Source organism: Bifidobacterium sp. B4142 (assembly GCF_026537325.1).
Taxonomy (GTDB): Bacteria; Actinomycetota; Actinomycetes; order Actinomycetales; family Bifidobacteriaceae; genus Bombiscardovia.
Genome location: NZ_JAFNMJ010000008.1, coordinates 1 through 43,480, shown reverse-complemented (window position 1 = coordinate 43,480; position 43,480 = coordinate 1). Strand labels below are relative to the sequence as shown.

Here is a 43,480-nt window from a genome sequence, read left to right as displayed (position 1 = left end):
CCCCCCCCCCCCCCCCCCCCCCCCCCCCCCCCCCCCCCCCCCCCCCCCCCCCCCCCCCCCCCCCCCCCCCCCCCCCCCCCCCCCCAATGACAGATTCAGCCACGGCAACGACTTGCCCTCATAGGCCCCGGCCTTTATGCATGCTATCACCTCGTTAAGGACACCTCGGGTTACTCCTGTTTCTGGCAGGTCCCCCAACCTGCAGATAAGAGTAAATTATCACAAAGCCACGGACATGCCAAGCGTTCGGTTCAAAGTCTGACCCTAATACGAATGACGTCCATCGGCCGAACTCGCAGCAGGCAGGAAATAAAGCGCACGATCTGGTTAAAACAGGGGAATATCGGATGTCCGTCGATGGGAGACGCCCAAGACAGGAGGCCAAAGCCTTGCCGCGGCATTGAGAAAACCGGTTTGAACCACCACAAATAAATTATTACCAAAAAGCCCATGACCAGAAGAGCCCGATAGGACAAAAAGCGGATCAAACATCCCTGCCTGCTAATGGATTTTCAGAGAGAAGACGGAGAAAGACTATGCATCCAGGTGGGCGATGCAGGAATCGAACCTGCGACCCCTTCGGTGTGAACGAAGTGCGCTAGCCGCTGCGCCAATCGCCCGGATTGGGAAAGACCACCGAAGTGATCCTCGTGGGCGATACTGGATTCGAACCAGTGACCCCTTCCGTGTCAGGGAAGTGCGCTACCTCTGCGCCAACCGCCCGGGTCATTCTCGTTTCGAGAGAGAGGTGGGTACGAGAGTCGAACTCGTCTATACGGCTTTGCAGGCCGCTGCCTAACCGCTTGGCTAACCCACCGTATTGGTTAAACTGCTCGAAACCTCGAGCGGGCAACGGGACTCGGACCCGCGGTCTCGACCTTGGCAAGGTCGCGCTTTACCAACTAAGCTATGCCCGCACATTCAACCCTCACCCTAGTAGTGACAGCCGAAGCACGTTGCACTACTGTAGCGTAGACCCCAGCACTTGGCAAAGAGCGCGTGTCGCCGCGTCATAGAGCCACCCTCCGCTGACGGCAAAGCCGCGAAATACAAGGCTTCCTACCGGTAGGGTGAAAGGTATGAGTGAAGAAGCCAGGCAGCACTGCACCATGGTGGCCGCCTTCGATGGCTGGAACGATGCGTGCTCAGCCTCGACCAACGTCATCCGCCACCTGTTGAACGTTTACGAGTCCCACGAGATCGGCAGCATTCCGGGCGACGGGTTCTACGACTACCAGATGTCACGGCCCATGCTCTGCCATGTGCAGGGTAGGCGTCGGATTATCTGGCCCTCCACCAAGATCTACCGAGTGCAGATTGATGACACCCACACCCTCCTGCTGGAGATGGGCCCGGAACCCAACTACCACTGGAGCGATTTTTGCCGGCGCAGCATCCATTGGGCCGAAGACGATGAGGCGGATGCCATCATCACCCTGGGTGCCATGTTTGCCGACTGCCCCCACACCAGGCCTCTGCCCATTGACGATCTGGCCGGTGACCAGCCGAAGACCGACACCGACGGACACTCCGGCCCAATAGGCATCCCCACTGTTCTGGATGCCCTGGCCACCCAAGACGGCTACAGCACCGAATCCATCTGGGTCTCCGTGCCCCAGTACCTGGGCAGCGACGAGTGCGCCCAGGGCACCCTGCAGCTCCTGCAAAGGCTCTCGGCCATGCTTGGGGTCCACCTTGACGAGGGGGAGCTGCCCCGCAAGGCAGCCGAGTGGAAGGCCCAGGCCGGAATGCTGCTGCGCTGCAATGACGACCTGGCAAACTACGTACACCGTCTGGAGATGGATGTCGACCAGGCCCAGGTAGACGAGCCGGCTGCCGAAGAGCTGGTCCGGGAAGCCGAGGATTATCTGCGCTCCATGGGCAACAAAGGCCCCTCCTTGTCTGAGTGACGGCCTAGGCTATGGCTCGATAACCATGTCCAGCCTGCACCCTGTAACGCGGGCTCCGATAGCAAGGACGGCATTCATGACACAGTCGAGCATCTCCATCATCGTCAAGGGCGAACGAAAGGAGGTGGCGGCGGATCAGACTGGCGTCCAGCTTTTCGCTGACGACAAGGACATCATCGCCGTTGACCTCAACGGGCAGCCACGCGACCTCTGCACACCCCTGCACGAAGGCGACGAGGTCGAGCCCATCACCTTGGAGAGCGACCAGGGACTGGCCATCATGCGGCACTCGGCCACCCACGTCATGGCCCAGGCCGTCCAGGAGATCCGCCCTGACGCCAAGCTGGGCATCGGCCCGGTCATCAAGGATGGCTTCTACTACGACTTCGACGTGGACAAGCCTTTCACCCCCGACGACCTCAAGCAGATCGAACAGCGAATGAAGCGGATCATCAAGTCCTCCCAGAGCTTCCGCAGGCGCGTTGTCACTGAGGAGGAGGCCCGCAAGGAGGAGGCCGACCAGCCCTACAAGCTGGAGCTGATCGGTGCCAAGGAGGCCGAAATCAACAGCGAGGAGGCCACCGAGGTGGCCACCGGCGGCGAGCTGACCATGTATGACAACCTGGACCGTGAGGGCAACACGGTCTGGAAGGACCTCTGCCGAGGCCCCCACCTGCCCAACACCCGCTACATCCGCTGCTTCAAGCTCATGCGCACAGCCGCCGCCTACTGGCGCGGGGACGAGAAGAACCCCATGCTTCAGCGCATATACGGCACCGCCTGGGCCAACAAGGACGACATGAAAGCCTACACCGCCCGTCTGGAGGAGGCCGCCCGCCGCGACCACCGCAAGCTGGGGGCCGAGATGGACCTCTTCTCCTTCCCGGACGAAATCGGCCCCGGCCTGCCAGTCTTCCACCCCAAGGGCGCAGCCGTCATCAACGCCATGGAGGACTACTCCCGGCAGATGCACCGGCGCAACGGATACTCCTTCGTGCAGACCCCGCACATCACCAAGGGCCACCTCTACGAGATCTCGGGCCACCTGCAGTGGTACAAGGACGGCATGTACCCGCCCATGCACCTGGACGAGGAGAAGGACTCCAAGGGCAAGGTCACCCGCCAGGGCTTCGACTACTACCTGAAGCCAATGAACTGCCCCATGCACAACCTGATTTTCAAGTCCCGCCAGCGCTCCTACAAGGAGCTGCCCCTGCGGCTTTTCGAGTTCGGCACCGTATACCGCTACGAGAAGTCCGGGGAGGTCCACGGCCTGACCCGTGTGCGCGGCCTGACCCAGGACGACTCCCACATCTACTGCACCCGGGACCAGATGAGGGGTGAGCTGACCAACCTGCTCCAGTTCGTGCTCAAGGTGCTCAAGGACTTCGGCCTCAACGACTTTTACTTGGAGCTGTCCACCAAGGATCCCAACAAGTTCGTCGGCTCCGACGAGGTCTGGGAGGAGGCGACCAACACCCTGGCCGAGGTGGCCAAGGACTCTGGCCTGGAACTGGTTGACGACCCCGAGGGCGCCGCCTTCTATGGGCCCAAGATCTCCGTCCAGGCCCGCGATGCCATCGGGCGCACCTGGCAGGTCTCCACCATTCAGCTGGACTTCAACCTGCCCGAGCGCTTCCAGCTGGAGTACATCGCCGCCGACGGCTCCCACCAGCGGCCGGTCATGATCCACCGGGCCCTCTTCGGATCCATTGAGCGCTTCTTCGCCATCCTGCTGGAACACTATGCCGGCGCCTTCCCGGCCTGGCTGGCCCCGGTCCAGGTGCAGGCCGTGCCCGTGGCCGACGAGTTCGCCCCCCACCTGGAGCATCTGCTGGACGAGCTGCGCGACGACATGGTCCGCTGCGAGATCGACCGCTCCGACGACCGCTTCGGCAAGAAAATTCGCAACGCGGCCAAGTCCAAGGCCCCCTTCATCCTGATCGCCGGCGAGGAGGATGCCTCCAAGAACGCGGTCTCCTTCCGCTTCCGCGACGGCAGTCAACTCAACGGCGTGCCCGTGGAGCAGGCCCGTGCCTGGATCAACGAGGCCATCAGGGTCCGCGCCCAGATCAACTCGGCGGATGACTTCCGAGCGAACACCTCCTGCAGTCAGGACTGACCAATGTTCGAGCATCTACGGCGCCCCTGGAAGCGCATCATCGCCCCCATCGCCCGCGGCCTGGTTCGTCTGGGCGTGAGCGCCAATGGTGTCACGATCAGCGGAGCCATAGGCACCACCCTGGTCGCCATCGTGACCGGGTTCACCGGCTGGCTCCTGCCCGGGGCCATCGTCCTGGCCATCCTGGTGGCCTTCGACTCCCTGGATGGTTCCGTGGCTGCGCTGACCGGCGGGGGCACCCAGTTCGGAGGCTTCCTGGACTCCACCCTTGACCGGATAGCCGACTGGGCCGTCCTGACCGGGGTCATCATCTACCTGCGCCGCCACGAGCTGGCCTGGGTGGCAGATGGCAGCCACCTGGGTCCAGACATCTGGGCGCAGGTTGGCATGGCTGCAGCGCTCTTCGCCATCATGACCTCCTTCGTCACCTCCTACGCCCGGGCCCGGGCCGAGGCCGAGGGGTTCGAGGCCAAGAATGGCATTGCCACCAGGTCGGATCGGCTGGTCATCATCCTAGTTGGCATGGCCCTGACGGGAGCCGGGCTGCCCCTGGCCGTGCTCAGCTGCTTCCTGGTCCTGCTGGCCCTGTTGGGCATCGTCACCGTCTGGCAGCGGATCAGCCACGTCGCCAAGGACATGAGCCGCAACCCGCAGCCTGCCAACCCCAACCACGAGTGAGCCTATGCTGGACCGACTGCTCATCTTCCTGGCTCAGCACGCGCGTCTGGTGCCCGAGCGGCTGGTGCGCGGCCTCTTCCTGGCAGCAGCCGACCTCTGCTGGCTGTTTCGGATAGGCGGCGTAAGACAGCTGGAGCGCAATCTGGCCCATGTCATGCCAGAGGCCGACCCTCGCAGCCTGCGGCACACCTCGCGCCAGGGCATGCGCTCCTACTTCGTCTACTTCGTCGAGGCCCTGACAGTGGGTGCCCGCACCAAGGAGCAGCTGCTGGCACGCATACACGGTGGAGGCAGCGCCTACCCGGATCCGGCCAAGACCGACATCGGCCTGCGGTCCCTGCCCATCGGCATGGGCCACCAGGGCAACTGGGACTATGCGGGCTTCTGGGCCTGTTCGACAGTCGGTCAGGTCACTACGGTGGCCGAGCGGTTGCGGGACCAGGGAATGCTGGACACCTTTGCAGACATCCGTCGCCGCCTGGGCATGAACATCCTGCTGACCGGCGAGCCGGACATCACCGACCGTCTGACAACCCTGCTGCGGAAGCCGGACCAGGTGGTGCCCCTGCTGGCCGACCGCGATCTGAGCCGCCGAGGCGTCTTCGTCAAGGCCTTCGACTCCTGGATTCGCGTGGCCGCAGGCCCTGCCGTCATAGCCTTGGACGCCCGTCTGCCCCTGTACACCGTCAACATGCACAGGGAGAGGCTGACAGGGGAGCGCCGCCGACAGGCCAAATCCCCCTATGGCTATGTATGCCAGGTGGACGGGCCAATCGCCATTGAGCCCTACATGGACATGCCCTGGGAGCAGGCGATCAACTCTCTGACGCAGGCCTGGGTGGATCAGTGGGCCCGGGGCATTCGTGAGCATCCCAAGGACTGGCACATGCTTCAGCCGATTTTCCTTGAGGACCTGGATCTTTCCCGGATGCACGACCTACCGGACTTCATACTGGCCCAGGCACCAGGAAACAAGGGGGGTGAAAGGCATGAAGGCACCCAAGCAAAGGCCTGAGCAGGAGCCAGAGCGGGCTGCCATCAAGGCACCTCTGCGAGTGGGGATCATCTCGCCCTACTCCTTCGAGACTCCGGGCGGCGTCCAACTGCATATTCGCGACTTCGCCAGACATCTTATGGACCGTGGCCATCAGGTGCAGGTTCTGGCTCCGGGCCGACGCACCCAGGACATGCCCCTCTGGGTGCAGACCACCGGCTCCTCCTTCTCCATTCCCTACAACGGATCCGTGGCCAACCTGAGCTACTTCGGCGTGGCCGGCCACAAGACCCGGCAGTGGGTCAGACAGGGTCACTTCGACATCGTGCACCTGCACGAGCCCGAGGTGCCCTCCCTGAGCCACAAGCCCCTGCAGCCCGGATTTATTCCCTGCCCCTATGTGGCCACCTTCCATGCAGCCTTCGATTCGCCGCCCCTGGCCCTGAGGCTGACCAGGCGGTACCTGCGGCGATACCTGGCCAGCATCAGCCAGGCCATCTTCGTCAGCCCATCAGCCATGCAGAATGCGCAGAACCTGCTGGAGCCGGGCATACCCAGCCAGATCATCCCCAACGGCATCGAGACCAAAGCCCTGCGCAATGCCCGGCCGCGCCCGGAATGGCAGGGGAGCGAGCGGGAACCCACCATCGGATTCCTGGGACGGATGAAAGAGGAGCGCAAGGGGTTCAGGATTCTGGCCCAGGCGGCACCTGCCATTCTGCAGCGCGTGCCGGGAGCCCGCTTCCTGTGTGCGGGAGACGGTCAGGGGGAGGCGCGAAAGATACTCGAGGCCGTCGATCCCGGACTGGCCCAGCACTTCACCTTCCTGGGTCGGATCAGCGACGAGGACAAGGCCTCCTTCTACCACAGCCTGGACCTCTATCTGGCTCCGCAGACCGGGGGAGAAAGCTTTGGCATCGTGCTGGTCGAGGCCATGGCTGCAGGCTGCCCGGTGGTGGCCTCGGACCTGCCTGCATTCAAGGATGTCTCCCAGAATGGCCACAGCGCGCGTCTGTTCGCCAATGGAGACCCCCTGGACTGCGCCCGGGCGGTCCTTGACCTGCTGGACAACCGAACTGCCCGCATGAATCTGGCCTCGTGCGGAATGCGCCGGGCCAGCGACTACGACTGGGAACGGGTCACCGACCAGGTTCTGGATGTCTATGCCCGCGCCCTGGCAGCCCGGCCTGATCATCGCCGTGGCCTGCTGGGCAGACTGGTGGGCCTGAAGGCTGGTTCTCTTTACGATGAAGCCCACCACGGAAGGGCCTGAAAACTCATAAAATTGTCGAAGAGCGGAACTAGAATTCCATTCGTTTACGCATTCGTACCGTCAGGAGACATATGTCAGGGCATTCGAAGTGGGCGACCACCAAGCACAAGAAAGCAGCCATCGACGCCAAGCGTGGCAAGCTCTTCGCCAAGCTGATCAAGAACATCGAGATTGCTGCCCGCACCGGCGGCGGTGACCCCGATGGCAACCCCACGCTCTACGATGCCATCGTCAAGGCCAAGAAGTCCTCCGTGCCCGCAGACAACATCACCAGGGCCGTCAAGCGGGGCTCGGGCGAGGAGGCCGGAGCGGCCAACTACGAAACCATCGCCTACGAGGGCTACGCTCCCGCCGGCGTGGGCATCATCATCGAATGCCTGACCGACAACCGCAACCGTGCGGCCGCCGAGGTACGTTCCACCCTTACCAAGGGCGGCGGCTCCCTGGCCCAGAACGGGTCGGTCAGCTTCAACTTCGAGCGCAAGGGCCAGATCATCGTCCCCTCGGAGGGCCTGGACTACGATACTGTCTTCGAGAAGGCCGCCGAGGCTGGTGCCGAGGACGTGCAGGACAACGGCGAGAGCTACACCGTGCTGACTGCCCCCGGCGACATGGTCAACGTCCGTAAGGCCCTGCAGGAGGCGGGCATGGACTATGACTCCGCCGACCTGGTCCTCAACCCCAAGAGCGAGGTCACCCTGGACCTGGACTCAGCTCGCAAGGTCTCCAAGCTGATCGACAACCTGGACGACCTGGACGACGTGCAGGAGATCTACAGCAACTGGACTGCGCCTGACGAGGTCATGGCCCAGTTGGACGACGAGTGACCTTATGATTGTTCTCGGCGTCGACCCGGGGCTCACCCGATGCGGCGTTGGCGTCATTGAAGCCGGTGCATCGCGCCGGCTTTCCTTTGTTCATGTGGATGTCGTGCGCTCAGACCCCGAACAGAGCCAGGATCTGCGGCTGCTGGCCATCTACCAGGGGCTGACGGCCGCCCTGGACCGTTTCAGCCCCGATGTGGTATCTATCGAGCGGGTCTTTGCCCAGTCCAATCACAACACGGTGCTGGGAACCGCACAGGCGGCCGGGCTGGCCATGCTGGGTGCGGCACAGCGAGGGATTCCCGTGGCCCTGCACACACCCACCGAGGCCAAGATGGCCGTGACAGGCAACGGCCAGGCCGACAAAATCCAGGTGCAGCGGATGGTGACACGAATTCTTGGTCTCAACCAGCTGCCCAAACCAGCAGACGCCGCAGATGCTCTGGCCCAGGCCATCTGCCACGCTCTAAGGCCCGCCGGAGCCATTCAGGGCGGGGAGCGCGAAGAGCATCTGACCCAGGCCCAGCGCCAGTGGGCGCAGGCTTCCGCCAAGTATGGCAAGCACCGGGGAGTCCAGCGAGACATGTAAGCTGATTCGAACAGACGTTCGATTCCATCGAGGGGTGATCAAGTGCTGGCAATGCTGACCGGGCGGGTGGCCGCCATCGAAACAGGCTCTGCCGTCATCGATGTTTCGGGTGTGGGTTTCGAGGTGCGCATGCCCCAATCGGATCTGGCCTCCATGCGGGCCGAATCCACGGTCACCGTCTACACCGCCCTGTCCCTGACCCAGGACGCGCTGACCCTCTACGGATTCCTCAGCCGCACCTCCAAATCCCTCTTCGCCCAGCTACAGAAGGTCAGCGGCATCGGACCTCGCGTGGCCCTGTCCATCCTCGCCACCCTGAACTCGGACCAGCTGGCCCAGGCCGTGGCTGACGGCGATGCTGCGGCCCTGTCTCGTGCGCCGGGCCTGGGCAAGAAGGGCGCTCAGAAGATCATCCTCGAACTCTCCGGCAAGCTGGATCTGGATGCCGGCACAGGCAAGCAGGGACCTGCCCAGACCGACGACGGCGCCCACCAGGTGGTTGAGGGACTGATCTCCCTGGGCTGGCTACAGCGTGATGCCGAGCAGGCCGTGGAGCAGACCTGCAACGAGGGCGGCTACACCCTGCCCCTGCAGTCGGCCGACATTCCCAAGGTGCTCAAGCAGGCCCTGACCCGGCTGGACAGGGGGCGCTGACCCATGGCTGATAAGCAGATCTCTACGGGATACATCGACTCCCAGAATGGCGATGCCCAGGAGGAATCCCTGCGGATGGTCTCGGCCCGGCCCATCGAAGGCGAGCCGGTCAGCGACGAGGAGCTGCGGCCGGAAACCCTGGACGGGTTCATCGGCCAGCCCCGGCTCAAGGCCCAGCTGGGGCTCTTCCTGGAGGCTGCCAAAAAGCGGGACGTGGCCCCGGACCACATCCTGCTGGCAGGCCCTCCAGGCCTGGGCAAGACCACCCTGGCCATGATCGTCGCCCACGAGCTGGAGGTGCCCATCCGCGTCACTTCGGGCCCAGCCGTTCAGCATGCCGGCGACCTGGCCTCCATCCTGAGCTCTCTGGAAGCCGGCGAGGTGCTCTTCATCGACGAGATCCACCGCCTGCCCAGGGCCGCCGAGGAGCTGCTCTACATCGCCATGGAGGACTTCCGCGTGGATGTCATGGTGGGCAAAGGCCCCGGAGCATCCTCCATTCCGCTGACCCTGCCCAGGTTCACGGTCATCGGCGCTACCACCCGTGAAGGCATGCTGCCCTCACCCCTGCGGGCCCGTTTCGGATTCACCGCCCACCTGGACTTCTACCCGGAGGAGGAGCTGGAGAAGCTGGTCGAACGGTCGGCCAAGGTCTTGGGCATTGTCCTGCAGGATGATGCCGCCCATCAGCTGGCCCTGCGCTCCCGTGGCACGCCCAGGATCGCCAACCGCCTACTGCGCCGGGTGCGCGACTGGGCCATAGTCCACGATCTTCCCCAGGTCGGCCCCGATGACGTCAAGCAGGCCCTGGCCCTCTACCAGATTGACTCTGAGGGGCTGGACCGCCTGGATTTGGCCGTCCTCAAGGCCATCGTCAACAGTTTCGACGGCGGTCCCGTGGGCCTGAACAATCTGGCCGCCATGGTGGGCGAGGAGGCCGAGACGGTCGAGACGGTCTGTGAGCCCTACCTGGTGCGCGAGGGCTTCCTGGTGCGCACCCCAAAGGGCCGTGTGGCCACAACCAAGGCCTGGGAGCACCTGGGCCGCAAACCGCCCGAGGATGTCATGAAGCTGTTCTAGACTGGGGTCTTTGCAGCAATGCACATCGCCGTTTGATGCCCGCCAAAACAAGGAGTGGAAACAACCATGGGATCCATGCTTTTCATGATCGTCATCATCGCCCTGATGATCGCCATGATGTGGGGAAGCTCCCGCAAGAGCAAGCAACAGCAGGCCGCCGTCCAGGACTTCCGCCAATCCCTGCAGCCCGGTGACGAGGTAGCCACCACCACTGGTCTTCTTGGCAAGGTCGTCTCCGTGGACCTGGAGAAGGAGCAGGTGGTCATCGACTCCGAGGGTTCGCAGTCCCGTTGGCGCATCCAGGCCATCACCAAGCCCCCCATCGTCCCCGCCTATATCCACGACGACGAGGTTGACGAAAACGGCAACCCCCTGCCCGAGAATGCGGATGCCCCAGCCGAGGTCACCGACGCTGAAGACACCGCCGCCGCCGATGCTGCCACAGAGAACTCTGCCGCTTCCGAGGACAAGGATGAGGCCGAATCCAAGTCGGATTCCGAACCAGAGCCGGAAGACGAATCAGACAAGGCCGAGACTGAGGATGAGGAAAAGTCCGATGACGCTGACGAATCGGATGCGTCCAAGGATTCCAAGGCTTCGGATTCGACTTCCGCCAAGTCCTGAAGGTCATGCGCGCGCCACACCTTCCGTCAGGCTGACTCCGAACGGAAACGCGGCGCGCGTATGATGGCCCCGGCAACCACTTCCAAGGAGCAAAACAGAAAGAAGATCATGGCTCAATCGGACGATATCAAGGTTGGAGAACTTAAGCAGGTGGGCGATGACGACGCCGCTTATCTGATCTCATTGATCCGTACCATTCCGGACTTTCCCAAGAAGGGGATCCTTTTCAGGGACTTCATCCCGGCCATGTCGGATCCCAGGGGATTAGCCATTATTCTCGACGCCATGAAGCGCACCCTGCCCGTCAAGCCGGAGGACTTCGACCTGGTCGCCGGGCTTGAGGCTCGCGGCTTTCTGATCGGCCCCCAGCTGGCCTGCGATCTGGGTAAGGGCTTCCTGCCCATGCGCAAGGCTGGCAAGCTCCCCGATCCTACCTACAGCCAGGAATACGCACTCGAATACGGCAACGCCCGCATCGAAATCGAGCAGGGCTCCCTGCGCCCTGGCCAGCGAGTCCTGATTGTCGACGACCTGATCGCTACCGGCGGTTCCGCCCAGGCAGCTGCACGTCTGGTGGAGCAGGCCGGAGGCCAGGTGGCCGGTCTCAGCTTCGTCATGGAGCTCAACGGTCTGGACGGTCGCAAGGCCCTGGGCGCCTACCCGGTCACCTGCCTGATGAACATGCCCGCCTGAGCACGATTGGGGGACCATCACCATGGATTTGTACGAATACCAGGCCAGGCAGCTGCTCGCTGAACATGGCATCTCCCAGCCAAGGGCCGTCTATGCCTCAACCGCTGAAGAGGCCGGCCAGGCAGCCGACATCATCGGCTATCCCTGCATGATCAAGGGCCAGGCCACCATCGGCCACAGGGGACAGGCGGGAGCCGTCAAGCGAGCCGAGAATCACGAGCAGGCCGTGGCACTGGCCGAGGCCATCCTGCCCATGAACATCGATGGCCATCCGGTCAGCGGGATCCTGGTCACCGAAGCTCGCAACATCCTGCACGAGTACTACCTGTCCATTTCGGTGGACCGCACCTCCCGGGACTACGATGTCCTGGCCACGGCCAGCGGCGGCACCGAGGTGGAGACCATCGCCCGCGAGCATCCCGAATCGGTTCGGCGCCTGCACATCGGCCCCCTGGAGGATTTCGACAGGCAGGCCGCCCGCACCATGGCCGAGCGCATCGGCTTCTACCATGCCGATCTGGAGCAGGCCGCGCAGATACTTCTGGGCATGTGGCACACCTTCCAGGACAGCGATGCAACCCTGGTCGAGATCAACCCCCTGGCCAAGGTGGGCGACCCGGACGACGAGGCCACCAAGCACCTGGATGCCCTCGATGCCAAGATTTCCCTGGACGGGAACGCAGCCTTCCGGCACGACGGATGGAAGCGGTTCACGGACCCAGCTCAGGTCGACCCCCTGGAAGCCAAGGCCAAGGCTGCGGGCTTGCACTACGTCCATCTGGACGGTCAGGTGGGTGTTATCGGCAACGGCGCAGGACTGGTCATGAGTTCCTTGGATGCGGTGGCCGGGTCAGGACACCGCCAGGGCCTTCCTATCGGACCCGCGAACTTCCTCGACATCGGCGGCGGAGCCTCTCCTGAAGTCATGCGTACCAGCCTGGACGTGGTCCTCTCCGACCCCAAGGTCCGTTCGGTCATGGTCAATGTCTATGGAGGCATCACCTCCTGCCAGCAGGTGGCCCAGGGCATCCTGGCCGCCGTGGATGCCGAGGGTGAGCAGGACCAGAACGACGACCGGCCCATTGTGGTCCGCTTCGACGGCAATGAGGCTGCCGAGGGGCTGGACCTGCTGACCAAGGCCCAACAGCCTCGGCTCAAGGTGGCCCGCACCATGGAGGAGGCGGCAGACCAGGCCGTGGCCCTGGCCGCCCAGGCAGGAAAGGAGACGGGACGATGACCCTCTTCATTGAAGACGGCGCCCCCGTCATGGTCCAGGGCATGACCGGTCACCAGGGCATGGTCCACACGGCCCACATGATGGCGGCAGGCACCAATATCCTGGCCGGAGTCAATGCCCGCAAGGCTGGAATGACGGTCGACTTCGACGGTCCGGACGGCCAGACCCGTCATGTGCCCGTATACGCCGACTGCGCAGCCGCCCGTCAGGCGACCAGAGCCCGCACCTCCGTGGTCTTCGTCCCGCCCAGGTTCGCCAAGGATGCCATGGTCGAGGCCATCGAGGCCGGCATCACCCTGATTGTGGTCATTACCGAGGGCATTCCCGTGGCCGATACCGCATACTGCGTGGCCCTGGCCAGGGAACGCGGTTGCCGCATCGTCGGTCCCAACTGCCCAGGACTGATGACCATGTCCGACCGACCCAACGGCGTTGGCGTAGACCTGGGCATCATCCCGCAGGGCATCGCCGGTCGCGGCCCGCTGGGACTGGTCTCCAAGTCCGGCACACTGACCTATCAGCTCATGGGGGAGTTGTCCTCCATCGGTTTCACCGCCTGCCTGGGCATCGGCGGCGACCCCATTGTGGGCACCACCATGCTGGAGGCCCTGCAAGCCTTCAACCGCGATCCAGAGACCAAGGCCTGCGTCATGATCGGCGAAATCGGCGGCTCGGCTGAACAGGAGGCCGCCCACTGGGCCTCCACCCACATGACCAAGCCCATCGTGGCCTATATCGCCGGCTTCACCGCCCCAGAGGGCAAGCAGATGGGCCACGCCGGGGCCATCATCTCGGGCGGCAAGGGCACAGCCGCCGACAAGAAGGAAGTGCTTGAGTCCGTCGGCATCAAGGTGGGCACCACACCCGGCGAGACGGCCCGGCTAACCCGCGACCTGCTACGGGAGCATGCCATCATATGACCGACAGGGTGAAAGTGTGGCTCCGGGGGGCCCTCGAGGCCTTCCTAGCCATACTTATCTACACTGTCGCCCTAGGCTCCTGCATGGCCCTGCTCCTGCTCATCATTTCCATTGAGGAGGGCGGGCCATCACTGTCCATGGCCACTGTGGCCCTGACAGAAACCATCACCCTGCTCACCCAGGGCTGTGGGTTCACGGCCGGGGCCTTGACCCTGACCATCATCCCCCTGCTGCTGACCGGTCTGCTGATCTGGATGATTCGCTCCCTGGTCAGACGGCTGGGCATGTCCGTCGGTGGTTGCATTGCCGGCCTGGTCGTCTGGGTGCTGTGCAGCCTCATCCTCATGCAGGGCAGCCAGACCGTCCAGGTGGATACCACCCCGGTCATTCTTTTGCGGACCAGCCTGGTCTTCCTATTGGGTTACGGCTGGGCCTGGGTCCGCTCTGAACCGTTCCGCCAGGCTTTCACCAAACGCATCAAAGAATCTTTACCAATTCAGGTCCGCAGGACCATTCGGCTGGGTCTCACGGCCGGATTGATGCTTTTGGCCGCCATGCTGGTCGCCGGCCTGATCGCCTTGATTGTATGGGTCGCCCTCTATCACGGAGACGTGGGCCGCCTGTTCAAACTGACGCGTATGGGCACCGCCTCGGCTGTAACGACCAGTCTGGCCTCCTTGGCCTGGCTACCCAATCTGATCATCTGGACTGCCTCCTGGCTCTTCGGCAGCGGTTTCAACATCGGCGGGCTGGCGACCTTCACCCTCTGGTCCGGACACGCCTCAAGTCTGCCCTCGCTGCCCCTCTTCGGGCTGTTCCCAGAGCCGGTCTCCCGGCAGGAGGTTCGTCTGCTCCTGCTCAACCTGCCTTTGCTGGCCGGAGTGGTTGCGGGCATTCTGCTGTTGACCGGACCATGGGGTGTCAGAATTCACGCCGCTGTGCACCAAGCGGGACTGAAATCCCGAGATACCGCAGTCTGCTTCCTGATGGCAACCTTGGCCATGGCCCTGACCTGGCTGGTCACCCTGCTCGGTCTTGCCCTGCTTTTCCAACTCTCCAACGGGGCCCTGGGCCGCCAGCGACTTGCCGGAGTGGGCGTGCCCATAGCCTCCTCCCTGCGCATGATCGGGACCTCCCTGGGGGTAGGTCTGCTGGGAGTATGGCTGCTGGCACTCGTCATCGCCGCCCTGATCATCATCAAGGACATCCTGATTGACTATCTGCGCCAGGCAGACACCATAAAAAATTCCGCCAAGGCGAAAAACAAGGAAAAACACAACCAATCACGCGGTCAGGGGAGAAAGGAGTCCAAGGCAACCGACCGAGCAGACACACCACGACAGGTTTCGTCCACCCGCAGACCAGGCAAGTAGGTCCGAAGGTGGCGGGGCGCCTCGGCATTCAAGCATAGGAGTAGGAGTTTCCATGGTCACCACGAATCGAACCATCAACCGAGCACTGGTCTCGGTCTACCACAAGCAGGGTCTTGAGGCCATGGCATCGGCCTTCCGCCAGGCAGGCACCGAGGTCGTCTCCACCGGCAGCACCGCAAAGAAGCTGCAGGATCTGGGCGTCCAGGTCACCCCGGTGGAAAAGGTCACCGGTTTTCCGGAGAGTCTTGACGGCCGGGTCAAAACCCTGGATCCGCATATCCACGCCGGGCTGCTGGCCGACATGACCAATCCCGACCATGTCCAGCAACTCAAGGACTTGGGCATAGCCCCCTTCGACCTGGTGGTGGTCAACCTCTACCCCTTCGAACAGACCGTCCTCGAGGGCGCCGATGCTGACCAGTGCCTGGAGCGCATCGACATCGGTGGCCCTGCCATGATCCGGGCCGCCGCCAAGAACCATGCCAGCGTGGCTGTGATCACCGACCCTGATGACTATGCCCTGGCCGCTGACCGCATCGCCTCAGGCACCGGTTTCAGCCTGGCCGAACGCGGACGTCTGGCTGCCAAAGCCTTCGCCTTGACCGCCTCCTATGACGCGGCCATCGCCGAGTGGACAGCACGCACATGGGTTGACGACAAGCAGGACAAGGCCGAGGATCAGAAACCAGCCCAAGCGTTGACCCGCACCTGGCGTCTAGCCAGCCAACTGCGCTACGGAGAGAACCCCCACCAGAAGGCCGCCCTCTACCTGGACCCGCTGGACCGGGACGGTTTCGCCGCCGCAGAGCACCTGGGCGGAGCCAAGGAAATGAGCTACAACAACTACGTGGATGCGGATTCCGCCTGGCGCTCGGTCTGGGACTTCCCCGACCTGCCCGCAGTGGCCGTGGTCAAGCACTCCAACCCCTGCGGTCTGGCCGTGGGGGAGGACATCGCCCAGGCCCACCGCCGCGCCCACGCCTGCGACCCCATGAGCGCCTATGGCGGGGTCATCGCCGCCAACCGCACGGTCACCCTGACCATGGCCCAGCAGATCAAGCCGGTCTTCACCGAGGTGATTGTGGCTCCAAGCTATGAGCCCGAGGCCCTGGACCTGCTGCGAACCAAGAAGAACCTGCGCATCCTGTCTGTGCAACGCCGCCCGCGTCAGCGCCCGATCATCCGTCAAATCGACGGGGGAGCCTTGGTACAGACGCCCGACCTGATCGACGCCCCGGGGGACGATCCCTCCACCTGGCGTCTGGTCTCCGGCAACCCAGCCGACCAGACGACCATGGATGATCTGACCTTCGCCTGGCGGGCCATCCGCTCGGTCAAGTCCAACGCGGTGCTCCTGGCCAACCAGGGAGCCACCGTGGGTATCGGTATGGGCCAGGTCAACAGGGTTGACTCCAGCCACCTGGCAGTCGAGCGGGCCAACACGCTGGATGAGGGCCGTAACCGGGCCAAGGGCTCAGTGGCCGCATCCGATGCCTTCTTCCCCTTCGCGGATGGTCTGGAATATCTGATCCAGGCCGGCATCAGGGCCGTGGTGCAACCGGGTGGCTCCATCCGTGATCCTGAGGTGATCAAGGCCGCCCAGGACGCCGATCTGACCATGTATCTGACCGGGACACGCCACTTCTTCCACTGATGAAACCGGACCCTGCGGTCAAATGTCGCCCTGCGGCAAATTCTTTGACCGCAGGGTCCAATGCGGTGATATGCTGAATGAACTGACCAGCGATGATGCTGACTAGGTACCCATAATTCGAAGGAGATATTGTGACCTATCAGACAGTCAATCCTTTTAACAACCAACTGATCAAGACCTATCCAGATGCCACCGATGAAGACCTGGAGAACGCCCTGGCCCGTGGCCATGACCTCTACAAGACCTGGCGCAAGCAGGAGGGCCCCGGTGACCGTCCCGCACAACTGCGTCAGGTCGCCAAGCTCTTCCGTCAGAACGAGGACACCCTGGCAGCCAACCTGACCCTGGACATGGGCAAGCTGGTGGGCGAGGCCCGCGCCGAGGTGGAGCTGTGCGCAGACATCGCCGACTACTTCGCCGACCACGCGGAGGAGCTGCTGGCTCCCGTCCCCCTGGACAACCCCGCTGGCAAGGCCTACTACGTCAAGCAAGCCACCGGCATCGTGTTCATGGTTGAACCCTGGAACTTCCCCTATTACCAGATCATGCGCGTGTTCGCCCCCAACTTCATTCTGGGCAACCCCATGATCCTCAAACACGCCTCCAACGTGCCGGGTTCGGCTGTGGCCTTCGAACAGACCGTGAAAGAAGCAGGAGCCCCCGAGGGCAGCCTGACCAACCTCTTTGTCAACTATGACCAGGTGGACCGTGCCATCGCCGATCCCCGCGTCTCTGGCGTGGCCCTGACCGGGTCGGAGCGCGGCGGCGCCTCCGTGGCCAAGTCGGCTGGAGCCAACCTGAAGAAGTCCTCCATGGAGCTGGGCGGCAACGACGTCTTCATAGTCCTGGATGACGCTGACTGGGATCTGCTCAAGAAGGTGGCCCCGGGTGCCAGGCTGACGAACGCCGGCCAGGTCTGCACCTCCTCCAAGCGTTTCATCGTCACGGAGAATCGCTACGATGACTTCGTTTCGCTCATCGTCGATGCCTTCTCGCACGCGGTTCTGGGCGATCCCAGCAACCCCGAAACCACGCTGGCCCCCATGTGCATGGTCTCCGCACGCGACAACCTGGCCAAGCAGGTCGAAAGCGCTGTGGCCGGTGGAGCCAAGGTCGCCTACGGCAACAAGCCATACGATTCGCCGGGGGCCTTCTTCACCCCGACGGTTCTGACGGACATCGACCGTAACAACCCCGTCTACAACCAGGAGATGTTCGGCCCTGTGGCCTCCATTTACAAGGTGGCCAACGAGGATGAGGCCATTGAACTGGCCAACGACTCCAGCTACGGCCTGGGCGGTGTGGTCTTCTCCTCGGATACCGACCATGCGGATGTCCTGGCCCGTCGCATCGAGACCGGCATGACCTTCATCAACGGCGGATGGGTGACCATGCCTGAACTGCCCTTCGGTGGCGTCAAGAACTCCGGCTACGGCCGCGAGCTCTACAGCCTGGGCTTCGACACCTTCGCCAACGAGCATCTGATCTTCCAGCACAAGAACTGATCGGACTGCTCCGGCTCCTTGTTGAAACAGCGACCGTGCCATCATCGTCCAAGGGCGATGGCGGCACGGTCGCTTTGCGTCAACAGCACTGGTAGGCTCGAACCGACAGAGCATATGCAGAAGGCAGGAGAACATGGCAGACGCGGCTAAGACCGAAAATCCGAACCTCAAGCCCCCGCAACCGCCCAAGACTTCTGGTCGAGGCCACCCCTTCGTCTCGGAGGCTCAGGAGGGTCATCCTATCTGCGAGGCCATCATCTTTCTCGTGGTGCTTGTCGCCGCGCTCGTGGCCTTCTGCGGATACACATGGGCCGCGACTGGACTGGTGTCCGTCGCGGCCCTGGTTTGCGGCGCCCTGCGCCTGATCCTCAAGGAACGCAGCCCCTGGAAGGTGCGGTCGGTGCCCTTCGATGCCTTCATCAGCATCGCCCTGGGCATCGGCCTGCTGGTCACCTACACCAGCATTCAGCTGATGCTGTGACCCCTCTCAGCTTTCAGTAGGCTTGTCTTCGGATTGATCATCACTGTCTTCTGTTTCCGAAGCAGTATGAAGGGGCTCGACCTGCAGATCGGGAATGGTTCCTGCATTAGCGGGGGCAACAGCATCCTTTCCAGCATCAGCATCTTGCTCTGCATCGGAATCGGATAGAGACGATACATCGACGGTTTGAGCAGTGGTGTCCGCAGGGGCGACCGTGTCAGTTGTATCAGCAACAGGGGTTTGAACCGGAGCAGGTGATGCCTGGGCCGATTGATCCTGAACCTGGGCACCAGCAGGAGCAAAGGCTTCAGCCTGAGCATCCGGGCCCAACTGAGCCTGAGCACCGGGGGCAAAAGCATCAGCTTGTGCTTGTGCCTGAGCATCTGCATCCACCTGTGCAACTCGCTGCGCATCAGTGGCAGCGCCCATGGCACGCATGGCCATGTTGTCGGTGATGATGCTGGTCATGATGATGACCAGGGCGACCAGAGAGGCAGCCAGCAGCGGGCAGATCCAGAAGAGCCAGAGCTGGGAGATCGGGCTGACGGCCATGTGCTTGGACTGGGCGAAGATGGCGATACCGGTGGAGCGAGCCGGGTTCAGTCCCGAGCAGGTGATGGGGTAGGTGACCAGCACGCCGACGCCATAGGCCAGCCCGGTGTAGAGAGCATGATTGCGGCGGGCACGGCCGTCAGAGCGCAGGGTGGTGATGGCCGCAGCCACCACGATCATGCAGCCGATCAGCTCAACCACGATGGCCATGGGCGCCCCGAAGGCGATGTGCTGCTGACCCAGGGTGGCCGCAGCGGGTGAGCCGCCGGAAAAACCGTTGACCGAGAACATGAGCCAGGTCCTGTCCGGCACGGATTTGCTGACCGGCACAAGGGCAACGGCAAGTGCGCCAGCGCCGATAGCGCCGATCACCTGGGCGACGATGTAGATCAGCCCGTCCACCATGCTGATCTGTGAGGTGAACATGGCCGCCACGGTCACGGCGGGGTTGAAGTGTCCGCCGGAGACGCCGCCCAACATGGCCGTCACGACCAAGTAGGTCAGGGCGGTTCCCAGGACCGGCAGCACCACACTGGGCTGGCCCATGACCAGCTGGCCGAAGCTGTAGGACAGGTAGATGACCGCGCAGATCAGGAAGGTGCCCGCCAGCTCGGCGGCGGCACGAATCCAACGAACATCACGAGGCCTGATCCGCCTGCGGACGGGCTTTGCGGCAACCTGCCCGTCGGCCTGTTCGAGGACCGGCTCAGCACTTGCTTCCATAGTCATGTTCCCCACCTTGCAATCCCTTCGACGACAATGAACAACAACAGCTTCCAGCTTAGGGCAAGCCAACAACACTTCCCTAGGCTCCGATATAGTATGATATGACCTTTTGGCGGCTGCGGTCGCCCGGAACGTTAACCGTTACATATCTATCAGGCCACGTTGGGAGAACGATGCCACATCCATACACACAGGCGATCAGAGCGCGCGAACAGGGGGAGGAAGGCATCCGCCTCCAAAAGGTGCTGGCCCAGGCCGGATTCGGCTCTCGTCGCAAATGCGAGCAGATCATCACCCAAGGCAGGGTCGAGGTCGACGGCGAGCTGGTCACCACCTTGGGCAGCCGGGTGGACCCATCCCACCAGCAGATCCGCGTTGATGGATCGCGCATCCATCTGAACGACAAGCATGTCACCCTTGCCCTGAACAAGCCGCGCAAGGTCCTTTCGACCATGGACGACCCCAAGGGTCGGTTCACTCTGCGCGACATCATCGGGGACCGCTACGAGCGGGTCTTCCACATGGGCAGGCTGGACTATGACTCCGAGGGCCTGATCCTCATGACCGACGACGGTGAGCTGGCCCAGCACGTCATGCACCCGCGTTACGAGGTGGAGAAGACCTATATCGCCACGCTCAGCGGCCACATTGGCGGCAATGTCTGCCGGCGGCTGGTCACCCAGGGCGTGGAGCTGGATGACGGCCTGATCCGCCTGGACCATTGCGCCATCATCGACCACAACCGCGAGCACACCATCGTCAAGGTGGTTCTGCATTCGGGCAAGAACCGGATAGTCCGGCGCATCTTCGGTGCCATCGGCTACCCAGTGACCCGGTTGGTGCGCACCCAGATCGGCCCCATCCGGCTGGGCGAGATTCGTCCTGGCTCCTATCGGGTGCTCTCCGCCGCCGAGATCAAGGCCTTGGATAAGGAGGTCGGACTGTGATCACCGTCGCCATCGATGGCCCTGCGGGAGTGGGCAAGTCCTCCACCTCACGGGCCCTGGCCAAGCATTTCGGCCTGGCCTACCTGGACACGGGCGCCATGTACCGGGCGGTCGCCCTATGGTGCATGGACCGCGGGCTGGACCTGGACGCAGACCAGCCCGACCAGGAGGCGATCACCGAGGCCGTGGCCGAATCCATCACCGGTGGCCACCTGGTCATGGGACTCGATCCCGAACATCCCACTGTCAGCCTGGACGGTCGTGACGTGGATGAAGAGATACGCTCTACCAGGGTCTCCGAGCATGTTTCCGTGGTCTCTTCGATTCCGGCCGTGCGCCGGGTTCTGATAGCTGCCCAGCGGGCCATCATGGCCGACCAGGAGCGCGGCGTGGTGGCCGAAGGACGGGACATCACCACCGTGGTGGCCCCGGATGCCCAGGTCCGTGTACTCCTGACAGCCCGTGAGGAGGTCCGCCAGGCTCGCCGCAGCGGCCAGGCCCAGGCTGGATCAGCCGGCGCCGAGGATCTGGCTGCCCGGGATGCCCGGGATTCCAAGGTCACCTCTTTCATGAGCGCAGCCGACGGGGTGACCACCGTGGACAACTCCGATCTGACCTTCGAGCAAACCTTGCAGATCCTGATCGATCTGGTCTCCTCGGCCATGGAGGAGGACTCCTACGACGAGTACGCCCGCAATCTGGACGACTATGAGCTGGATGAAGAAGACCGTGCTCTGCTGGAGGGCGGCTCAGAGAGCCAGGATGACCAAAACCAAGGCCCCAAGGCCGTGGGCGTGCTGGCCGTGGTGGGAAGGCCCAACGTGGGCAAGTCCACCCTGGTCAACAGGATTCTCGGCCGCCGTGCTGCCGTAGTCGAAGACACCCCTGGCGTGACCCGGGATCGTGTCAGTTACGAGGCTGAATGGGCCGGCACCCAATTCAAGCTGGTGGACACCGGCGGCTGGGAAAGCGATGTGGAGGGCATCGAATCCGCCATCGCTTCCCAGGCGCAGGTCGCCGTGTCCCTGGCTGATTCCGTCATTCTGGTCGTGGACGGCCAGGTGGGGCTGACCGCCAGCGACGAGCGGATCGTCACCATGCTGCGGGCTGCCGGCAAGCCGGTCGTCCTGGCCGTCAACAAGCTGGATGACCGTATGGCCGACTACACCGCCTCCGAATTCTGGAAGCTGGGCCTGGGCGAACCCTATGCCATCTCCGCCATGCACGGCCGGGGGATAGGTGATCTGCTGGACGCCGCGCTGGAACAGCTCAGCAAGGCTGAGAAGACCTCGGGATTCCTCACCCCGGAGGGCCTGCGCCGGGTGGCCCTGGTCGGCCGGCCCAACGTGGGCAAGTCCTCCCTGCTCAACCAGCTGGCTCACGAGGAGCGGGCCGTGGTCCACGATGTGGCCGGCACCACCAGAGACCCGGTCGACGAGGTGGTACAGGTGGACGGCGAGGACTGGCTCTTCATCGACACCGCCGGCATCAAGCGTCGCCTGCACAAGATCTCGGGTGCCGAGTACTACTCCAGTCTGCGCACCCAGGCGGCCATCGAACGCTCAGAACTGGCACTCATCCTCTTCGATGCCTCCCAGCCCATCGCCGATCAGGACTTGAAGGTCATGAGCCAGGCCGTGGATGCGGGTCGGGCCATCGTCCTGGTCTTCAACAAGTGGGATCTGCTGGACGACTTCGGCCGGCAGCGTCTCGAGCGGCTCTGGCAGACCGAGTTCGACCGGGTCACCTGGGCCGAACGGGTCAACCTGTCTGCCAAGACCGGCTGGCACACCAACCGGCTGGCCAAGGCCATGCGCACTGCTCTGGAATCATGGGACAAGCGCATACCGACCGGCAAGCTCAACTCCTTCCTGGGCAAGGTTCAGGCTGCACACCCGCATCCGTTGCGAGGCGGCAAGCAACCGAGGATCCTCTTCGCCACCCAGGCTTCCACCAGGCCGCCGCGTTTTGTAATCTTCGCCACCGGCTTCCTGGAGCACGGTTACCGCCGCTATCTGGAACGCTGCCTGCGCGAGGAGTTCGGCTTCGAGGGCACTCCCATCCAAATCTCCGTGCATATCCGCGAAAAGAAGAAGCGCAAATGAAGAAGGTCCCTGGCCCGGCTCTTAAGTCGGCCCAGGGACCTTGCCTTCTCGACTAGACGGCCTTGTCTGCAAATCCTTGTAGAAAGAACTGTGTTTCTGGACATTTGTTGTATTTAGGGGACCTCCAAATCCTTCCAAAAGATTCAGATAGTCCCCATTACGTATATGCAGATCTGCTATTTGCAGTCTCCTTCAAACCACTAATTGCATATAAGCACTAGCGGTGGTATACGGGTCCGCCCTGCCCGGCATACTTTCTGCCAGCGTATGAACCATAGGCACATATGAGTACAAGGACGATTGCCAGAGCCGTTCCACAGGTCCAGTAGAGTCTGACTCCGCTATAAGCCAAGGCAGACAGGATCATGACCACGCCCAGAATCATGAAGAGCACCCCGCCAAACTGCTGACAATGGCGCCAAGCCTCGCGGCTGGCGTAGGCACCTGGCACTCGAAAACCGCTGATGCCGTTGGGTCTGGTTTTAGGAGCAAGATTGCCGATGACTATGAGAGTCAGACCGGTCAAAAGCATGGCGACCTTATCAATGCCGAAATCCGTCGGCCACCATCCCCAATGAGGATCAGCAACAGCTAATTCGAACAGATCTATAACAGTGAAAATAATCTGCATGCATAGACCACCCAGCAGAAAAACGGTCAAGGTATGCCCCGCTTCATCACCACGTTTAATCAAATATGCGCGCAGGACGAGCATGAGGATGGTCCAAATCAGCGCAATGACCAGACAGAAGCAGGGCATCCAAACCAGCTCCTGGGGAGAGCCCCAGCGATCCACCTGGTTCTGAGCGTTCCAATGAAGCGGGACGTTTTCATTCGGCAGACGATTGACCACTATGCGGCTTACGCCCAGCATGATTATCCCCGGCACCCACTGAGCCGCGACAAGGGTCGGGACGAACCGACCCGCTTTGCTGCCATCCGCCATGAGAGTCTCCTTAGGACTCGGAAACCGCCGTCGAACCAGTTTCCTTGCTCACAGTCTGAGGCTCAGACACACTTCTCTTGTCGCTGGCGCTGGTCCGCAGGCGGTAGAGCCACTGAATAGTGCTGTCCAACACGCTCAGATTGAGTTCGTAGATGACCCTAGTGCCCTGCTTGTGGCCGACAATCAGGTCTGCTTCTTTCAACTTCCGCAGATGATAGGACAGCTTGGACGGGGTCATTCCCAGCTTTTCAGCCAGGCGTCCGGCCTCCATGCCGCCCTGCTCCAAAAGATCCAGCACACGACGACGCAGGGGATCAGCCAGAGCCGCTGTTGTTTCTTGAATAGCCATAAGTCTCCTTTTTCGATGATTTTCTCTAGTATTTGCATGCTAACATTGTTTCAATCAATATTGTATATCTTCTTCAACTTTTATACGCTTTTCAATCACTGAGCGCAAAATAATTGACAATCGCCCGGATTGATGCCTGTCGTGGCGACATTAAACTGTTGAACATACCTACTTTTCTGAAGCCGAGGCTGATTGGGGAGAACATTGGCTCAAACCCGGTCAGCCAGACCCGATCTGAGGTCATGCTACTATGAATAACTTCGGCGAATAGGAGAATTTGCGGCATGGGCGAAAATGGAATAAAAGTCAACGTTGGTAAGGCCGCCATCTTCGATCTCGACGGCACTCTTCTGGATTCTATGGGAGTCTGGAAGGAAATCGACCAACGATTCTTCGCTCGTCGCAACATCCCCATGCCGGACGATTACGCATCTGTAGTGGCCTCTATGCAGACCGGTGCCATCGCCAGATACACCATCGACCGCTTCCACCTTGACGAGCACCCAGAAGATCTTGTGGAGGAGTGGAACGAGGACGCACTCCTGCTCTACGCCACAGCTGTACAACCCAAGCCACATGCACTTGATTATCTGCAAGCGCTAAAAGCCAGCGGTGCCGCCCTGGCTGTGGCAACCAGCCTCCCTCCGCGCCTGCGACAGACTGCTCTGAAGCACGCTGGGATGACCGATTGTTTCGACCAGGTCTGCAGCGTGGATGATGCCAAAAGCATTGGCAAGGAGGAACCGGAAATCTACCTGTTGGCTTCGCGGATGCTGGGTGTACCACCTGACCACTGCACTGTGTTCGAGGATCTTCTGGTCGCCGTCGATTCGGCCAAACGCGCTGGGATGAAGGTCTGGGCCATGTACGACCAGTCTTCGGCCAAGGATTGGGATGTCATTCGCTCTGAGGCCGATGGCGCTATCACTGACTTCGCCCAGGCGCCTACCATTCTCTGACTCGCTCCGCAACGGCCGGAGCCAGCTGTTACCATGAAAAGCGTCAAGTAGTTTGGTGGAGGCGTTATGGGCAATTCAGGCAGGATAAATGCCGGTTGCTCAAGGTGGCTGTACTCACGTTTGCTCGCTCGTCTGGGATTGCAGAATTGGTGGCCGGCAGAGACCGACTTCGAAATGATGATCGGAGCGGTGCTGGTCCAACATACAGCTTGGGGGAACGCGGCCATGTCCATCGAGCAGCTGCGCGAAGCCGATCTGCTCAACCCCTGCAACATGGCCGACGTCGACCTGGCAAGACTGACGAACTTGATCAGATCAAGCGGCTTCATGAAGGCCAAGGCACGCACCTGCAAAGCCCTGGCTCAGTGGCTGCTGGCTCATGGCATCCGCACGGCCGATGTTGAGGATTGCGCGGATGAAGGCCTGCGTGACGACCTGCTCACCATTGCCGGGGTTGGACGCGAGACGGCGGATGTCATACGGCTCTATGCCTTCGGCCAGCGCTGCTTCATTTGGGATGCCTATGCACGCCGAATGCTGGACGGTCTGGGTTGGGCCTCCCTGCGGTCATACCAGGAGGGCGAAGAGTACGAGGCGGATTATATTCAGGTTGATCAATGGCCGCTGAACGATCTGCGCGAATACCACGGGCTGATCGTCCAAGCGGGCAAAAACCATCGCAATCCCCAGGCCTATGCCGCCTTCCTTAAAGAACTTGGCGGTCATGGAAGCTCTTCCAAGTGAGTTGATCCCTTGAGGTTCGGCCGAGTCACAAGGCATATGACGATACCCATATACGGCACCTATATACGATACGGCTGCATCTTATGACCGTATTCCCGCGTAACAATCTTGTCCGCACCTCAGTGAATCGCGCACAATAAGGTATTGACTTGACTTCAAGCGGATTGAACTCCGTAGACTATGTTTCATCCGCATACTTGGCAGGCGAATACGCCAGGTAGTGAAGAATGGGGAGCAAGAGCATGAAGGTAGCAAAGTTTGTAAAGCCGGGCCGCATCGAGCTGGAGGAAGCACCGATGCCGACCATCGAAAAGCCTGGAGATGCCGTGATTCGGGTCATCCGGGCCTGCGTGTGCGGATCCGACCTGTGGTGGTACCGGGGTATTTCCTCAATGCCCTCAGGCAGTCACGTAGGGCATGAGGCCATCGGCCTGGTCGAAAAGGTGGGCTCGGATGTCTCTCATGTCAAACCTGGTGACTTCGTCATTGCGCCCTTCACTCATGGCTGTGGGCACTGCGCAGCCTGCAGGGCCGGCTTCGACGGTGACTGCCTTGATCCGGACAGGCGGGGGAGCGGCGGCTATCAGAGCGAGTATCTGCGATTCACCAAGGCGGACTGGGCCTTGGTGCAGATTCCTGGCCAGCCTGAGGACTACAGCGACGACATGCTCGACTCCCTGCTGACCCTCTCCGACGTGATGGCCACGGGTTATCATGCAGCCGCTACAGCCCAGGTCAAAGATGGCGATACGGTCGTGGTCATGGGCGATGGAGCGGTGGGTCTGTGCGGAGTCATAGCAGCCAAGCTGCGTGGGGCCGAACGCATCATCGCCATGAGCCGGCATGAGGACCGCCAGAGGTTGGCGCGTGAATTCGGAGCCACTGACATCGTGGCTGAACGTGGCGACGCTGCTGTGGAGCAGGTCATGGCCCTCACCGACGGAGCAGGAGCCGATGCGGTTCTGGAATGCGTAGGCACCGAACTGTCCACAGATACCGCCGTCAAGGTGGCTCGGCCCGGCGCAGTGGTCGGCCGGGTCGGCGTACCGCAGCAGGCTACCATGGACACCTCTAAGCTGTTCTGGCGCAATGTTGGGCTGCGAGGAGGCACGGCCGCAGTCACCACATATGACAGGCATCTGCTGCTTGATCAGGTGCTCAAGGGCAGCATCCAGCCAGGCAAGGTCTTCACCCAGCGCTTTGCCTTGGATCACATCCAGGAGGCCTATGAGGCCATGGACCAGCGCACCGCCATCAAATCCCTGCTGCTTGTTAGCGAATGAGGCTGCAACAGTAATCAGCTGATTCTCGGCGCTGCTGACATTACCGGTGGCGCCGCGTAAGCATGCCTTCCTGAACATGCCTCTTATTTCGAAAAATCAGGGCCGTGTCAGGGATAATTCAGGGTAAATCAGGGTATTTCATCCCTTCTTTCGCTGATATCAATGGAATTGACTGATGACGACAAGGATGACCGTCATACAGGGTCAAGCGACGAACGAGGGCACATGACATCTGCGAGGCGAATCAGCATTACTGGGCGTAGATGCCTCGGTCTGGAAGGTCGTTGATGATCATCCAAGGGAAAGATGCAACTATGAATAACCCCAGCATAAGCGTGAGCAGAGGACCGACACCAACGATTGAAGCTACGGGGCTGTCCATGGTGGTCTCCCCGCGCCGCGGCGATTCACTGACCATTCTCAATGACATAGCGTTCACTGCCTATCCGGGGGAGATGACCGGCATCATCGGGCCGTCAGGCAGCGGCAAATCGACGCTGCTGTACTGCCTGGCTGGGCTGGAGAAGGCCACTAGCGGCACTGTGCTTCTGCTGGGCAAGGACATAACCCGTCTGGGGCTGTCGGCCATGACCAAGTTCAGACGCCAGCATCTAGGCTTCGTATTCCAGTCCTACAACCTGATCACCAGCATGACAGTCGAACAGAATCTGGCTCTGCCATTCACTCTTCGCGGATCCCGCTTTCCCAGAAAGACGGCGGATTCCCTCTTGAAGTACTTTGGCTTGATCGATCAGAAAAAGAAAAGCGTCACCCTGCTGTCGGGCGGCGAGCAGCAACGTGTTGCCCTGGCCCGCGTCCTGTTGTCCGACGTAGACGTGGTATTCGCGGACGAGCCGACTGGCGCCCTGGATCAGGAATCCGGAGAAAAGGTCATATCGGTGCTGAAGGAACTTGCCAACCACGAAAAGAAAACCATCGTATTGGTGACACATAACAATGAGGTGGCGGGTCAGTGCGATCGGCTGTTTGCCGTGCGCGATGGCCGAATCAGCCAGTCATTCTCTGCGAAAGCGCCCATGGCATGAGAGGCGCCCTGTCCGAACTCAAAGCAGCGCCCATGGTCTGGAGCGCCGTCTTGCTGGCCATGGTCGTATCCCAGACTGTCATCTGCTCCCTCATTGCGGTCGCCGCAATCATTGATCAGGACTATCAGGGCCCGGAGCAGGAACTTGGATCCACATACACTGGTCCCGCCTTAACATTCAGCGTGATCATCACCGTAGCTGTGTTGCTATGGGTCATGAACTCAGCACTGAATCAACGACGGCATCAACTGGCGCTCATGGTTTTACAAGGCGCTCTGCCTAGGCAACTGCTGGCCTGGAATCTGCTGATAGTCATGGGATTATTCATCCTGTCTATTGCAGCCACCTGCCTTTTGCTGCCAGTGATTACGCCCTTGATCTTCGCCATGGTGACAAATCCACTCGATTTGCATTTGACATATGCCAGCAGCCACCTGTTCAATTCGCTGGGCAAAGGCCTCGCTTTCAGCGTTGCGCCCATCTTCATAAGCACCCTGTTGACTATCCGTTCGCTCTCGAAAATACGACCAATGGAAGCCCTCAGACAATCCCAGAACCCGCCAAAGCAGATAGGTGTCTTCCGCTTCCTCCTGGGAATCGTATGCTTGATTGGCGCGGGCTGTATGTTGCTGATTCCAGCTTTTGCACTTGCAACTAACCCTCCTGCCAGTCAGATGAGCAGCAATGCCGCTGCGGATCGGATGACGGTATTTCTCGCCTTCGCCATGGGCGGCATGTTCCTCCTGATATTCTCGCTTGCAGCTTTCGCGCCATACCTCCTGCCCGGCTTCACGGCGATATGGACGCGTATTGTGGCGTTGCGATCCAGAACCTGGAGGCTGGCAGGCCAGCAGGCTGTCGGCAGCATACAGCGCCAGGGAGCGGCGATCATCCCGATGACTGCAGGTCTGTCATTGCTGATGACCGTCAGCGGAGGGTTGAGCACGATGATCACCACCATGCAAGTCACTTTGCCCCCCACACCAGATAGCACTGTTCCGGCGACCGCAGACATGTTTGCAAGTCTCTTGGCGGTCACTGGACCGCCACTGATCATCGCGATAACAGGTGCAATTGCAGGCACCTTGATCACTTCCAAAGGCAGAGGGCTTGATCTGGCGCTGACCTACGTATCAGGTGCTGGAATCGGCCAGCTCAGAGTATTGGGCGCACTTGATGGCATCATCACTATGATCACCAGCACACTGTTCTCCCTGGTCACCACCTTGCTTTGCACCTCATCCCTGACCTTCATGCTCTTGCGCTTCATGGGCAAAGCACAGATGAGCGTGCAATGGGGCGCTTGGATCGTAGTGGTGCTCATCGCATCCCTGCTTGGTGCCGCAGCCACAGGAATCCAAGCTCTGACCACCAGATTCGAGAACTCTGTCAGTGTCATATCTCATGCCATAGGCGAGTAATAAAGTCCTGCTGCCTAAGCCCGGTTACATATTTGAGCCACAGCAAACCTGCCGACCTCTGCCATTCCCTCATGCCTCTTGTTAAATAAATTAAGTCGGTATATGCAGCGCTCGGCTTGATGAATTTAATTAGTAGGTGCATCTGTGAGCACTTGATGGCTTCCCACCAATACAGGTAAACACAGGAGTATGCGACGATTTCCTACACACGAGCATTTGCAAGGCCCATATAGGGTACAGTCAATGACAAACCGTGACAGGTGACGATGAACCAGTCAAACCTTGTCAACAACAGACAAATGGAGGACCGTCATGGCGCGACCTACTACCAAGGAAGAACTCATCAAGGCGGCTGATGATGGCTTCGACAAACTCGTGGCGCTGCTTGAGCCGCTGACACCTGAAGAACGCAATGGCCGCTTTTCCTTCGATCTGAGCAAGGAGAAGGGGGCCCATTGGGCACGCGACAGGAACATCAAGGATGTGCTCGTCCATCTCTACGAGTGGCATCAGCTGCTGTTGAATTGGGTGGAGGACAACCAGCAGGGCAGGACCCACGACTTTCTTCCTGACGGCTACAACTGGCGTAATTACGGCGAAATGAATGTGAAGCTGCGTGACAAGCATGATGACACCACCTACGATCAGGCCTTGAACCTGTTTATCGAATCCCATAAGAAGGTCATGGCCCTGGCGCAATCGTTCACCAACGAACAGCTATTCACCAAGGGCGCCCTCCCATGGACAGGAAACTCTACCTTGGGCTCTGCCTTCATCTCTTCAACCTCCAGCCATTACGACTGGGCCCTGAAGAAGGTACGGAAGTATTTGAAAGGACGCAAATAAGCGCTAGGACACCTGAAAAGAACCAGCTTCATACACAGACAGTAATGGGTTGCCCTGCGACTTCGCGACTAAATTCACAGTATGGGCGACCCTAAAATCAGCATCCCAGTACATTCGTAATAGTAATGGAGCATAACCGCGATAACCGCTTGCATAACAGTATGCAGAACGATATCTAGGATGTAGACAACACAGAGAAGGACATCATCAGTGAAACGATCTCGCATTGATCCAGATGCTGATGATATAAGGCTGATCAAGATGGTGGCTGACGGCGATGAATCGGCCTTTGAAACACTTTACAATAAGTATGCTCATACCGTCCAAGCCTTTATTTCCCTGCGAATATCCGACGATGAAGATGCCAGTGAAGTTTTTACTGGCACATGGCTGGGCTGCTGGCGTTCCTCAAAAACCTTCCGCGCAGACAGCAAGGTGCTTACCTGGATACTCAGCATTGCCCGGCGGCAAATCTATATGAAACGTCGCAAACAGAAACCACCTGACCAAATGGTTCAGGTGGAACTTGACTCGATAACCGATGATCAGCTGGGGCCTGTAGAACTGGTCAATAAGGATCTGACGATGGAAATAATACGGCAAAGGATTGATGCACTCCCAGCAGAAATGGCATACACGGTGACGCTGGCCTGGCTCCACGAGTTACCCTACCCGGAAATAGCCTCCCTGCTCGACGTTCCAGTTGGGACTGTGAAATCTCGCATTGCCCGGGCAAGGCAGATCCTGCGCCCGCAGTTGACCGACCTCGCTCCAGTCAAAACCCAAGAAGTGCCGAGCCAGAGATAATTGAAGGCGTGATTATGACAGACCGATATAAGAGCACAAGCCCAGATAGCACAGGCCCAGTCACCGAAGAATACCGGGGTGAAGTTCAAGAGGCGCTTAGGGAAAAAGAGCAGAATGCCCGGCCGGCAGTTCCGGCTTTTACTAGCGTAATGAAGGCCATCCACCAGAAGCCGTCGCTGGCAACGGATCAACCGCTTCCATTCATGCGCCAAGTACGTTCCTGTGGCCCACTTATTCGGGCCCAATTCCGCCTCATACCGCGATATATCTTACTGGCAGAAATTGCGATAGCAGCGTGCTCCGTCTTAATTAGCAAGCTTATGCAAGGTGCACGTTACGGCAGTCTCGGTATGCATATCTTTTCAAATATGCTCATGCTCAACATGGCACTGACAATTATCCTGGTCTTTTCCATTAAAGACGATCGTGAATTAATGCTCAGTATGCCCCTAGGACCTCAAGTTGTAGTAGCTACTAGGCTATTGCTGGCTTTTATCTCCATCATTGTCGTCGGGGGAGCAGCCTTGTTGATTGTCACTGTCATCAACCCTGGAATAAGGCCTTTGCCAGTTATTGCCCAAACAATAGCCCCCATAACACTCCTGGCGAATATTGTGGCCCTCTTATGCATATGGCAATGCTCGTGGATTGCACTGCTCCTAGGGGTACTTGCACCACTATTGAGAACTTTGCAGAACTTGAGGTCATCATTTTTCCTACCGGCATGGGTCAATTCGCTACCCACTACAACCGCAGCCTGGGCAGGGACCATCGTACTGACGGTGGGACTCCTATCTGCTGTTATCCTTACAGCCCCTCTTGCCTGGCATACTCAACTCGCCGGTGGAGATAAAAATTAATATGAACCTTTTCATCCTCTCTCGCTACTAACTAAGCAGAAGGAACAAGCAGCGAGCAATGTCTGGCAGCAGCCGAGGCCAAAACCAGATATGGGGAAGGTGGACGAGGTTGGCTTTCATAGGTATACAGCTCAAGAGGCTTTATAGGCTGGTATTACTGCCGTTCATACTGACTGCAGGCATTCTTTTTGTGGGCTCCTTACTGGAGGGCATTTGGTCACCGGGCCGCATACGGCTGGTTATGATGGCTCTTACTCAGGTGCCAGTAATTGCTACTGGCCTATCTACAGCTTTTGTGCTCAATGGCGACCCAATCGTTGAACTTGCTGAATCAACTCCAACTGGATGGCGGAAAGTTCAAGTGACCAGGCTGCTTATCATTACCGGAGCATTTCTTGCTGCCGCAGGCCTTCTTTTTATCGGCTTGCATATGATGCGACTTTGGCCACGTGACATGGGATGGGTGAGCATCATTACCCCGGTTGGCAGTATATTCATTGTCAGTTGTCTAGTTTTCCTTATAGCCGTACTCACCACGTCTATGCCAACATCATCGCTGGCTTCCATAGCTATTTGGCTGTTTTTATGTTTTATATGGGATCCATACATCACAGATCCGGTCCGGCAACGACTCATTCCATTGTTTGTTGCAGCGGCAGGCGCAATCTTCGGATGGAACATGTGCGGTGATACGGAACGCAATGTTCTGAAGGTGGCAGCCCTATGAGGATACTGAGCCTTGTACGCATCACGCTACTGATGTTTTATCGGCGCAAAGCCTTGTGGATAGCCAGCATACCGCTGGCGCTCTTCGCCCTCTTTTTGGCCTATGCTTCTCCTATGTCACCTGGATTCAGCAACATAGATGGTCTTGTCTTTACCGGACAGGTTCTTGCTATGTTCACCCCGTTGGCATACGCAGCATCTTTTAGCGACCTTATGACTGCCGGCAGGCGAACAGGTATGGACGAGCTTGAATCCACCTCCCCCTTGCCGATGGCCGTCATCCGTTCAGCTCATGTCTTGGGAGCCTGGGTCATCTGCATATCATCTTCCCTGCTTTTCCTTGTATTGATCGCGGTCCACCAAGCCATTAACGGCAACGGTAAGGCAATACTTGTGGCCCTGGCAGTAGCACTTGTCATACTCGCGCCATCAATACTGATTGCTATAGGGATATCCGCCCTGCTAGGAGCCCTGTTGCCCACGATCGTAGCCCGAATTCTTGCCGTCCTGGTATGGGCTTGGCTGGCTTTCTATACCCCCCTCTTACCACTTCCAACACTCAATGGTGGCCCGCTTGCAGTCATTGGCGATCCCATTGCACAGGGATGGTTCCATACCGATCCTGTGTACGCACCAGCGAACGGCCCCTTTACCTTCCAATCAGGAGTCATATCCCTGCTCTGGCAGGTGTGTATTATCCTCCTCCTTTTCACTGGTGCAAACATAGCCTCCAACCACATAAAAGCTCGGATCTGACTATCTACTGACTTTGAAAGGAATTACCCACATGTTTATCTCTATTGACCATCTGACCAAGGATTTTCGGGGGAGACCGGCCGCTTTAAACGATCTGACCGTCGATCTTCCACAGGGCATGATAGGACTTATTGGTCCAAATGGTGCCGGTAAAACAACCCTCATGCGTATTCTCACCGGAATAATCAAACCGACTAAAGGTAAAATTATTATTGATGGACAAGACCTGTCTTCGCCGGCCAACAGGCGAAATCTAAAACGGCACCTGGGTTATCTGCCACAGCACATCACCCCCTACGAGAACCTGTCGCCACTTGAATTCCTTGACTATATCGGCATCTTGAAAATGATCGACAATAAACGTGCACGGCAGGAGCAGGCGCATACCCTCCTGGAACAGGTGGGATTGGAAGACGTGATGAACCAACCTATCGGAGGGTTGTCCGGGGGTATGAGGCGCAGGGTTGGCATCGCACAGGCACTTATGGGCGACCCCCAGCTGCTGGTAGTCGACGAACCCACAGCGGGGTTGGATCCCGAAGAGCGCATGCGGTTCCGCACGCTCCTTGCCCAGCTGGGACAGGATCGAACCGTTATCCTCTCCACCCACATACTCGATGATGTTGCACAAACCTGCCCTTGGGTGTGTGTATTACGTTGCGGACGCAACCTGTATGACGGGCCGACAGAGGGGCTGATCCATGAAGCTGCCGGTCACACCTGGGTCACACCTCCCATCGCGGCCCCACCGGAAAATGCCACAATCATCAACGCGGAACCCACCCCACAGGGGACAAGATACCGCATAGTTACCGATACACCGCCCGCAGGCTCTGTAGAAACTGAGCCCAACCTGGAGGACGGATATATGGCTTTGGCCAGCGAGCGCTAGAAACCGTCTCCAAGTATGAAAGAATGCCGATAATTATGAAACGAATCAAGCAGAGCCTCAGAACCCTTTTCCTTATATGCGCCACAATTATGCTGACAGTGGGGGTTGTCGGCTGCGCTGATGGCATGAAGCACCCTGAGGAGTATTCCACTGATGGAAGCAATAAGGTTGCAGCTACAAGCAACCCGCAAACAATTTCGAAAGAGGATCTGGGTCACACCTGGCCTCTTAAAGTTGATGAGGGCACCGTGTCATGCAAGCTCAGCAAGCAGGGAGACCCCATCCTCCGCTTTACCACCTCAGATGGTGACCAGTACGCACTGAACCAGGTACAAGACAATGAGCATCTCAAAAGTATTGAGACATTAAAATCAGATAAGAGTAAATCAGTAGGAACTCTGATGAGTTTCGCCTTCTCGGTCTGCGACATACCAAAATAAACCAATTTTACAGGGCTTTGCGGTTTGTCCTCTTCTGGTAGCCTACCTGATCTTACCGGGTCCAGAGCAGCCTGCCGGATTATGCATCTACATTCTGTTACAACCGTGCCGTTCAACTGGCTGGCAGCGCAGTTGGAATGCACCTCTTACCACCATGTTCTGCCGGTCATCGAGGCTGAAGCCAATAGTTATCTGCTCAAAGACGTAGAGCCTTACGTTTTAACCCACCAGCCGTTCGGGACATTTAATCGTTGCTCTTAGAATCAAATCATGACAGGGGAGAAGGGCTTGAACTTTGCTCATTGACCGTGCGAGTTCAGATAAACTTCGGTCTGCCTTTTATCGACAGCCAAGGCAGCCGTAAGGGTAAGGGCCAGGCCTTCTGGAGTGTGAATACTAGCTTCAAGCGAGTTCCACGGCTTACGTACTGGAGCTGAAGTGGATCCCGGACGAAGGCGATCGCATGTTTCTACAATCTTGTCGATCTGCTTTTCCGTGACTGCTACGCTCAGGCTTCCTATGGGCTCCATATCCGCATCAGGGCTGCCGGCATTAGGGCCACTCTTGCGGATCAGCACATCCTGAAAGGCCCAGCGCCGCAAGTGAATCATCACGCCTGACATGGTGTATAAATTGATGAAACCCAATCCCTGCGTCCAGAAAACCTCTGATTCTTCTAGATCGTGGCTATACAGGCACATGAACATGGGCATGAGGTAGATGCCTCTATAAGGCTCCGGCGGTTCCGCATCCTTACCTGGCTCCGGCACGGGACTTATGCTTGCATTTGTATAAGCAGAAGCTTTGGTCTGGTCATGGTTGTGCATGGTTACCTCGTTCCTTAATTGAAGGATTTTCAATTGGGTTGTCAAACAGAAAACGTGATACGTAGATGGAAGGTACTGACTGCGTCACTCCCATTTGGCGGTTGACGGATCTATCCCATTTGCACGCGCTACAGATTCGATTGCGACCAGTATCCATTTCGCCAATCCTGGTTCCAATTGTTCATAGTGGGATCTGAAACGTGGATCAGCCACATACATGCGTCCAAGAATGACGTGCATGGAAGGCGTTACGTGGAACCATGACAAAGCCTGCCGATGCTCGTCAATCAGTTCGAGAACCTTATCTGAGGACGGTGGCAGACCTTTTCGCTTGGCTCCTGCAAGCTCACTTTCCACGTCTTTAAGCCGGGTCATGTCCTTTTTCTGCTCTTGTTCGGGGCAAGCAGCTTTTCGCTCCGCATACTCAAGCCACTGCCTGCTAGTACCCCAGCGTTCGTATGCTTCCGAAAAGTACTGGTCCTCCTGACCGGTCTTCGTGGCGACTGAATCATTACCCGACTTCCCCTCAGCAAGGGTTATGAGCCGGTCCAAACGATCCGCAGCTTTCCTAAGAAGCTGGATTTTCTCCTCAATCCGCAAACGCTGACCTCGCAACTCATCCAAGGCCAGCGGTGCCTTGCACTTGAGCAATGCCTTGATTTGTCGGGCATTAAAGCCCATCTCCCTGTATGTCACAATTCGCTCCAGCTGTGCGACGTCATCCTGCAGATAATGCCGGTAATTCGACTGGTCGCGAAGGGGTGAGATCAGTCCTTCCTCCTCCCAGTGGCGCAACATTCTCCGACTGACCCCGGTAAGCTCAGACATCTGACCGATGCTCAAGCCGCTCCTGCTGCCCTCACCACTGAATTCGCTCTCTCGTGTCATGCCTTGACCCTAAACCTTGCCATTATGTCAAGGTCAAATCGTTTGTTTTCTGGGGGTTGGGTGAGTGAGTGCATGCACACACCGGCCTCAAGCATCCCAATAACAGGTTCTTGAGGAGGACGCTTTTGGCCCTGCTTGTTTGCGGAGTATTCCCTGAACATGAAGACGACTAAATCCAGCGAGACACCTTTCCCGTGGATGTAAATCAGCCTCGTCAGCAGCGACTTGTCCCCTGTGGGGGACAGTTTCTTTTCACGCGTTGAAGGATTGTGCCCGCCGAACTTGCATAGGAATCAATTGAATTCCTATCGGAAGGGGAGGCGCAATGGCATATACAGACGGAAGCAATCACCCACAGCTGGCTGTGGCCACACAGGGATTGGTCAAGGCCTATGGCGGATTTAAAGCCGTGGATGGGCTGAATCTACGGGTGCCGGCTGGCGAGGTCTATGGACTGCTGGGACCAAACGGAGCCGGAAAATCGACCACCATGAAGCTCCTTCTGGGATTGACAAAACCGACTTCCGGAAGCATGTGGCTGCTAGGACAGCAAGTCGGAAAGAAGACTATGATCCAGCCGGGCCGTGTGGGCTCCATGATTGAAGGACCCAGCTTCTATCCAGGCCTGTCGGGCCTGGACAACTGCCGCATGGTAGCCGATTATCTGGGTCTGCCAGTTTCAGCTGCCTCAGCGGTGTTGACCAAGGTGGGATTGCAGGCGTACGAAAAAAGGAAGGCGAGCGCCTATTCCCTAGGAATGAAGCAGCGGCTGGGTATCGCCATGGCGCTGATCTCGCAGCCGGAGCTTCTGCTCCTGGATGAGCCCACCAACGGCTTGGATGCTGAGGCAGTGGTCGAGATGCGACAGATGATCATAGACCTGGCCGCATCCCAGGGAATCACGGTCATCATCAGCAGCCATATCCTGTCCGAGATCGAAAAGATGGCTCCGGTAGTTGGCATCATTGCCGACGGTCATCTGCTCTACCAGGGGACTTTGGAAAACTTGCGCGATAAGGGTCATATCGATCTACGTGTGTCCGATCCTGAACTCGCGTCAGAGATACTTGAAACTCAAGGCATTCACCACGAATATATCCGGAAGAGCGCAACCCTGCGCATTCCCGAGATATCAGATCCGCAAATCGGGACGCTGGTGACTCGGCTGATATCGCATGGTCTGCAGGTATACCGTGTCGCTTCCGAACGCAAGAGCTTGGAAGAGGCCTTCCTCGAACTCGTGGAAAACCCGCAGAACCATGTAGCGCAGGGTCCTGTGAAGCCGTTCGGTCATAAACAGAGGAGCATACGATGAGCTCTGTCGAATCATTCTCCATGCGGCCCAAAGAATTTCGATCGGGAAAACCGCCACGCTCATCCCATCCAGGAGGGCTGCTTGTTCTGCTTTCGATGGAGCTGCACAAGTTGAAAGGCTCATCATTCTGGTGGATGGCCTTGGGCATGATTGCTCTAGTCTCGGCATGGTCGGGCTTGGCATTCATAAAACGAGCTGAATCTGCGAACCCTGCCACACGTACCGTAGCCCTTGCTCAAGGTGAGATCTACCAAACTGTTGGCCTACTGGCACCCATCCTTGCCGCTCTGCTGACCAGCCGACTTGCTGTCCTGGAGAGCGGCGAGCGCATGGATCTCAAATGGCGCTCCCTAGGACAGGATGCGACTGAGAGGTTTCTTACCAAGCTCATAGTTGCTGGGTGTGTGATTACGCTATGTTTCGTAATTCCTCTGACGTGGGTACCGCTGGCAGCTTCAGCACAAGGATTCCATCTCGCCGGCAGTCTGGCCGAATACATACTCGTTCCGGCACTGATTGCCTGCTTCTCAACCATGGCTGTCACAGCTATACAACTCGTCCTCTCGCTGACGACTAATAAACAAGCCATAGGACTGGGTCTGGGTGTGATAGCCGGTCTGATCGGGACTGGACTGGGTCCGATGAATATGCCAGGTCTAGGCTGGCTTTTCCCGGCAGGAATCAGTTCCGCCGCCAGCCCCTTCCTGTCTTCTGCCAGTCCTGATGGCTTTGCCAGTATGACCTTGGTTGCCAATCCCTGGGCGAAGGTCCTGACCAGCCTTCTGGAATGCATTATTTGGTCGGGAATATCAGCATTCATCGTCAAGGCCAAAGAGTTATGCCGATGACTAGGCAGTACCAAGCAAACGCTATGACTATCACCCCGATGCATCGCCACAGGCCATCAATCATTGCCGCTTTCAAATGGGAGATCCGCAAGGCCGGCAATCTCTGGTACTGGCTGGCCACCATGCTCTTCGACGCCATAGGAATCTTCAACGGTTGGGACCAGTATCAGAGCTACAGACCGGACTTCCAGACTCAAGGGGTGACCTGGGCAGCGATCTGGGGGCAGGCGATCCTTCTGCCAAGCATGGTCTTCATGCCAGTCCTGGTCGCGGCCTTTGCTGCCCAAATTGAAGCCAACGAGCACAAGGGACGCAACTGGCAGCGTCTTAATGCCTCCGGCATGGTCGGGACTGCCATAGCCGGGAAGATGATGCACGGACTGCTGGCCTCCCTCCTTAGCGTCGCCATCTTTGAATCCGAATTCATACTCGTGGGTGTTCTTGTAGGAGGCTTCGACCCAGCGGAACTCGGTCCCTATCTCTTGCGTGGCGTACCAATGACGTTGGCAGTGTGGGCCATTATGACTCTGACCCAGGCCATAGCCGCCAGAGCCGAATCCTTCGCCTCGACTATGAGCATCATGTTTCTGCTCACTCTGGCAGGCTGTGCGCTGTCGGTTGCCGCACCGGCATTGGCGTTGCCGTATCCGCTGGCCCTGATTACTACTGCATCCGCAGCCCGTGACATGGGCAATATCGCATCCACGACCTCTATGGCAAGCTCGTGCATGGTGGCAATCCTCTGGGTGCTGATCAGCCTCCTTATATTCCGGCACCAGGCTCGCAGAGCCATCTGATCTTAAGTGCAGAGTCAATAAAGAGAGGATAATGCACTTGCCAGGCCGCACATCTCAGTGTCTGACAGCATAATGGAATACCGGCAGTTATCAGGAAGAGGCTCACCGATGAAAGCAGGCAAGAAGACTCAAGGCTGGATTCAGTTGCGGAACCGGCCATATATGACCTTCGTGGCAGTCTTTTTCTGCGCCCTCTACGAGACAGGGATGCTGACCAGGCTGATCCTTGCCCCAAGCAGCGCCAACCAGACCCTCTACCAGGTCATGAAGTCTGCCAGCTGGGGCTTGCCCCTGTTTGTGGTCATTATTTTCCTCGCACTTGTCACCCTATGCCTGCGCCGTCTATATCCTATGGCGACCCTGCAGGTGGTCAGTGGCCTGCTTGCCCTGACTGCCGCAATCTATGGCTCGGGATGCACCTACCTGGTCATACCCTGGATTGTCAGCATCTACGCCTGTGCGGTAGAAGCCAAGAGCGTGACATCATTGACAGCTGGGCTGGGCAGTTCCGCCATTCTGGGCCTGCTCAGCATTGCATTCTCTGCCAATTGGCATCATGATGTCCACTCCACCGACCTTCTGTACCCGACTTGATTGACTTTCGCCCTCTGCCTGACAGTCGCCTTTTTCTCACGCTCAGCAAGGCAGTCACGCATGTCGGAGCAGGCGCTGGAGGAGGAGCGCTCGCATGCTCTAATCCTGGCCCATGAGCGGGACCAGGCCATGCATCAGTCCAGGGTTGCCGCCCAACTGCATGACAGCGTGGGTCACGACTTGACCGCCATCGTCGCCTTATCCGAAGGACTGGATCATGCCAGCGGAAAACCGGAAATCGATGAGGCTATCTCGATGATTAACGACCTAGCACGGCAGGGACTGGATGACACACGAACGGCTGTCTAAGCCCTGCAATCAGAAACAGATCCAAAAAACGACCCACAGCCGGCCACAGGGGAGAGGCATGGCTGGGATGACATCAAACCCATCCTCGACCATGCCCGGCATGTCGGCATCAGCACTGCCCTGACGGAAACGGGTCGTCGGCCACAGGATTCCGAACAGGCCGACTTTGCCTGCACTGTCACCAGGGAGGCGATCACCAACGCCCTCCGCCACAGACAGGAGGTTAATCGTATTGTGGTCTCCTGGGATCACAACAGCCGGGGCGGCATAGATATCACCGTTCGCGATGATGGACGATTCTTGAATAACGAAGCCGACAACACCAGTAGCAGCGGTACAGGTCTTGCCAGGTTAAGAGCCGAGGTGCAAGCTCATGGTGGCGGCTTCCATTCGGGTCCTGGTTCTGATGGTTGGACCTTGCAGGCCCACATACCCTCGCTAGCCGCAATGGCAGCTAACAATATAGGCATGAAGGAGAACGCATGATCCGCGTCATGATCGTCGACGACCAGCGACCGACCCGCATGGGACTGGCACTCATGGTCGCTAAGGATCCAGCCTTGCATGTGGTAGCACAGGCGGCCAACGGCCAAGAAGCTTTGAATAAACTGGCCACATCCGCCGAAAATCAACAGCCTCTGCCCGATGTGATTCTGATGGATGTGCGCATGCCTGTGATGGACGGGCTGGATGCCACCAGCCGTATCAAAAAGCTCCATCCTGAAATAAGCATTCTCATTCTGACCACCTACGACGAGGACGACTATGCCTTCACAGCTCTAGGGGCGGGCGCCTCCGGGTTCCTGCTCAAGGATGTCAAGACAGCCGATCTGAACAGAGCCATCCATGCGGTACATGCAGGCGATGCCATTCTCACGCCGCGCATCACGGCCGAAGTGATCAGGAAAGGAGTTCCAAGGCCAAAAGCCAATGATAAATCTGAGGCTCGCGAAAAATTCGCCCAGCTGGGCAAACGCGAGCTTGAGGTCGCTTCGCTGGTCAGCCAAGGCCTGACGAATGCGGAGATTGCCGAGCGCCTCCAGCTGCAGCCTGATTCGGTCAAAAAGACAGTCAGCCGCATACTGGCAAAACTCAAAGTCAGGGACCGGATCAACATCGCCGTCCTTTGGTATCAGGCCGACATGCGTTATCTCCGGTAGATGATGCATAATAAAGCAGAAATAGGGAACTGGATTGGACAATGCCGTAGATTCGCTGTTGATATGCACTCACTCTGTAACGGCGTTAGTAGTGGGCATGCTGCATTTACCAGTCAGCTATTTATTTTCAACTTTAACTACTATCAGTAGGTGCAGGCAAAGAGCAGTGGAAAAAGGTAGTTATGAAAGCAGTTGCAATAATAATGAATGCAATGAGCATATAAGGCTTAATCGTCTCAGCTGCCATACAAATTCGATCTGGCTATTACGGCGACGAGTATTCTAGCCTTTTCACTCAATTCGATTCGACGCAATAAGACCTTGCATGGATTTGTGCCTTGTTATTTTTCGTTTTTTCGTTTTATCTCTTTCAGCGGTTGTTTTCTTTATCGAACAAACAAATCGAAAGTCGCCGAATCAGTAAACGAACCTTTGACAAATCTTTTCCATACTAAATTTATGTTTCAAAAAACTGAATTTTACCTACACTTGAAGGCAGAAACTATAGCATTTAATAGAACTGTCTCGATCAAAATCATCTGCGATAACTCCCAGTATAGAACAACAGAACCCTTCCAAGAACTCGTTATCCGCAGATCTGAAAGTTATTGGTCAGGCGAATTTGTATAACGCTTTCCCTCACGGCTGGGGACGCATTTACTTGTAACTTGGATATTTCGCAAGGCCAATGAGATTTGAACATGCGCGACTCCTCGTTCAGAAAAACTGCTATACGTGTATATGCTAGCTGCCTTTAACTGTAGCTAGTAACGACTGGCATTTAGCTGACGCGAGCAAGTTCCCACTACTAACTGATACGCGCTAAAACCGTTGGGTTAGTGCACCACTTTGCCCAATCTGATCTTCGATGTTTTCAAAACACAATGGGTGGAAATCATTGCTGTTCGACAAATCTTAGTGCAGTCATACTAAATTACCGAGAATCGTAATAATATCAAGGAACGGAAAATCAGACATATGCGTACAGAATTGTTCTCTTGCTAACTGTGGACGATCAGAAAATGACATTCAGTGAACGTTTCACGTTACTGGCATAGCCAGTCAGTCTTGCAGGTTAAGTGGGTAACTTTCGGCTATAACAATCATTGAGGATCACAACGGGCCGGCTATCTGAACCCTGCCAAAATTACAACAGCTTGACCATCCCGCTACCGCACCCTTAAAGCGCTTAACGACAGCAACTGCTCGAAAACCCTAACAATAAGATCACGTACCTTTTGAGACTCAGACTGGCGGCACCTTGTATGAGGAGATCAGTGACTTTATTGCCATATGGGCAGCTTCTGCCAGTCGTCCGGGAAGCCCATTGGTTTGAGTGGAATGCCAGGATAGCGGTTCATCAGGTCTATGAAGTTTGTACGCCAATGGGTGATGCCCAGTTGCTTCAGGAGGAAGTGTTCCATGGTCAGGAATCCTGCAGGACCTTTCGACTCCGGTCGGCGGAAGGGCTCCCATACGTTACCCCACCAGTCGGCATTTGCGGGATACAGCTTGGGTTTGATGGGTGTCATCTTCGGATCTATGCAGTTCCAGAAGCGGTCATGGTGGGCGGTCTTGTTGCGGGCGACACGGATATTCTCGAGCCAACCGCGCAACAATTTCTCATTGCCGACACCGGGTTTGTTGGACATGATGCCAAGCTGCAGTGCCAACTGCCGTTTGATTGAAGGATCGGCGCCCTTGTAGAAGATCTTCTTGAAATCAC

General features: G+C 58.5%; 44 protein-coding genes and 4 tRNA genes. 38 read left to right on the top strand and 10 right to left on the bottom strand.

All coding sequences use genetic code 11. The features are described 5' to 3' along the window. Positions 1–547 precede the first annotated feature (547 nt). The 4 genes from J3U06_RS09185 to J3U06_RS09170 form a co-directional block, all read right to left on the bottom strand. A tRNA-Val gene (locus J3U06_RS09185) sits at positions 548–620 on the bottom strand. A 31-nt stretch (positions 621–651) separates the two neighbouring features. Then, positions 652–723 (bottom strand) — tRNA-Val (locus J3U06_RS09180). Between the two features lie 23 nt (positions 724–746). After that, positions 747–817: transfer RNA gene (locus J3U06_RS09175), tRNA-Cys, on the bottom strand. A gap of 27 nt (positions 818–844) precedes the next feature. After that, positions 845–917 (bottom strand) — tRNA-Gly (locus J3U06_RS09170). Positions 918–1,079: 162 nt separating this feature from the next. On the opposite strand from J3U06_RS09170, the gene J3U06_RS09165 reads away from it, so the two are divergent. The 17 genes from J3U06_RS09165 to J3U06_RS09085 all read left to right on the top strand — a co-directional run bounded on the left by J3U06_RS09165 (position 1,080) and on the right by J3U06_RS09085 (position 18,611). Beyond that, complete coding sequence (locus J3U06_RS09165) at positions 1,080–1,910, top strand: PAC2 family protein (protein ID WP_267399958.1); 831 nt, start codon at positions 1,080–1,082, stop codon at positions 1,908–1,910. Between the two features lie 76 nt (positions 1,911–1,986). After that, complete coding sequence (thrS, locus tag J3U06_RS09160) at positions 1,987–4,032, top strand: threonine--tRNA ligase (protein ID WP_267444982.1); 2,046 nt, start codon at positions 1,987–1,989, stop codon at positions 4,030–4,032. A 3-nt stretch (positions 4,033–4,035) separates the two neighbouring features. Continuing rightward, positions 4,036–4,710 (top strand): phosphatidylinositol phosphate synthase, encoded by a 675-nt coding sequence (gene pgsA / locus J3U06_RS09155; protein WP_267430551.1) that lies wholly within the window; start codon positions 4,036–4,038, stop codon positions 4,708–4,710. Positions 4,711–4,714: 4 nt separating this feature from the next. Beyond that, a complete protein-coding gene (locus J3U06_RS09150) occupies positions 4,715–5,725 on the top strand; it encodes a phosphatidylinositol mannoside acyltransferase (RefSeq protein WP_267444981.1) in 1,011 nt (336 codons plus the stop codon). Next, positions 5,700–6,977, top strand: a complete 1,278-nt coding sequence (locus J3U06_RS09145) for a glycosyltransferase family 4 protein (RefSeq protein ID WP_267430553.1) — start codon at positions 5,700–5,702, stop codon at positions 6,975–6,977. The genes J3U06_RS09150 and J3U06_RS09145 overlap by 26 nt, the downstream gene beginning before the upstream one ends. Before the next feature lie 71 nt (positions 6,978–7,048). Further along, positions 7,049–7,804, top strand: coding sequence for a YebC/PmpR family DNA-binding transcriptional regulator (locus J3U06_RS09140; protein ID WP_267444980.1), 756 nt, complete (start codon positions 7,049–7,051; stop codon positions 7,802–7,804). A 4-nt stretch (positions 7,805–7,808) separates the two neighbouring features. After that, complete coding sequence (gene ruvC / locus J3U06_RS09135; RefSeq protein ID WP_267399964.1) at positions 7,809–8,390, top strand: crossover junction endodeoxyribonuclease RuvC; 582 nt, start codon at positions 7,809–7,811, stop codon at positions 8,388–8,390. Positions 8,391–8,432: 42 nt separating this feature from the next. Beyond that, a complete protein-coding gene (gene ruvA, locus J3U06_RS09130; RefSeq protein WP_121914658.1) occupies positions 8,433–9,044 on the top strand; it encodes a Holliday junction branch migration protein RuvA in 612 nt (203 codons plus the stop codon). Positions 9,045–9,047: 3 nt separating this feature from the next. Next, positions 9,048–10,124 carry a Holliday junction branch migration DNA helicase RuvB gene (gene ruvB / locus J3U06_RS09125; RefSeq protein WP_211120622.1) on the top strand — a complete coding sequence of 359 codons (1,077 nt, stop codon included), beginning with the start codon at positions 9,048–9,050 and terminating at the stop codon, positions 10,122–10,124. A gap of 66 nt (positions 10,125–10,190) precedes the next feature. After that, on the top strand, positions 10,191–10,748 hold the full coding sequence (locus J3U06_RS09120) for a preprotein translocase subunit YajC (RefSeq protein ID WP_267444979.1): 558 nt from the start codon (positions 10,191–10,193) through the stop codon (positions 10,746–10,748). Positions 10,749–10,856: 108 nt separating this feature from the next. Further along, positions 10,857–11,441 (top strand): adenine phosphoribosyltransferase, encoded by a 585-nt coding sequence (locus J3U06_RS09115; protein WP_267430554.1) that lies wholly within the window; start codon positions 10,857–10,859, stop codon positions 11,439–11,441. A 22-nt stretch (positions 11,442–11,463) separates the two neighbouring features. Then, positions 11,464–12,678 carry an ADP-forming succinate--CoA ligase subunit beta gene (gene sucC, locus J3U06_RS09110; protein WP_267399968.1) on the top strand — a complete coding sequence of 405 codons (1,215 nt, stop codon included), beginning with the start codon at positions 11,464–11,466 and terminating at the stop codon, positions 12,676–12,678. Beyond that, positions 12,675–13,598, top strand: a complete 924-nt coding sequence (sucD, locus tag J3U06_RS09105) for a succinate--CoA ligase subunit alpha (RefSeq protein WP_267399970.1) — start codon at positions 12,675–12,677, stop codon at positions 13,596–13,598. Before sucC ends, sucD begins: the two co-directional genes overlap by 4 nt. Beyond that, the gene (locus J3U06_RS09100) at positions 13,595–14,971 is read left to right on the top strand and encodes a DUF6350 family protein (protein WP_267399972.1); all 1,377 of its coding nucleotides are present in this window, start codon (positions 13,595–13,597) and stop codon (positions 14,969–14,971) included. The genes sucD and J3U06_RS09100 overlap by 4 nt, the downstream gene beginning before the upstream one ends. A gap of 52 nt (positions 14,972–15,023) precedes the next feature. Then, positions 15,024–16,625, top strand: a complete 1,602-nt coding sequence (purH, locus tag J3U06_RS09095) for a bifunctional phosphoribosylaminoimidazolecarboxamide formyltransferase/IMP cyclohydrolase (protein WP_267399973.1) — start codon at positions 15,024–15,026, stop codon at positions 16,623–16,625. A 131-nt stretch (positions 16,626–16,756) separates the two neighbouring features. Next, a complete protein-coding gene (locus tag J3U06_RS09090; RefSeq protein ID WP_267399975.1) occupies positions 16,757–18,130 on the top strand; it encodes an NAD-dependent succinate-semialdehyde dehydrogenase in 1,374 nt (457 codons plus the stop codon). 133 nt (positions 18,131–18,263) lie between these two features. Then, positions 18,264–18,611, top strand: a complete 348-nt coding sequence (locus J3U06_RS09085; RefSeq protein ID WP_267444978.1) for a DUF3017 domain-containing protein — start codon at positions 18,264–18,266, stop codon at positions 18,609–18,611. A 6-nt stretch (positions 18,612–18,617) separates the two neighbouring features. On the opposite strand, the gene J3U06_RS09080 is transcribed toward J3U06_RS09085, so the two are convergent. Next, positions 18,618–19,892 carry an MIP/aquaporin family protein gene (locus tag J3U06_RS09080; protein WP_267399977.1) on the bottom strand — a complete coding sequence of 425 codons (1,275 nt, stop codon included), beginning with the start codon at positions 19,890–19,892 and terminating at the stop codon, positions 18,618–18,620. Between the two features lie 170 nt (positions 19,893–20,062). Here J3U06_RS09080 and J3U06_RS09075 point away from each other — a divergent pair, with 170 nt between their 5' ends. Both J3U06_RS09075 and der read left to right on the top strand, forming a co-directional pair. Continuing rightward, positions 20,063–20,836, top strand: a complete 774-nt coding sequence (locus J3U06_RS09075; protein WP_024627734.1) for a pseudouridine synthase — start codon at positions 20,063–20,065, stop codon at positions 20,834–20,836. Beyond that, on the top strand, positions 20,833–22,941 hold the full coding sequence (der, locus tag J3U06_RS09070) for a bifunctional cytidylate kinase/GTPase Der (RefSeq protein ID WP_267444977.1): 2,109 nt from the start codon (positions 20,833–20,835) through the stop codon (positions 22,939–22,941). Before J3U06_RS09075 ends, der begins: the two co-directional genes overlap by 4 nt. 217 nt (positions 22,942–23,158) lie before the next feature. Here the strand turns inward: der and J3U06_RS09065 are convergent, their stop codons facing one another. Further along, positions 23,159–23,887 (bottom strand): SdpI family protein, encoded by a 729-nt coding sequence (locus J3U06_RS09065; RefSeq protein ID WP_267399979.1) that lies wholly within the window; start codon positions 23,885–23,887, stop codon positions 23,159–23,161. Between the two features lie 10 nt (positions 23,888–23,897). Beyond that, positions 23,898–24,236 carry a metalloregulator ArsR/SmtB family transcription factor gene (locus J3U06_RS09060; RefSeq protein ID WP_024627731.1) on the bottom strand — a complete coding sequence of 113 codons (339 nt, stop codon included), beginning with the start codon at positions 24,234–24,236 and terminating at the stop codon, positions 23,898–23,900. A 284-nt stretch (positions 24,237–24,520) separates the two neighbouring features. Between J3U06_RS09060 and J3U06_RS09055 the strand changes: the two genes are divergently transcribed. From J3U06_RS09055 to J3U06_RS09000, 12 genes are all read left to right on the top strand, one after another. Further along, the gene (locus J3U06_RS09055) at positions 24,521–25,195 is read left to right on the top strand and encodes an HAD family hydrolase (RefSeq protein ID WP_267444976.1); all 675 of its coding nucleotides are present in this window, start codon (positions 24,521–24,523) and stop codon (positions 25,193–25,195) included. A gap of 120 nt (positions 25,196–25,315) precedes the next feature. Further along, positions 25,316–25,939, top strand: coding sequence for an endonuclease III domain-containing protein (locus J3U06_RS09050; protein WP_267444975.1), 624 nt, complete (start codon positions 25,316–25,318; stop codon positions 25,937–25,939). Between the two features lie 242 nt (positions 25,940–26,181). Next, positions 26,182–27,222 carry a zinc-dependent alcohol dehydrogenase family protein gene (locus J3U06_RS09045; RefSeq protein ID WP_267399985.1) on the top strand — a complete coding sequence of 347 codons (1,041 nt, stop codon included), beginning with the start codon at positions 26,182–26,184 and terminating at the stop codon, positions 27,220–27,222. 314 nt (positions 27,223–27,536) lie between these two features. Next, the gene (locus J3U06_RS09040; protein WP_267444974.1) at positions 27,537–28,268 is read left to right on the top strand and encodes an ABC transporter ATP-binding protein; all 732 of its coding nucleotides are present in this window, start codon (positions 27,537–27,539) and stop codon (positions 28,266–28,268) included. Between the two features lie 32 nt (positions 28,269–28,300). Continuing rightward, complete coding sequence (locus J3U06_RS09035) at positions 28,301–29,689, top strand: hypothetical protein (RefSeq protein ID WP_267399987.1); 1,389 nt, start codon at positions 28,301–28,303, stop codon at positions 29,687–29,689. A 312-nt stretch (positions 29,690–30,001) separates the two neighbouring features. Next, positions 30,002–30,535, top strand: a complete 534-nt coding sequence (locus tag J3U06_RS09030; protein WP_267399988.1) for a ClbS/DfsB family four-helix bundle protein — start codon at positions 30,002–30,004, stop codon at positions 30,533–30,535. A 210-nt stretch (positions 30,536–30,745) separates the two neighbouring features. Further along, on the top strand, positions 30,746–31,342 hold the full coding sequence (locus tag J3U06_RS09025; protein ID WP_267444973.1) for an RNA polymerase sigma factor: 597 nt from the start codon (positions 30,746–30,748) through the stop codon (positions 31,340–31,342). 14 nt (positions 31,343–31,356) lie between these two features. Then, complete coding sequence (locus J3U06_RS09020; RefSeq protein WP_267444972.1) at positions 31,357–32,202, top strand: hypothetical protein; 846 nt, start codon at positions 31,357–31,359, stop codon at positions 32,200–32,202. Between the two features lie 58 nt (positions 32,203–32,260). Then, positions 32,261–32,929, top strand: coding sequence for a hypothetical protein (locus tag J3U06_RS09015; RefSeq protein WP_267444971.1), 669 nt, complete (start codon positions 32,261–32,263; stop codon positions 32,927–32,929). After that, entirely contained in the window at positions 32,926–33,684 is a 759-nt protein-coding gene (locus tag J3U06_RS09010; RefSeq protein WP_267444970.1) for a murein hydrolase transporter LrgB, read from the top strand. Before J3U06_RS09015 ends, J3U06_RS09010 begins: the two co-directional genes overlap by 4 nt. Positions 33,685–33,715: 31 nt before the next feature. Continuing rightward, a complete protein-coding gene (locus J3U06_RS09005) occupies positions 33,716–34,576 on the top strand; it encodes an ABC transporter ATP-binding protein (protein WP_267444969.1) in 861 nt (286 codons plus the stop codon). 35 nt (positions 34,577–34,611) lie between these two features. After that, positions 34,612–35,016, top strand: coding sequence for a DUF2511 domain-containing protein (locus J3U06_RS09000; RefSeq protein ID WP_267444968.1), 405 nt, complete (start codon positions 34,612–34,614; stop codon positions 35,014–35,016). A 299-nt stretch (positions 35,017–35,315) separates the two neighbouring features. Here the strand turns inward: J3U06_RS09000 and J3U06_RS08995 are convergent, their stop codons facing one another. After that, positions 35,316–35,843, bottom strand: a complete 528-nt coding sequence (locus tag J3U06_RS08995; RefSeq protein WP_267399997.1) for a VOC family protein — start codon at positions 35,841–35,843, stop codon at positions 35,316–35,318. Between the two features lie 84 nt (positions 35,844–35,927). Continuing rightward, positions 35,928–36,686: a MerR family transcriptional regulator gene (locus tag J3U06_RS08990; protein WP_267444967.1), complete on the bottom strand. Its 759-nt coding sequence runs from the start codon at positions 36,684–36,686 to the stop codon at positions 35,928–35,930. A 370-nt stretch (positions 36,687–37,056) separates the two neighbouring features. On the opposite strand from J3U06_RS08990, the gene J3U06_RS08985 reads away from it, so the two are divergent. The 7 genes from J3U06_RS08985 (at position 37,057) to J3U06_RS08960 (ending at position 41,754) form a co-directional block, all read left to right on the top strand. Next, the gene (locus J3U06_RS08985; protein ID WP_267430577.1) at positions 37,057–38,046 is read left to right on the top strand and encodes an ABC transporter ATP-binding protein; all 990 of its coding nucleotides are present in this window, start codon (positions 37,057–37,059) and stop codon (positions 38,044–38,046) included. After that, positions 38,043–38,894 (top strand): ABC transporter permease, encoded by an 852-nt coding sequence (locus J3U06_RS08980; RefSeq protein ID WP_267444966.1) that lies wholly within the window; start codon positions 38,043–38,045, stop codon positions 38,892–38,894. Before J3U06_RS08985 ends, J3U06_RS08980 begins: the two co-directional genes overlap by 4 nt. 23 nt (positions 38,895–38,917) lie before the next feature. Beyond that, positions 38,918–39,691, top strand: coding sequence for an ABC transporter permease (locus tag J3U06_RS08975; RefSeq protein ID WP_267444965.1), 774 nt, complete (start codon positions 38,918–38,920; stop codon positions 39,689–39,691). A 108-nt stretch (positions 39,692–39,799) separates the two neighbouring features. Further along, the gene (locus J3U06_RS08970) at positions 39,800–40,285 is read left to right on the top strand and encodes a hypothetical protein (protein ID WP_267444964.1); all 486 of its coding nucleotides are present in this window, start codon (positions 39,800–39,802) and stop codon (positions 40,283–40,285) included. 60 nt (positions 40,286–40,345) lie between these two features. Beyond that, entirely contained in the window at positions 40,346–40,594 is a 249-nt protein-coding gene (locus J3U06_RS08965) for a histidine kinase (RefSeq protein ID WP_267444963.1), read from the top strand. A gap of 3 nt (positions 40,595–40,597) precedes the next feature. Then, the gene (locus J3U06_RS09420) at positions 40,598–41,080 is read left to right on the top strand and encodes an ATP-binding protein (protein ID WP_416378956.1); all 483 of its coding nucleotides are present in this window, start codon (positions 40,598–40,600) and stop codon (positions 41,078–41,080) included. After that, entirely contained in the window at positions 41,077–41,754 is a 678-nt protein-coding gene (locus J3U06_RS08960) for a response regulator transcription factor (RefSeq protein ID WP_267444962.1), read from the top strand. Before J3U06_RS09420 ends, J3U06_RS08960 begins: the two co-directional genes overlap by 4 nt. 1,283 nt (positions 41,755–43,037) lie before the next feature. Here the strand turns inward: J3U06_RS08960 and J3U06_RS08955 are convergent. Continuing rightward, a partial coding sequence (locus J3U06_RS08955; protein WP_267444961.1) for an Abi family protein occupies positions 43,038–43,480 on the bottom strand: 443 nt, incomplete at its 5' end.

What these genes read in the sequence shown, in the direction of transcription:
- J3U06_RS09165 (WP_267399958.1), top strand. Translation starts at nt 1,080, where the DNA reads ATGAGTGAAGAAGCCAGGCAGCACTGCACCATGGTGGCCGCCTTCGAT.
- thrS (WP_267444982.1), top strand. Translation starts at nt 1,987, where the DNA reads ATGACACAGTCGAGCATCTCCATCATCGTCAAGGGCGAACGAAAGGAG.
- pgsA (WP_267430551.1), top strand. Translation starts at nt 4,036, where the DNA reads ATGTTCGAGCATCTACGGCGCCCCTGGAAGCGCATCATCGCCCCCATC.
- J3U06_RS09150 (WP_267444981.1), top strand. Translation starts at nt 4,715, where the DNA reads ATGCTGGACCGACTGCTCATCTTCCTGGCTCAGCACGCGCGTCTGGTG.
- J3U06_RS09145 (WP_267430553.1), top strand. Translation starts at nt 5,700, where the DNA reads ATGAAGGCACCCAAGCAAAGGCCTGAGCAGGAGCCAGAGCGGGCTGCC.
- J3U06_RS09140 (WP_267444980.1), top strand. Translation starts at nt 7,049, where the DNA reads ATGTCAGGGCATTCGAAGTGGGCGACCACCAAGCACAAGAAAGCAGCC.
- ruvC (WP_267399964.1), top strand. Translation starts at nt 7,809, where the DNA reads ATGATTGTTCTCGGCGTCGACCCGGGGCTCACCCGATGCGGCGTTGGC.
- ruvB (WP_211120622.1), top strand. Translation starts at nt 9,048, where the DNA reads ATGGCTGATAAGCAGATCTCTACGGGATACATCGACTCCCAGAATGGC.
- J3U06_RS09120 (WP_267444979.1), top strand. Translation starts at nt 10,191, where the DNA reads ATGGGATCCATGCTTTTCATGATCGTCATCATCGCCCTGATGATCGCC.
- J3U06_RS09115 (WP_267430554.1), top strand. Translation starts at nt 10,857, where the DNA reads ATGGCTCAATCGGACGATATCAAGGTTGGAGAACTTAAGCAGGTGGGC.
- sucC (WP_267399968.1), top strand. Translation starts at nt 11,464, where the DNA reads ATGGATTTGTACGAATACCAGGCCAGGCAGCTGCTCGCTGAACATGGC.
- sucD (WP_267399970.1), top strand. Translation starts at nt 12,675, where the DNA reads ATGACCCTCTTCATTGAAGACGGCGCCCCCGTCATGGTCCAGGGCATG.
- J3U06_RS09100 (WP_267399972.1), top strand. Translation starts at nt 13,595, where the DNA reads ATGACCGACAGGGTGAAAGTGTGGCTCCGGGGGGCCCTCGAGGCCTTC.
- purH (WP_267399973.1), top strand. Translation starts at nt 15,024, where the DNA reads ATGGTCACCACGAATCGAACCATCAACCGAGCACTGGTCTCGGTCTAC.
- J3U06_RS09085 (WP_267444978.1), top strand. Translation starts at nt 18,264, where the DNA reads ATGGCAGACGCGGCTAAGACCGAAAATCCGAACCTCAAGCCCCCGCAA.
- J3U06_RS09080 (WP_267399977.1), bottom strand. Translation starts at nt 19,892, where the DNA reads ATGACTATGGAAGCAAGTGCTGAGCCGGTCCTCGAACAGGCCGACGGG.
- J3U06_RS09075 (WP_024627734.1), top strand. Translation starts at nt 20,063, where the DNA reads ATGCCACATCCATACACACAGGCGATCAGAGCGCGCGAACAGGGGGAG.
- J3U06_RS09065 (WP_267399979.1), bottom strand. Translation starts at nt 23,887, where the DNA reads ATGGCGGATGGCAGCAAAGCGGGTCGGTTCGTCCCGACCCTTGTCGCG.
- J3U06_RS09060 (WP_024627731.1), bottom strand. Translation starts at nt 24,236, where the DNA reads ATGGCTATTCAAGAAACAACAGCGGCTCTGGCTGATCCCCTGCGTCGT.
- J3U06_RS09055 (WP_267444976.1), top strand. Translation starts at nt 24,521, where the DNA reads ATGGGCGAAAATGGAATAAAAGTCAACGTTGGTAAGGCCGCCATCTTC.
- J3U06_RS09045 (WP_267399985.1), top strand. Translation starts at nt 26,182, where the DNA reads ATGAAGGTAGCAAAGTTTGTAAAGCCGGGCCGCATCGAGCTGGAGGAA.
- J3U06_RS09040 (WP_267444974.1), top strand. Translation starts at nt 27,537, where the DNA reads ATGAATAACCCCAGCATAAGCGTGAGCAGAGGACCGACACCAACGATT.
- J3U06_RS09035 (WP_267399987.1), top strand. Translation starts at nt 28,301, where the DNA reads ATGGTCTGGAGCGCCGTCTTGCTGGCCATGGTCGTATCCCAGACTGTC.
- J3U06_RS09030 (WP_267399988.1), top strand. Translation starts at nt 30,002, where the DNA reads ATGGCGCGACCTACTACCAAGGAAGAACTCATCAAGGCGGCTGATGAT.
- J3U06_RS09020 (WP_267444972.1), top strand. Translation starts at nt 31,357, where the DNA reads ATGACAGACCGATATAAGAGCACAAGCCCAGATAGCACAGGCCCAGTC.
- J3U06_RS09015 (WP_267444971.1), top strand. Translation starts at nt 32,261, where the DNA reads ATGTCTGGCAGCAGCCGAGGCCAAAACCAGATATGGGGAAGGTGGACG.
- J3U06_RS09010 (WP_267444970.1), top strand. Translation starts at nt 32,926, where the DNA reads ATGAGGATACTGAGCCTTGTACGCATCACGCTACTGATGTTTTATCGG.
- J3U06_RS09005 (WP_267444969.1), top strand. Translation starts at nt 33,716, where the DNA reads ATGTTTATCTCTATTGACCATCTGACCAAGGATTTTCGGGGGAGACCG.
- J3U06_RS09000 (WP_267444968.1), top strand. Translation starts at nt 34,612, where the DNA reads ATGAAACGAATCAAGCAGAGCCTCAGAACCCTTTTCCTTATATGCGCC.
- J3U06_RS08995 (WP_267399997.1), bottom strand. Translation starts at nt 35,843, where the DNA reads ATGCACAACCATGACCAGACCAAAGCTTCTGCTTATACAAATGCAAGC.
- J3U06_RS08985 (WP_267430577.1), top strand. Translation starts at nt 37,057, where the DNA reads ATGGCATATACAGACGGAAGCAATCACCCACAGCTGGCTGTGGCCACA.
- J3U06_RS08980 (WP_267444966.1), top strand. Translation starts at nt 38,043, where the DNA reads ATGAGCTCTGTCGAATCATTCTCCATGCGGCCCAAAGAATTTCGATCG.
- J3U06_RS08975 (WP_267444965.1), top strand. Translation starts at nt 38,918, where the DNA reads ATGACTATCACCCCGATGCATCGCCACAGGCCATCAATCATTGCCGCT.
- J3U06_RS08970 (WP_267444964.1), top strand. Translation starts at nt 39,800, where the DNA reads ATGAAAGCAGGCAAGAAGACTCAAGGCTGGATTCAGTTGCGGAACCGG.
- J3U06_RS08965 (WP_267444963.1), top strand. Translation starts at nt 40,346, where the DNA reads ATGTCGGAGCAGGCGCTGGAGGAGGAGCGCTCGCATGCTCTAATCCTG.
- J3U06_RS08960 (WP_267444962.1), top strand. Translation starts at nt 41,077, where the DNA reads ATGATCCGCGTCATGATCGTCGACGACCAGCGACCGACCCGCATGGGA.